The organism is Streptomyces sp. BK208 (assembly GCF_004364245.1).
Lineage (GTDB): Bacteria > Actinomycetota > Actinomycetes > Streptomycetales > Streptomycetaceae > Streptomyces.
The window spans coordinates 369190-425901 of record NZ_SOAV01000007.1 but is presented as its reverse complement, the minus strand read 5'-3'; the positions used below and the strand labels follow the sequence as shown (position 1 = coordinate 425901).

Sequence of the window (56712 nt, the reverse complement as noted above, 5' to 3'; positions counted from 1 at the left end):
CGCAGCGCGAACAGTGGGAGTCGGGCGCGGAGTTGGGAACGGAGGTTTCAGTTTCGGACACGCGGCGGACTGTATCCGATCCCGGAGGGGGCGACTCCGGCAGGCCGGTCAGCGGCGGCCGGCGAGCGACTTGGCCGAGACCGGGAAGTCGAAGTAGGTGTCCGGGTGGGGCTCCGGCTTGTACGTGAAGTGCCACCACTCCTCGGGGAGGTTGACCAGTCCGACGGCCTCCAGGGTGTCCTTCAGCAGCAGCCGGTTGGTGCGCTGGGCGCCCTGGATGCGGGGGTCGAGGGTGTGCGAGCGCGTGTCGAAGCAGTCGTAACCGGTTCCCATGTCGACGGAGTTGTCGGGGAAGCGCTCGTCCTGCGGAGCGAAGCACGGGACCAGGGGCTGCCCGGGGTGGTACGGGCGTGTGGGCCGGGCCGGGAGCCGTACGAGGGTGAGGTCCATGGTGGAGCCCCGGCTGTGGCCGGACTTCTCCGCGATGTAACCGTCGGCGAAGAGGCGGGTCTTGTCGACCTCCGGGTAGAACTCGGCCTTCATCCTCTGGTCGTCGAGGTCCTCCGCCCAGCGCACGAAGTGGTCGACGGCACGCTGGGGGCGGTAGCAGTCGTACACCTTGAGGGAGTAGCCCTTGCGCAGCAGCCGGGTCTGGGCGAGGTGCAGGGCTTCGGCGGCGGGGCGGGTGAGGATGCACAGGGGCTGCCGGTAGCCGTCGACCCGCTCGCCGACGAAGTTGTGCGCGGTGACGTAGCGCATCTCCTCGATGATCGTCGGATCGACGCCTCTCAGCGCCACGAAGTCCTCCGGGGCCCGCGGCTCGGGCCGTGCCTGCGCGGCGGCCGGGACGGCCGTGACGGCGAGCAGGGCGGCGAAGGAGGTGACCAGACCGCGGAGGGTGGTGGAGAGTCGTGTCATGTTCCCTGCATCTATCAGGGTCGGGCCCCGCGGGGGAAGGGGGCGGCCCGGCGGCTCGCCACCGGTACGCCGGGTGAGCGACTCGGAACGGTGCGTGAACGTCGCGTGAACTGGCCCCGGGCGGTCGCCGGTCGCGCCATCCTGCTCCCGTGCGCTCCTGGACGGACACTCTCCGCTTCGCCTTCCAACCGGTGGTCAACCTGATGACCGGAGGGGTCGCGGCGCTGGAGATACTGGCCCGCCCGGAGGCCGGTGACGTGCTGGCCGAGGCCCGGCGCGACCCGGAACTCGACGGTCTGCTCACGGTGTCCGCGCTGCGCGCGGCGGTGCGCAGGGAGACGCTGCTGCCGCTGCACGTCAACGTGTTCGCTGGCACCCTCGCCGACCTCGGCGGCCTCCAGCCGCTGCACGACGCCGTGCGCGAGGCGGGCCGGCTGCCCTGGGAGGTGACGCTGGACGTGTGTCCGCCGTACGCCCATGTGCCGCGGCGGGCCCTGCTGGGGGCGGTGGCCGTGTTGCGGGAGCAGGGGTTCAGGATCTGCGCGGACGGGGTCGGGGACGGGGACGCGCCGTTGCGGCTACTGACGGATCTGGCGCCGGAGCTGGTGAAGCTCGACGCGTCGCTGCTGGCGCGCCCCGCGGCCGTGCGGGCGATGCGGGTGCTGTGCGACGGGTCGGGAGCGCTGCTGGCCGTCGAGGGGGTGGAGACGGAGGCGCAGTACGCCGTCGCGCGGTCGGCCGGTGCCCAGTTGGCCCAGGGCGCGCTGTTCGCACCGCCCGTGCGGCTGCCCGCGGCGGACGTGTACGTGCCGTCCGGCTCGCCGGGCCCGGCGCCGGCGGCGCGGTCGGGTCCGTCGGTACGGCAGTTCGTGCGGCCGGCGGCGTTGTTGCCGGCGACGGCGTCGGCGGGGCGGGTGCGGGCGCTGCTGACCGGGGCGCCGGACGTGTCCGGGGTGCTGCTCGTGGACCGGGACGGGGTTCCGGTGCGCTCGGTGCACCGCTCCCGCTTCCTGCTGTCGATGTCGGGCCGTTACGGGCACGCCCTGTACGCCGACCGGCCCGCCGCGAAGCTCGGCGACCCGCCGCGGACGGTGGGTGTCGACGCGACGGCCTGGGAGGTGCTGGACGTGGTGGCGGTCGGTGGTGCGAGCCGTACGTCGGACGACGTGGCGGTGGTGGACGCCCTCGGGCGGTGCGTGGGCGTCGTGCGCCTCGCCGACCTGGTGCGGGCGCTGGCGGAGAGCCGGGTGGAGGAGGCGGTGGGACTCAATCCGCTGACGCGGCTGCCGGGTTCGGACGCGATCACGGACGAGGTGGACCGGCGGATCGCGGACGGGCGGGCGTTCACGCTGAGCTGGCTCGACGTGGACCACTTCAAGCAGGTCAACGACGAGGCCGGGTTCGCCGCGGGCGACGAGCTGATCCGGGCGGTCGGGCGGACCCTGCTGCGGACGGCGGCCGGGGAGACCCGCGTGGGGCACATCGGTGGTGACGACTTCCTGGTGCTCACCGATCCGGACGGGGTGGATCCGCTGGCCGCCGCGGTGCTGGACGTGCCCTGGTCGGCCGGGGGGCGGCCCGTGACGCTGTCTCTCGCGTCGGTCCTGTGCGTGCCGGGCAGCGTCCCGGACCACCGGCGGGCGGCGGCCCGCCTGGCGCCGCTCAAGAGGGCCGCCAAGGCGCTGTGCGGGACGAGTTGGGTGCTGGGCCGGGCGGAGGTCCCGGGGCACGAGGTGCGGCGCGGCTCGGCGCGGACGGCGGCACCGACGGGGTGAGCGAGGGCGCGCCGCCGGTGCGGGCCGGGGGCGGGCTGCCCGTCCCGGAGCCGGAGTCCTCGTACACCGATTCCCTGCCGGGGGCCGGCCCGAGACGCCGCGAGCGGCCTCCCGAGCGAGACGCCGGGCCCAGCCCACGGAGCGAGAACGCCGGGCCGGACCAGGACGGCCGGCGCGGGGACTCCGGTGAGCGCAGGACGGTGTCGCGACCGGCGGCGGGCGGTGCGGAGGCCCGGGCGGGCGGAGTCTCAGGTCGTGACGGCCCGGCGCCGGTCCGCGGCCTGGGACATCGCGTGCTGGACGACGCCGATCAGGACCTCCTTGACGGACTCACGGTCCCGGGCGTCGCAGAGCACCAGAGGCACGTCCTCGTCCAGGTCGAGGGCCTGGCGGACGGTCTCGGTCGGGTAGCGCGCCGATCCCTCGAAGCAGTTGACGCCGACGACGAACGGGATGGAACGCCGTTCGAAGTAGTCGACGGCGGCGAAGCAGTCCTCCAGGCGCCGGGTGTCGGCCAGGACGACCGCGCCCAGGGCGCCCTCGGACAGCTCGTCCCACATGAACCAGAACCGCTCCTGGCCGGGCGTGCCGAAGAGGTACAGCACCAGGTCCTCGCGCAGGGTGATCCGCCCGAAGTCCATGGCCACCGTGGTGGTGTGCTTGCCCTCCACCCCGCTGACGTCGTCGACGGGCCGGCCGGCCTCGGTGAGCAGTTCCTCCGTGCGCAGCGGCCTGATCTCGCTGACCGCGCCGACGAGGGTGGTCTTGCCCACGCCGAAGCCGCCGGCCACCAGGATCTTCAGCGTGACGGGCTCGACCGGCGGCTTGCCGCGCTGAGAACGCCCGAAGATCATCGATCTCTTCTCCTTAACGTGCCGCCCGACGTGCGCGGGGGCCGGTTCACAGTGCCCTCAATCCGCTGATCACGTCGCGCAGTATGTTCTCGTCCGGCAGTTCGGCCGGGGGCACGGGCCGGTTGACGTGCACGAGTTCCCCGTCCACGAGGTCGCCGACCAGGACCCGCACGACCCCGACGGGGAGGTCGAGTTCGGCGGCGAGTTCGGCGACCGACTGCGGGGTGTCGCGGCACAGGCCGACGATGTCCACGTGCTCCGGGGAGAGGGTGACGTCCGCCTCCGGATCGTCCGCGTGGGGTTCCGTGACGACCACCGCGATCAGGTCGAGGCGGTGCTGGGCCGCGCTGGTGGTGCGGCCGCGCGTCATGGCGTACGGACGGACGACGGGCCCGGCCTCGTCGTCGAACCAGTGGTTGCTTCCCTGACCGTCTGCGCTCATGTCATCCCACTTACCCGTCCGAGCGCGGATCGGTGCGTGGAGCGGTGCCCAGGTGCACGCCGACCCGCTTGACCAGGAGGGTCATCTCGTAGGCGACCTGACCGACGTCCGAGTCGGCGTCGGACAGGACGGCCAGGCAACTTCCGTCCCCCGCGGCCGTGACGAACAGGAAGGCGTCGTCGAGTTCTACGACGGTCTGCCGGACGCTGCCCGCCTCGAAGTGCCGGCCCACACCCTTGGCGAGGCTGTGGAAGCCGGATGCCACGGCGGCCAGGTGCTCGCTGTCCTCCCTGGTCAGGTCCTTGGATACGCCCGTCGCCAGACCGTCGCCGGACAGGATGACGGCCTTGCGGATGCTCGCGACGCGGTCCACCAGGTCGTCGAGGAGCCAGTTCAGCTCGCCGGACTTGGTCGCGGTGTGGCCGGTCGCCTTCGGTGCGGTCATCGACCGTCCCCCTTTGTCGTTCCTCGTGGTGCTGTTGGTGCTGTGCCGCCGGGTGGGTCGTCACCCGCGGCGTTCTCCTTGCGGCCGCGCTGCCAGCCGCGCTGGAGCGAGGCCATACGGCTGCGGACCTCGTCGGCGTCGCGGTCGGCCGGATCGGAGCGGTCCTCGGCGGAGGGTTCGGGACTCTGCCTGAGCTGAGGGGCCAGGTTGGCCTGACGTACCCGCCGGGGCAGCGCGCCGGTCCCGGCGCCGGGGGCCTGAGCGGCCCCGCTCGCGGGGGGCACGCCGCCGCCGTCACGGCCGGGGGCGGCGCCGTCCGCACGGCCCTCGGCGCGCTCCCCGGTGCGGTCTCCTCGGCGGCGGGCGGGCAGGGCGGGCAGTTCGTCCGCCCGCGGCGGGGCGGCGGCCGGGTGCTCCGGCCGGCCGGTGCCTGTCGTGCGCGGCCCGTCGGCGTCGCCGCGGGCGGGTCGTTCGGGGACCGGGCGACCGTGCGAGCTGACCAGCTTGGGGGTACGACGGCGCGGCAGCGCGACCGGCGCGTTCTCCTCGGTCCCGCCCTGGGCCGGTTCGCCCTCGGGTCGGGTCTCGGAGCGTCGCCGTCCGCCGCGCTGGTCCACCGGGTCGTCGTCGGCCGCGGTCAGTGACCGGCGCGGCCGGAACAGGCCGCCGCGCTCGCTGTCCTGGTCGTCCAGCGCTCCGGGCAGGCCGTCGAGGGCGTCCAGGTCCACGGGCGCCTCCAGCTCGACGGGGCCGCCCAGCAGCGCGGTCGGCCGGTCCTGGAGCCGGGCGGGCACGTGCGAGAGGCCGGAACGGCGGCTCTCCTCGCGCTCCTTGTCCCTGACGTGCTGAGGACGGTCGAGGCGGAAACCGACGCCGTTGGTGTCCGGGGCGTCGTCGGTGAGGAGGGCGTCGGGGACGAAGACGACCGCGGTGGTGCCGCCGTACGGGGAGGGCTGCAGGGACACCCGGACGTTCTGCCGCTGGGCGAGCCGGCTGACGACGAACAGGCCGAGCCGGTCGGTGTCGGACAGCTCGAACTCGGGTGTCTCGGCCAGCCGGAGGTTGGCGTCGAGGAGGGCGTCTGCGGCCATGCCGAGGCCGCGGTCGTGGATCTCCAGCGTGAAGCCGTTGGCGACGCGCTCGCCGAGCACCTGGACCGCGGTGTGCGGGGGCGAGAACACCGTGGCGTTCTCCAGGAGTTCGGCAACCAGGTGGGTGAGGTCGGCGACCGCGGGTCCGGTGACGGCGACGCGGGGCAGCCTGCGGACCTCGATGCGCTCGTAGTCCTCGACCTCCGCGACGGCGGCGCGGACCACGTCCATGAGCTGGACGGGCTTGCGCCACTGCCGGGAGGGTGCGGCGCCGGAGAGGATGACCAGGCCCTCGGCGTGCCGGCGCATGCGCGTGGTCAGGTGGTCCAGCCGGAACAGGTCCGCGAGTTCCTCGGTGTCCTCGGTCCTGCGCTCCATGGTGTCGAGCAGGGTGAGCTGCTTGTGCAGGAGCACCTGGCTGCGGCGGGCGAGGTTGACGAAGACCTCGGAGACACCCGCACGGAGTTCGGCCTGCTTGACGGCGGCTTCCACGGCGGCCCGCTGGAGGGTGTTGAGGGCCTGGCCGACCTCGCCCATCTCGTTCCTGTCGTACTCCAGGCGGGGCACCTCGGTCTCGACGTCGACCTCCTCGCCCGCCGAGAGGCGGCGCATCACGCTGGGCAGGCGGACCCCGGAGGCTTCGTGGGCCTCCAGGCGCAGCTGCTTGAGGTCGCGGATGAGGGAACGGCCGACGCGCACGGACAGGAAGAGCGAGTAGAGCAGGGCGATCAGGCCGAGCGCTCCGGCGATGACGGCCTTGGCGATGGTGTTGGTGGCGACCGGGTCGACGCGCTCCTGGTAGCGGTCGGCGGCGTGGTCGTCGAGGTCGGCGAGTTCCTCCAGGACGCTCCCGGCGGCGGTGTCCCAGCTCTTGGCGGTGACACCGCGCGGCATCCCGCTCGCGGTGGAGACGGCGGCCTGTTCGGCGACGCGGAGGGGGGCGGAGGCCGCGTTCTTCCAGAAACGCTGGTAGCGGCCGCGTTCGGTGGCGGGCAGCAGCGGCAGGTTGATGTCGTACATCATGGTGCGCTGGGCGACCAGGTCGGAGACGTCCCGGGTCTCGGTGCGGGTGAGGCCCCCGGTGACCAGGGCGGAGCCGAGGAGGGCGTCCTCGCGGGAGAGCAGTTCACGCGCGCGGGAGACGTTGACCAGCGCCCGGTACTGCTTGTCCAGGCCCACCTCGTCGACGACGTCGAGGTTGGCGAGGAGATCGTGGCAGGGGTCGACCAGACGGTTGTAGAGGCCGAGGGCCTGCGCGCGGTCGACGGTGCCGTCCTCGACGCTGCGGCGCAGGGAGCCGATGCCGTCGAAGGCGTCCAGTACGGCGGTGAGCCGTTCCTCTCCGGGCTCGCCGAGGTCGTCCCGCACGTCGGCGTCGGCCGCGTTGCGGCGGATCTCGGCGACGGCCTCGTCCGTGGCGGTGCGGCTGCGCTCCAGGGCGGCGAGTCCGTCGGAGGCACGCGGGTCGGCCAGGTGGACGAGGGTCTGCCGGCGTTCCTGCTGGAGCACGCGGACGGCGTCCTCGACCGGGTAGCCGATCTTCTCGACGACGGTGGACGCGCTGAACAGCTGTGCCGCCTCGCGTCCCGTCAGTACCGTGGCGAAGGCCCAGATCACGGTCAGGGACACCAGCGGCACGAGAAGCAGCGCCACGATCTTCCGGCGGATCGACTTCCCGCGAAAGCGCATGGCCTCCCCCAGCTCGACCCCCACCGACGGGGGGTACACATGTGCGTCAACAAACGGCGCGAGCCTACTACTGACGCACAGGTAACTCGAAGACCCATCCGGAGGCCGAACCTCCGCACCCGGGACCGGCGATGGTCAGTTGTCCGGTCATTACGGGAGATTGCCTCCCGTGATCGGCTCGCCGAGGCCGGACGGTTCGTCCGGCGTGACGGGCGGATTGGCCGAAATTCTTCGACTGCGCGGGCTTTTCGGGAATCTCCGGGACCCGTCGTTCGTCCTTCACTACGGGAAATGGAGGCGGAATCGGCCACAGGAGCCGCAACCCGTCTCCGGGTGGCGTGAAGCGGCGCAAGCCGGGCAGCCAGAGGGGAGCCGTGTCGGCTGACACGGACGAGCTGTCTGCTGGCGGTGGGGAGTGACATGTTGATGGGCACGGCGGAGCGGCGCGGGGCGCCGGACGGTGGCACGACCGGAGTGAGCGCGCCGGTGGCCTCGGGGGCACCCGAGGTACCGGGCCGCGGCATTCCTGCGACCGGGCCGGACACGCGGGCGCGCGAAGGACAGCCGGAACACCGGCCGTTGTGGCGTGAGGAGCCGGCACGGCGTCCCCGGTTGCCGGATCCGGTGCGGACGGCGGCCGTGCGCGCGGTGCTCGTCGTCGCCGTGACGCTCATCTCGGCGATGGTGGCCTTCCTGTGCACCATGGCGGAGTCCTGGCTGGCGTTCCCGATGGTGCTCGCGAGTGTCGCGGGCACGGTGGTGGCCACCTGGGGCGTGCTGGACGTGTGGGTGACCCGGCAGGTGTGGAACCAGCGGCACGGTGTGGTGTCGGTGCCGAGCAGCACCGCCCGGGCCATGCGCCGTGAGCGTCGCCGGGCGAGGCGGCAGACCCGGGCCGCCGAGCGGGGCCAGGAGCGGATAGGCCGACGGGGCGGCCGCACGGGACAGCTGTCGCACCCCTGAGTCAGCGGCGACGACGGCGACACCCGCCACCGCGGCGAGGGTTCGGCCGTTCCAGCGAGGGTTCGGCGGCTGCCCGGTGTGGCACGCGGGGCTGTTCGGGGCTCCCGGGAGACGCTCCGGCAGCCCCGCGTGCCGTGGGAGCCCCGGGGCCCTGACTGCTCCGGAGGCCCCCTGAAGCCCGGAAGCCCTGCTGGGCTTCGGCGGGCTCGCGACGGCGGGCGTTACTCCTCGTCGCGCAGCCGGGCCGCCAAGGACGTCAGCGGCTCGGCCTCCTCGGTGTGGCCCAGGGCGATCAGCCGGGAGGCCGCCGCGTCCAGGCGGGTGAGCGCGGGAGCGGGGCGTTCCAGGTAGAGGCCCTCCACCGCGCCCGCGAGCCGGACGCACTCGGCCCACTCGCCGGCGCGCTCGCCGTCCGGGCCCGGCTCGCCGACCAGGGCCAGAGCCTGCTCCAGCGCGCTCAGAGCGTCCTCGTACGCGCCCGCGTAGGCGTTGACCCGACCGTGCTCGTAGGCGAGCGCGGAGTCCAGCGGACGGCCGTGGGCCTCGTACCCCGCGGAGCGGGCGCCGTCGGCGACGCGGCCCGCGTCGGCGAGGAAGGCGAGAGCGTCGGGCAGTCCGTCGGGCCCCTGCTGCTGGGCCTGGAGGCGGGCCAGTTCGCGCAGGCAGTTGCTGAGCTCCTCATGGCGAGGAGCGCGGGCGTGGGCGGCGAGCGCCTGGTCGGCCGCCTCGCGGGCCCGGCCGAACTCGCCCGACTCGGCGAGCAGTACGGCCGTCTCCGCGGCGATCATGGCATGGCTCCCGGGGTCGTCGTCCCAGCCCGCCGACTCGGCCGCGAGAGCGACGAACTCCGTCGTGGCGGCCTTGAGGTCGTCCCCCGCGTGCAGCGCGCGAGCACGGGTCAGGCGCAGCTGAGCGGTCAGCCGGTCGTCCAGCTCCCCCGCGGCGACGTCCGGTTCGGCCAGCACGGAGTCGAGCAGGGCGATGCAGTCCTCGACGCGGCCGAGGTCCAGGCTGAGCCGGGCGGCGTTGCTGTAGGTGCAGTAGGCGTCGAACCGGCTGCCGCCGCGGAGGCTCAGCTCGGCCGAGCGGGTCAGGTGGCGCAGGGCCTCGTCGGGGCGGCCCAGGTGCACGCAGGTTTCGGCGAGATCGCTGTGGAGGCGAGCGGTGTCCATGGCGTCGGCCGGCCAGTCGGCGGCCAGCCGCAGCGCCTCGCCCAGGTCCGCGTGCGCGGCCGACGCGTCCCGCAGGCCGAGGTGCAGTTTTCCGCGCAGTCCCAGCGCGCGGGGCAGGTGCCAGGCGGGGCCGTGCGACTTCAACCGGTCGAGGAGCGCGTCGGTCTGGGCGAGGGCGGCGGGCAGGTCGCCGGAGATCGCATGCGTGCTGGCCCGCAGCAGCAGGGCGCCGGAGACCTGCCCGACGATGTCGTGCCGGGTGGCGAACGCGTGCAGCAGGTCGACCTCGGCGAGCACCGGCGCCACGTGCTCCTCGCGGCCCGATGCCTGCAGGCGCAGGCCGAGCGCGGTCGCCCGCAGCCGCAGCAGACGGGCCTCCTGGTACGGGGTGAGACCGGGCGTCCCCTCGTGCAGGCGGACCATGGCCGCGTGCGCGGCGGTCAGCGCGGCGGCCTTCGTCTCCGCGGCGGCCTCGGCAGAGGACACGGTGGCCGCGGGCGTCGTGACCTCCGCGGAGGCTCCCGCCGTGGACTCCGCGGCAGCTCCCGGCCTGGCCTGCGCGGGAGCCCCCGCCCGAGACGTCGTCGGGTCCTCCGACCGGGCATCCGACCTGGCATCCGTCCGGTCCTCCGACCGGATCCCAGCCTCGGCAGGGGCGTCCACCGCGTCTTCGGCCAAGACACCCGCGCGGGCCGTTGCCGCGACCTCCGTCCGGGCCTCCGCCGGAGTCGCCGTCTCGGCGGGGGATTCCCCCACGGCCTCGGCCGCGGCGAGCAGGGCGCACGCCCGGGCGAGTGCAGCGTGGCCGGGGGCTCCGGCGTCGTCGTACAGGCCCGCCGCCTCCTCGTGGAGGTCGGCCGCCTCCGCGAAGTCGTCCCTCTCCCCCGCCCGGCTCCCCTCCTCGGCGAGCAGGTCGGCGCGCAAACGCGCGAGCGGACCCACGGCCGGGTCGTCGGGGTGCGTGTAGTCACGGGCGGTGGCCCGGGTGCGCAGCTCCGCCCAGCAGGCCGCCGCGTCCGGATGTCCTTGCTCGTGCAGCGCCCGCGCCCTGGCGACGAGTTCGGCCAGTGACTCGGGTACGGCGACGGCCGCGGGGGCGGCGGGTACGGCGACCGGCACGGCCGGAGCCAAGTCGTCCAGGGCACGGGGGCGCAGGGTCAGCTCCAGCGCGTCCAGGAGCGGGGCGCGGTCGAGGCGGGCCCGGCGGCGGTCACTGTGGGCGGTGGTCCCGTTGCGGGCGTCGAAGCGGGAGGCGAAGTCGTCGGCGCGCCCCCGCACCTCGGCGCGCAGGCCGGCCACCGTCCAGGTACGGCCCGCGTAGCCGGCGGCGGGCAGTGCGCCGTGGCCCAGGGTCTCGACCCGCTGGAGGAGGACCTCCACGCCGGTGAGGAAGTCGAGCAGAGAGAGCGGGGAGTCGAGCTCCTCGAACAGGTTCCGGTTCTCGGCGAGCAGTTCGAGGCCGCGTGCCTCGTTGCCGGTCAGCGCGCAGAACTCCAGGTGCCGGCCGACCTCACCGGCCATGCCGGGATTGCGCCGGCAACCGCGGTAACCGGCCAGGTGCAGTTCGCGGGCCCGGTCGACGCGACCGGTGCGCACCAGGGGCAGCAGCGCGTACGAGACGGAGCGGGCCGGTTCCTCCTGGCATGACTCCTTTCCTGCCAGGACGGGCTCCCAGACGTCGAGCGCCCGCTCGTCGTCGCCCGCCGCGAGCCGGTACAGGGCGCGTTCGCAGGTCTCGCAGGCCTCGCAGTCGCTGAGCCGGGTGCGGGTGCGCGCCGCCCACAACTCGTAGGCGGGGGCGGTGTCCTCGCCGACGTGGGCGGCGAGCTGGTACATCTGCCCGTAGTAGGGCTGGAGGCCGAGGCCGGCCTTCTCGTACCGCTCGCGCATCTCGGTCATCCACTGCCGCAGGCTGGCCAGCGGTATCTCGGGCAGGGCGCGCAGGGCGTTGGCCACCCACTTGAACCGCCAGAAGAGCGTGTGCCGCAGGCGCTCGTCGAAGACGTCGGGCTGCTCGTCGAAGAGGGTGAGCAGACGGGCGAAGACGACGGGCGACTTACGGGGCTCGGAACCGTAGGTGTACGCCTCCTGGAGTTCGAGCAGCGCGTGGACGAGCGGAACGGGCTCCGCGAACTGTTCGGCGACGTCGACGAGTTCCTCGGCGGTGACGGTGCGGGTCCGGCCGTAGGGCCGCCGGTCGTTGGCGCGGAGCGCCTCGTACAGCTCGTCCGTGCTCTGGGGGTGGGGTGCGGTGGGCATCGTCAGCTGTCCTTGCGGAGGGCGTGGGCGAGGAGGTCGAGGAAGGAGCGGTTGATGAGGCTCGACTCGGCGGGCCTGAGCGGGCGCCGGGACAGCAGCGCGGCCTGGCCGTAGAGCGCTTCGGCGCTGGTGCGGGCCAGTTCGGGTTCGTCGATGGCGACGGCGGTGCGGACCAGCGGGTTCAGCTGGTTGAGGATCAGCTGGGCTCGCGGGGCCTCTTGGCGCAGGGCGCCGAGGATGTCGCCCCACAGGCCGCCCTCCTGCTCGCGGGCGAGCTGGGAGCGGGTGCGCTCGTGCCGGGCCTCGCGGCTGTCGACGAGGAGGGCGGGGGCGGAGGCGGGCTGGAAGGTGCGCAGCGCCACGTCGCAGTCGAAGACGGCGAGGGCGTCCCGGGCGCGGGCGAGGTAGGCCGCGGCGGCCAGCTCCGTCTCGCGGTCGACGGGGTCGAGGTGCGCGGTGAGGGTCGCCGGGTCCAGGTCGGCGACGCTCGCCTCGGGCTTGATCTCGGGCAGCCGGTGGACCAGTTCGCGGTCGTACGTGTAGCCGCCGTTGACGACGCCGAGCCCGGCGGCGGAGGCGATGGAGGCGACCTGCCGGAACTCCTCCACACTGGACGTCACGAGCACGGTGCGGTGGGTGCGGGCGAACTCGTCGAGGGTGGTGTGGCCGTCGGTGGTCTCGAACGGCAGCCAGGGCAGCAGCATCCGCAGGATCTCGTCGTCGTGCACGGCGAGGGACTTCACGGCCAGGTGGTGGGCCTTGAGGAAGCGGGCGAGCAGGTCCGGGTCGCTTGCGGCGGCGCGGGCGATCCAGGCACGCAGCCGCTCGGCGAGGGCATCGCGGACGGCGGCCAGGGTGTCGTCCTCGTACAGGGACTCGCGGGACGCCGTCGGGCGCAGGCTCTCGGCGTCGACGACGCACCGGACGAAGAACGCCCACTCGGGCAGGATCTCCTCGGCCTGCTCGGACAGCAGCATGCCCTTGACGTGGACGCGGTGGCCGTGGCGCCGCCCGGCGGGCACCGCATCCGGCAGCACGCACGCGATGCCCTTGAGGCCGACGGCCGGCAGGTCCAGTTCGATGGTGTCCAGCGGCGTGAACCCGAGGACCTCCTCGCCGTACGCGGCCAGCGCTCGGGAACGGGCACCCGGGGTGGGGTACGTACGCGTCCAGGGGGCGGGCTCGGGGTTGACGGGCGCGCCGCCCGGTCCGTCCGTGCCGTGCGTGCCGTGCGTGCCGTCGTCGAAGGTCACCGGGTGACGCAGCAGGGAGCCGAAGTGCCGGGCCAGCGCGTGCACCTGTGCGGGCCGGGTCCACTCACCGGCGTCGGCGCGCGGGGTCAGCGTGACCGTGGTGCCGGGCCGGGGGCGTGCGGAGGCGCGCAGGGTGCGGACGGTGTAGCTGCCGTCACCGCGTCCGCGCCACTCCACGGCGGGCGCGTCGGGGGTACGGGCGGAGCGGCTCAGGACGTGGATCTCGTCCGCGACCAGGAAGCAGGAGAGCAGTCCGATGCCGAACTGGCCGATGAAGTCGGCGCGCTGCTCCGCGACCTGCTCGGCGCGCTTGCTGCTGCGGCCGATCGTGGCGAGGAAGGTGTGCACGTCGGCCTCGGTGAGTCCGACGCCGTCGTCCTCGACCCGGACGACCGAGCCGTCGGCGTACAGGCGGATACCGAAGGCGCCGGCGGGGGCGGCCGGTTCGAGGCGGTGGCGGGCGGTCAGCGCGTCCACCGCGTTCTGCAGGAGTTCGCGCAGGTAGACGCGGGGGCTGGAGTAGAGGTGGTGGGAGAGGAGGTCGACGAGACCGCGCAGGTCCACTTGGAAGGTGCGGTCGGCGCCGGCCGGATGCGAGGAGGTGTCGGGCGAAGTCATCGTGCGGTCCCGTGGGTGGCGTGGACGAGGGGCGAGGGCCGGGTGAGCGGCGGGGTGCGGGGCGGGCGGTGGAGCGCCGGCCCGGTGGTGGCTCAGGCGTGGCGACGGAAGCGGGCGTAGGCCTTCTCCGGCTGCGCCATGTACTCCCAGGGCCACGGCGTGTAGGCGCCGTCCAGCTCGTGGAAGACGCGCGGGGCGACGACGCCCTCCGAGGCCAGGCTCAGGGCCATGGCGAACATGCTGAAGTCCTGCTGCCAGCCGGGGCCCCGCTGGTAGGCGGGGTGGAGGATGCTGTGCTTCGCCGCGTCGCGCAACTCGGCCTGGATGTACGGCAGGTCGAGGCAGCTCGGGCTGTCCGACTCCACCCAGTCCTCGATGTGGGCCATCGCCACCACGCAGCCGAGGCGGTGCCCCTCGGGCGCACGGGTGAAGGCCTTGCGCGCGTACGTCATGGCCTGCCCGGGCCGGCCGCCCCAGCGGGGCTGGAGCTGGGAGACCCACTGGATGTGGGTCTCCAGGTCCAGCGGATCGCGGCGCAGGGCGGCCTCACGGCGGGCCCGTTTGACGTCGTCGCCCAGGGACGTGCCGCGGGCGGAGGTGAGGAGGCGGCGCCACGGGGTGATCCAGTCGGGTCGCAGCTCGGCGGCCCGCAACAGGTGTTCGTCGGCGGTTTCCAGCCGCTCGTGGAAGGCGCGCCACTGCTCCCGCGTGACGTTCGCGGCCCGCGCGGTGGTACGTGCCTCCCAGCCCCAGGCGACGTGACGCGCCCCGGATATCAGCAGAGCCGTCGCCCGGTGCTCCGCGTCCTCCTCGACGGCCCGGCCGATCCAGTCCTGCACGCCGTCCAGATCGGCCAGCTGGTCGAGCACCTGGTGGTCCCGGCCAAGGTCGAACGGGGCCAGCGCCGTCTTCACCCCGTCCCAGTCCCCCGCGTCGGCCGCCTCCACCAGGGTCAGCACCCGGGCGTCCCCGAGGGCGCGCAGGGGGTAGATCCCGTTGCGCCGTGCGCGCTTGGCCGGCAGGGCGTGCGGATTCGCCGCCGGTCTCTCCCCCGCCGTCTCCCCCGCCTTGCCGAACAGCTTGCCGAGCATGTCGCGCGCCCTCCCCAGGTGCTGCTTGATCAATCCGGAGCAGCATAAGGGGAAGCACCGACATCGCCTCCACCTCGTTTTCACACCGGCTCCACACCGGTTGGGCGCGAGGGACTACGCGGGTGCCTGGGCGGGCCGCCGGTACATACGGGTCGCCGTGATCTCGCTGTGCACCGCGTCGCCGTCCCCCTCGGCGGCCGGCGTCGGCTGGGGCAGGCCAGGCCGCAGGTGCTCCTCCACGCTGATGTACTTCAGTCCCGCCCTGAGGTCGGCGTCGTTGCGCAGCCGGATGACCAGCGGGAACTCGGCCAGCGCCGTCGTGTCGAACAGGCCGGTGGTGTACAGGAGCTGGACGCCGAGCGCGTCGGAGACGGCGCGCTGGAGCTCCAGCAGGTAGGTGGCGTTGGCGCGGCCGATGGGGTTGTCGAGGAACAGGGTGCCCGCGTGGCGGTGCCGGTCGCGGCCCCGGTCGTTGCTGCGCAGCGCGGCCATCGTGCAGTACAGGGCGATGGCGGCGGTGAGCAGCTGGCCGCCGGAGAACACGTCGCCCATCTGGCCCACGGGGACGCGTTCGGCGCGCAGTACGGCGTCGGGCTTGAGGATCTCCACGGCGACGCCCTTGGGCTGGAGGGCGGCGCCGACTCCGCGCAGCAGCAGGGACATGCCGTCGCGGCGCAGGTCGGAGTTCTTCTTGACGGCGGCGCGGGTGGCCTCGTCGACGACCTCGCCGAGGCGCTCGGTGAGCGTGGCCTGGTCGGGCTCCTCGAAGCGGATGCGCAGGAACTCCTGCCCGGACCACTCGCCGAGGCCCTCCGGCAGCCGGGAGAGCCGCTGGGCGGAGCGGAGTGTGGCGAGGGCGGACTCGACCAGGCCGCGCAGCCGGTCCACGATCGAGTCGCGGTTGCGTTCCAGCTGGGACAGCTCGTCGGTGAGGACGCGCAGCCGGGGCGCGAAGGCCTCCGCCCACTTGGCGGCGTGTTCGGGCAGTGCGGCGGCGGGCAGTTCGCGGATCTGCTGGCGGGCGGGGGTGCGGACCTGCTCGTAGCGGGTGGAGTTGGCGTGCCGGACGAGGATGTCGCTCGCCTCGCGGACGGCCGACTCGGCGGCGGACAGGTCGGCGGCGCAGCCGCGCAGCGAACGACGGGCCTCCGCGGCCGCCCTGCGGGCTTCCTCCAGGTCGCCTTCGTAGGGCTCGGGTTCCTCCTGCTCCTCGTCGGGCGCATGCTCGCGCAGCAGGTCGCGGAGCATGGCGGCGACCTCGTCGAAGCCACCGGCCGCGTCCTCGGCGGCGCGGTGCGCGTCGAGCAGTTCGGCGTGGGCCTCCCGGGCACGGGCCAGTGCCTCGGTGCGGGCGGTGAGTTCGGTGGTCGCCGTGCGCAGCAGGGTCTGGGCGTGCTCGGCGTCGCGCGGCTGGAGTTCCTCGGGGAGGTCGGTGTGGGTGTCGCCGTCCTCGGGCGCGTGCCGCTCGGCCTCGCCGCGCAGCCGGCCGAGCTGTTCGCTCGCGCTGGAGATGCGGGTCTCCAGGAGCTGCACCAGCTCTTCGGCGCGGGCGGCGGCGGCCTGCCGGGACGGTCCGTCGGAGCCGTCGGGCGACTGGAGGAGCTGTCCGGCGCGGGTGCGGACCTTGTTGCTGAGCCGGTCCAGTTCCGCGCGGGCGCTGCTCTCGTCGCTCTCCGCGCGGGCCTGCTCGGCGCGCAGGTCGGCGCCGACGCCGACCTTCTCGTACACCTGCGACGCGGCGCGGTATGCCTCGCGGAGATCGGGCAGGGACGCCTTCGTCCCCGCCGCCTCCGCGCCGTCCCCGGGCGCCTTCTCCGGTACGTCGTCGGGGGCGCCGGCGATCTCGGAGCGCTCGGCGCGCAGGGCGCGGGCGGTGCGGCGGGCGTCGTCGGCGGCGCGCTGGGCGGCACGCCGGTCCTCGTCGGCGGCGCGGGCGCGCTCCAGGCAGGCCTGGGCGCGGGCCTCGGACTCGGCGCCCTCGTCGGCCAGTTCACGCAGCCGGACCTGCCAGCCGGCGCGTTCGCGCAGCCGGAAGGCGAGTCCGGCGAGGGCGTCGGCGGCGCGGCGGGCCTTCTGTGCGGCCTCCTGCCGCTCGTCGCGCAGGTGGACGGCCTCGGCGGCGCTCTCGTCGGCTTCCGCCCGCACGGTACGCGCCTCGGTCAGCTCGGCCTCGGCCTCCTCGGCGAAGGCGCGGGCCTCCTCGGCGGCCCGGGCCAGTTCCGCGAGGCGCCCGGCCGGGCAGCCGGTGCGCCAGGAGGCGAGCCGGGCCGCCAGCTCGCGGTCCTTGCCGAGGCGTGCCGCGAGGGCGCGGATCTCCTCGTCGCGCTCCCCCGCCCGCGCCCGAAGCGCGTGCCGCTCCTCGTCGGCGGCCTGCTCGTCGTGCATGGCCGGGTTCGGCGGTACGAGGAAGACGTCGCCGGTGCCCGCCGCCTCGGCGGCCGGGGTCGGGGCGAGGAGGGCGGCGGCGGTGCCGACGGCGACGGCGGAGCGCGGCAGCAGCGCCGCCTCGCCGAGGACCTCGCGGGCGCGGGTGTGCGAGTCGGGGTCGGTGATGATGACGCCGTCGACCAGCTCGGGGCGGGCGGACAGCACACGCGCGTGGTCGGCGGGGTCCACGGCCTGGGCGAGGTAGCGCCAGCCGGGCAGGGCGGGGATGCCGTGCTCGCCGAGGAACTCGACCGTGGCCAGCACGTCCGGGCCCGGCGGCAGCAGCCCCCCGTCGCCGAGCGCGCCGAGGATGCGGGAGTCGTCGGCCGCGGCGGTGCGCAGGTCGAACAGCTGACGTTCGGCCGAGGAGACGGTGCCGTCGAGCAGTTCGCGCAGCTCGTCGGCGAAACGGTCGAGTTCCTCGGGGGTCAGCGTGCCGTCCGACGGCACGGGAGCGGCGGCCTTCTCGTCGTGGTCCGCGTCCCGGCGGGGCTGGGGAATGCCCGGACGGGCCCCGGCGGCCAGGCCGAGCAGCTCGGCGAACCGTTCTTCCGCGGCCAGTGCCTCGGCGGTGCGCCGCTCGCCCTCGTGGGCGAGCTCGGCCGCGGTGGCGGCGTCGGCGGCACGGGCCGCGGTCAGTTCGGCGCGGTTCTCCGCGGCGGCGGCCTCACGGGCGTGCTCGGTGGCCCGGCGGGCCGCCTCGCGGGCGGTGTCCCAGGCGGCGACGGCCGTCTTCTCCGCGTCGCTGGCGGCGAGGGCGGCTCGGGCCGGGTCGGCGTCGGGTGCGCTGTCGTCCAGCCAGCCGGCGCGGACGGCCTCGGCGGTCTCCTGCTCGACCTCGGTGAGGCGCTGGCGCAGGTGTCCGGCCTCGCTGCGGGCCCGCTGGGCCTCGGTGGCGGCGGTGGTGGAGTCGCGGTGGGCGGCGTCGCTAACCTCCTGGAGGGCGGCGGACCTCGCCTCCTCCTCGTTGGCGTGGTGCTCGGCCTTTCCGGCCGCCGTGTGCAGGGCGCGGACGAGCGCCACGGCGGCTTCGGCGCGGGCGGCCAGCGCGGGAGCGGCGTCGCGTTCGGCCTCCTGGATGGCGGCGGACACGCGGGTGACGCGGTCGGCGGCGGCGCGGTGGCGCAGAACGGCCTCGGCGGCCTGCCAGGCGGAGTGCAGGGTGCGCGCGTCGGCCAGTTCGCGTTTCTGCGCGGCGGCGGACTTCTCGGCGCCCGCCAGGGCCAGGGAGGCGTGCCGGTAGGCGAGTTCGGCGGCGACGAGTCCGCTGCGGTCCCGGGCGGACTCGGCGTGGGTGACGGCGTACGCGGCGGCCGTGACCCGCTGGGCGAGGTCGCCCGCCCGGACCCGCTCCCTGGCGCCGCGGGCGGTGAGCCGTCGGGCGAGGTTCCTGGTGCGGCGTTCGGCTGCGCCGTGGATGTCCCGCGCGCGGGTGCGGGTCTCGGTGGCCTCGACGATCCGGCCGAGGAGATCGACGGACCCCGCGGTGAAGTCGCGTTCGGCGATCAGCTCGGCGCGCCGGCCGAGCTTGTTGCCGAAACCGCCGACCAGGTCGGCGAGTCCGTCGGTGTCGCGGGTGTCGGTGACGGCCCGCAGCAGCAGGTCCGTGAAGTCGGAGTCCTTCTTGACCGCGAAGAGTCCGGCCGCCTCGCCCTCGTCGGCGTTCATCTCGCGCTGGTAGCGGAAGAGTTCGGGGTCGAGTCCGAGGTCGCCGAGGTGCTCGTTCCAGCGGTCGTGGATCTCCTCCCAGTGCACCTCCAGGTGCGGATAGGCCTTGCCGGCCTCGGTGATCGCGTCCCGGAACCCCTTCATGGTGCGCCGCCTGCCCTGCGCGCCGGAGGCGCCCTCGACGGGCGGGCGCACGGCGGTCGCCTCGGCGACCGGCAGGTTGTCCAGGGTCAGGCCGGGGCCCGGCCTGAAGGAGTACCAGGCCTCGGCGAACTTCCGCGGGTCGCCGGAGACCTGCCGTCCGCGCCACTCGCTGACCTTGCCGACGACGACGCACTCGCCGGTCTGCACGTGCTGCCACTCCAGCGCCACGTGGCCGCAGTCGTCGGCGAGCAGGAACTTGCGCAGCACGCCGGAGCTGGCGCCGCCCAGGGTGTTGCGGTGGCCCGGCAGCATCACCGAGAAGATCAGCTTGAGGAGCACGGACTTGCCGCCGCCGTTCTCCAGGAAGAGCACACCGGCGGGCGCGGGCCTGCGCGGCGGGCCGACGGGCTCCTCCTCGAAGAACTCCGCCTGCGTCGGCGCGGGGTCGGGCACGGGCTCGCCCACACCGCGCAGGTCAAGCACGGTGTCGGCGTAGCGCGCACCGGCGGGCCCGATGGAGTAGAGGCGGACCCGGGACAGCTCGTACATGGCGGACTCTCGTAAGTCTTCGGACGTCGGGGACGGTCGGGCGGTGCGGTCGGGCGTGCGGCGGGAGGGCCGGGTGGTCAGGAGGAGTGGAAGGGCAGACCCGCGTCGGCGACGAGGTCCAGATCGTCCGTCTCCTCGGCGGGCAGCAGTGTCGCGGTGCCGTCGGTGACCGGGACGACGCCCAGGTCGAGGAGCTCGGCCAGGGCGGCGCTGCCCGCCATGTCGCGCACCTGGAGCTGGTAGCGGGCCGTCGTCCGGTAGGTGCCTCCGTGGTCGTCGCCGGTGCGCTGGAGGAAACCGGACTCGGTGAGGAACGCGGCGGCCTTGCCGACGATGCCGGTGGTGGAGCCGGGGAGTCTGCGCGCGTCCTTGGTGGCGCCGGTCGCGCTGCGCCTCACCCAGATCCGCCAGGCGGCCTCGAGACCGGGGGCGTCGGTGGCCGGGTCGGTGTTCTCGCCCTGCTCCTCCGCCCGCTCCTCCAGCCTCCGGCAGGCCTGGCGGACGAACGCGTCCACGCCGTTGACCGTGACGCGGCCGATGTAGCCGTCGTCGGCGAGGTCCTCGGGGCGCGGGTAGGCCATGGCGGCCACGGCGAGGTGGGCGAGGCCGTGCAGGAAGCGGTCGCCTGAGTCGGTGGCGGCGCGACGCGCGTAGTCGCCCATGCGGACGGCGAACACCGAGTCCTCGGCGGCGGCCACGGCCATCCCCGCGCGCGGGGACACCTCCAGGACGATCAGGCCGAGGCCGGCCGCCACGGCGTCGGCGAGCCGGGCGAAGGGCGGGTCCTCGCGGTAGCGGCGCAGCAGGTCGGCGTACTCCTGGTCGCGGGCGGGCAGCAGCTTGGGCTGGAGACCGAAGGAGACGAGCCGCGCCGCGTCGGCGGCGTCGGCGGGCGTGACGGCGGCGGTGGCCGGCGCGGCACCCGCCTCCGGTTCGCTCCGGTCGACGTGCTCGGTCACGGTCGGTACTCCTCGCTGTGCTGGGGCTCGGTGATGCGGCACCGGGTGCGGTGGTGGTGAGCGGGGCGGTGGTGGTGAGCGGGGCGGCGGCCGGGACGGTGCGGGCCGGTCGTCATGCCGCCTCCTTCCGGTCCGCCGCCATGCCCGCCGCGTCCAGCAGCGCCGTGCCGACGATGAGGTCGGCGCCGCCGAACTCGGGGTCGTCCAGCTCGGTGCCGTCGTCCACGGCGAACAGAAGCTTCGGCTCGCCCTGGCGGTAGGCGGTGCCCACCGGCGGGCTGGCCGCGTGGACGGCGAGCAGGGCGACGAGGTACGGCAGTTCGGCGTCGCGGGCACGGGCGTCGGCCAGCAGCCCCGACAGCCGGCGTGGGGCGTCGTGCGGCAGGTCGAGCAGTTCCATGGCGGCGGCGAGCTGCTCCTCGCTGAAGCGGCTGTCGTCCGGCGTGGCGATCAGCTCCGGTTCCGGCATCTCGGCGCCCAGGTGCTCGCGCTCCACCGGCGGGGTCAGGAGTATGTCGACGAGGTCGCCGACCCGGACGGAGACGGGAGTGCGCAGCCCGGTGCCGCGGGCGAAGAAGGCGTCGGTGACCCGGAGCGCCTGCTCCACGGGCAGTGGCAGGACGGGGGCGACGAGGTGGCCGTACAGGTCAAGGCCGGAGGTGGTGAGAGGGGCGGCGAAGGCCTGCCGGTCCTGTTCGGCGCGGAAGAGCGGGCCGGCCTCCAGGAGGCGGGACTGGAGCTGGGTGTGGCGGCGGATGCAGTCCTTGACGATGTCGACCAGCTCGGCGGCACGGCGCTTGTGCTCGGCGCCCTCGGTCTCGTCGCGGGCCTTGCGGATGTTGGTGAGGATCGCGTTCTCGTGCCGGTACCGGTCGGCGACGTGGTCCAGGGCCTCGGCGATCATGTCGGGCACGGCACTGAGCCAGTCCACCGCGCGGACGTTGCGCCGGGTGGCGTCCAGGGCCCTGCGCAGGGTCTCGGAGTACTGCACGGTCCGGTACCGGGCCTGTTCGGCGGCGAGCTGCGCGTCGGCGAGGCGGCCGCGGCTGATCAGCACCTCCAGCTTGACCTCGGCGGCGATCTGGGCGCTGGTGACGTCGGTGTCCAGGGCTCCGACGAGGACGTTGACCGCTTCGTCGGTGGTCCGCAGGTAGACGGTGCCGCCGGGCCCCGGGACCTCTTCGAGCAGCTTGAAGTCGTAGTCCCGGCGGACGTAGGTGCCGTCCGCCCCGAAGGTGCCGTACACCGCGCGGAATCCGCGGTCGACGCTTCCGACGTTGATCAGGTTCTCCAGGACCCAGCGGGCCACCCGCTCGTGCTCGGCGGCGGGGCGGTGCGGGGCCTGGGCGGCGACGCGCGGGATCAGCCTGGCCACTATCTGGTCGTGGTCGGCGCCCGTGTCGAAGTCCATGTTCAGCGTGACCAGGTCGATGGCGGCGAGGGCGACCTCCGCCATGCCGTACACCGAGTACTCGCCGGCGAGGTTGGCCTTGCGCGCGTCGAGGTCGTGCAGCGGTGCCGTGCAGGCGAGGGCGCGCAGCCGCCGCGCCAGCCCCTCGTCGGCGGCCGGGCCCGGGGCGGGGCGCGGCCCCGCGCTGAGCTGGGGCGGAACGCTGTCCGTCGATGCAGGCGAAGTCACGGTGCACAGACTAGGTCCTCGGTCTGACATCGGCCCAAACGACGCAGATGCGCCCCGGGCGGCCCGGGGCGCCCGCCGTGCGCCCGCGGCCTACGCGTCGTCCCCGACCCGGCGCAGGTAGACCTCCACGACCCGCTTGAGGGAGTCCTCGAGGTAGACCGCGAGCAGCCGCGCCGCCTCCTCCCGCTCGCCGCTCCGCAGGGTGTCGAGGAGCTCCGCGTTCCGGGCGATGTACGGCTCGTGCAGGCGCCGCGGGTCGTCCACGACGTGGAAGGCGAGGCGCAGTTCGGCGAAGACGCTGCGCATCAGCTCGTCGGTGCGTTCGCTGCCGGCGAGGGCGACCAGCTCCCGGTGGAAGTGGATGTTGGCCGTACCCACGCCTTTCCAGTCACTTTCGCGGGCCGCTGCGCGCCCGTCCTCGACGGCCTCGACAAGCCCGTCGAGCGCGTAGGGCGGTTCGCCGAGGCCGCGGACGACGGCGCACTCGACGAGGGAGCGGGTGCGGTAGATGTCCTCGACGTCCTCGACGGTCAGGACCCGGACGAAGACGCCCCGGTTCAGCTCGTGGACGAGCAGGCGTTCGTGCGTGAGCAGCCGGAACGACTCGCGCAGGGTGTTGCGGGACACACCGAGGGCGCCGCCGATGCTGTCCTCGGACAGCCGGGTGCCGGGCGGGAAGTAACCGTCGGCGATCCGGCTCCTGAGGATGTCCGAGACCCGCTCCGCGGTGCTGGTGCGCCCGAGAAGCGCGCGGTCGTCGGCCAGTCCCGTCAACTGCTCTGCCATGCCCGGAATTCAATCGCAGATGCCAGAACGAAACAACAGGGGTATTGAGGGATCGTTGAACGATCCCCTACGGTGCCTACGTACCGCTCGACCAGCACCCTCCGTCCTCCCCCTGCGAGGTGCACCATGAGCACTCCCCCGCCACCCCCGGCCCCGCCCGCCGACACCCGTTCCCCCGGTACGGCCGAACGCCCCTCGGACGAGGGCCCGTTCGGCTGGCTGCGTGCCCTCGGCCCGCGCGGCCGCCGCGCCTTCGGCGGCGCGTTCGGCGGGTACGCCCTCGATTCGTACGACTACTTCACGCTGCCGCTGACCATGGTCGCGCTGGCCGCGTACTTCGGCCTGGACAGTGGCCAGACCGGACTGCTCACCACGGTCACGCTGGTCGTCTCGGCGGTCGGCGGCGCGCTCGCGGGCGTGCTGGCGGATCGCGTCGGCCGGGTCAAAGCGCTGCTGCTCACCGTGATCACCTACGCCGTGTTCACGGTGGCCTGCGGTTTCGCGCCCGATTACGAGACGCTGCTGGTCTTCCGCGCCCTTCAGGGTCTCGGCTTCGGCGGTGAGTGGGCGGTCGGTGCCGTCCTCGTCGCCGAGTACGCGAGCGCCAGGCACCGGGGGCGCACGCTCGGCGCGGTCCAGAGCTCCTGGGCCGTGGGCTGGGCGCTCGCGGTGCTCGTGTACACGCTGGTGTTCTCGCTGGCCGGCGACGACCTGGCCTGGCGGATCATGTTCTGGACGGGCGCGCTCCCGGCGCTGCTCGTGGTCTGGGTGCGGCGCAGCGTCCACGACGCGCCCAGGGCCGCCGAGGTCCGCGAGAAGGATGCGGGCAGGGGGTCGTTCGCGGCGATCTTCAAGCCGGGCACGGCGGACTCACCGGGCCTGTTGCGCGTCACGCTCTTCGCGAGCCTGCTCTCCACCGGTGTGCAGGGCGGCTACTACACCCTCGCCACCTGGGTGCCGACGTACCTGAAGGACGAGCGCGACCTGTCGGTCGTCGGCACCGGCGGCTACCTGACGTTCCTCATCTCGGGTGCCTTCGTCGGCTACCTCACCGGCGGCCATCTCACCGACGTGCTGGGCCGCAGGCGCAACATCTGGCTCTTCGCGCTGCTGTCGGCGGTCTGCATCCTGGCGTACGCGAACATCCCGAGCGGCGCCGACACCCTGCTCCTGGTGCTGGGCTTCCCGCTCGGCTTCTGCATGTCGGCCATCTTCAGCGGCTTCGGTTCGTACCTGAGCGAGCTGTACCCGACGGCGGTACGCGGCGCGGGCCAGGGCTTCACGTACAACACCGGTCGTGCCGTGGGCGCCGTCTTCCCCACCACGGTCGGCTTCCTCGCCGACAGCTGGGGCGTGGGCGGCGCGCTGGTCTTCGGCGCCATCGGCTACGGCATCGCGGCGCTCGCCCTGCTGGGGCTGCCGGAGACGCGCGGAAGGGAACTGGCATGAACCACCCGCACCCCGCGACCGGGGACCGGCCGCTCGCCCTCGTCGACGAGCACGCGCACGCGTGGAGTCCGAAGGCGGCCCGCTCCCGCTTCCGACGGGGACTGACCGGCCCCACGGCCGGGATCGCGGCCGGCCACACCCAGGCCAACCTGATCGCGGTGCCCGCCGACTGGGCGTACGACATGCTGCTGTTCTGCACCCGCAACCCGCAGCCGTGCCCGGTGCTCGACGTCACGGACACCGGGTCCTGGACGACCGTGCTCGCCGACGGCGCCGACCTGCGGACCGATCTGCCGCGCTATCGGGTGTGGCGGGACGGCGTACTGGTGGACGAGCCGACGGACGTGCGCGCGTACTGGCGGAACGACCTGGTGACGTTCCTGATCGGCTGCAGCTTCACCTTCGAGTGGGCGCTGGCGGCGGCCGGCGTCCCGATCCGGCACGTCGAACAGGGCCGCAACGTCCCCATGTACATCACCTCGCGCCGGTGCCGTCCGGCCGGGCGGCTGCGGGGTCCGATGGTGGTGTCGATGCGTCCGGTGCCGCCCGCGCACCTGTCGGCGGCGATCCGCGAGAGCAGCCTGCTCCCGGCGGTGCACGGCGGCCCGGTGCACTGCGGAGACCCGTCGGCGCTCGGCATCGGGAACCTGGACCGACCCGACTTCGGCGACGCGGTGACGCGCGAGCCGGACGACATCCCGGTGTTCTGGGCCTGCGGCGTGACCCCGCAGGCGGCCGTCATGGCGTCGCGTCCGCCCTTCGCGCTGACCCACGCGCCGGGGCAGATGTTCCTCACCGACGTCCGTGACGAGCAGTACCGCGTGGCCTGATCGGGACGCCACGACACGGATGCGGGGCCACCGGCGGAGGCGACGCCGCCCGCCCGCTGGTGCGGCGGGACGGGTCGCCCGACCGTCGCCCGCGCTCTCAGCGGCACCTCGGTACCGGCAGCGCTCACATCGCGGGGGCGTCCGGCCCGAAGCGGCTGCGCACCGCCGTCTGGACCTCGTCCTCCTCGGCCGGATCCGCGGCGAGCCGGCGCAGCCGTTCGACGACCCGGTTGTCACCGGTCTCGGCGTGGCGGGCGGCGACTTCGCGGGTGGACTCCTCGCAGTCCCACAGGCACTCGATGGCGAAGCCCGCCGCGAAGGACGGGTCGGTGGCGGCCAGCGCGCGGGCGGCCCGGCCCCGCAGGTGGGAGGAGGCGGTCTCGCGGTAGATGTGGCGCAGCACGGGCGCGGCGCAGGCGATGCCGAGCCGTCCGGTGCCGTCCACCAGGGTCCACAGCGTCGGCGCGTCGGGGCCCTCGCCCCGTACCGCCTCCCGCAGCGCGGCGAGGACGAGGTCGCGGTCCTGGGCGGCGCCCCGGCAGGCCAGTACCCGTCCGGCGGCGGCGCCCAGGGCGTCGGGCCGGTGCACCCAGCCGCGCGCCCGGTCGACGGCGGCGAGACCGCGCATCCGTTCGTAGGCGGCGACGGCGGCCTCCACGACCGGGGCGGAGCCCGTGGTCACGGCGCCCTCGATCAGGTCGAGGACGTCCGGATCGTCGCTGTCGGCGAGATGGCGCAGGGCGGTGCAGCGGGCGCCCTCGGTGCCGGACCGCGCGGCCTCGACGATCTCGGGGCGGTCCTCGGGCGCGGCGACGGCCGCGAGGCACCGGGCGGCCGGCACGTGCAGCGGAGTGCCGCGCTCCACGCCCTGCTCGGCCCACTCGAAGACGGCGCGCACGCTCCAGCCGGGACGCGGACCGGTGGAGTTCATCTGGCGCTGCCAGCGGTCGAAGCAGCCCGCCTCCTGGGCGGCACGCACGCGCGTGGCGATCGGTTCGCGGGGATCGTCGGCCCACAGACGCCAGGGCCGGGGTTCGAAGGCGTCCCGCACGGCGACGGCCAGCTCGGCGTCGCCCTCGGCGTCGTTCGGGAAGCGGGCCAGGACGGGTGCGGCGAGGGCGCGCAGGCCCGCGTCGTCGTCGCGCAGCGCCAGCTCGTCCAGGGCCCACGCCCAGTTGACGCCGTGGGCGGCGTACCGGCGCAGCAGCCGGAGCGCGTCCGGCCTGCCGTAGGAGGCGAGGTGGCCGAGGACCGCCAGGGACAGCCCGGTGCGCGACTCGTCGGCGTCCAGGACGTCCTCGGGGTCGAAGAGGTGGGCCTCGATCGCGTCCAGCTCGCCGTTCAGGTCGAGGTAGAGGCGGGCGTAGTAGAGGGAGCGGTTCTCGACCTGCCAGTCGTGGCGGGGGTCGTGGAGCACACAGTGGTTCAGCGCCGCGAGCGCTTCGGCGCGCGGAGCGGTGAGCGCGTGCAGCGTGCCGTCGCCGCGACCCCGCTGAAGCAGGCCGAGCAGCGTACCGCTGGGCGCTATGACCGGATCGAACATGGGAAACAGCCTCACATCAAGCGTCGACGCAACCGGGGAGCACGCGTTTACCTGGCCGTGCGCCAACACGTCGGAGCGCCCGCCGTCTCTTGCTTGCTGAAGACCATGTTCCTCTGCCTCTCGTCGGTGGCCCTTGCGGGCCGTGTCACGGCCCGCGCGGTGCGGCAACACCTGCCCAGCCATCACGTCCGTGAACCACGTCGTCATGATGGCCCGGCGGTCACACCTGCCGCGACCGAAATTTCGGCGGCCCTGTACCGCCTCCCCCGTTTTCTGTGTTCTTCCTGGTCAGAACGTGTGGAGCGGGACCGGACCCGGCCCTGCCCGCCGTCCCCTCACTGAGTGCCGAACAGCTCCAGCAGGTCCGTCCGGGCGAACATGCGCGCCGTGTCGACGGCCGACGGCGTGCCCGCCGCCGGGTCCGCGCCGGCCTCCAGGAGCGCCTTCGTCACTTCCGTCTCACCCTTGAAGGCGGCTCCGGCGAGCGGGGTCTGCCCCCGGTCGTTGACACGGTCGGCGTCGGCGCCACGCGCGAGCAGCGCGCGCACCGCGTCGGCGTGGCCGTGGTAGGCGGCGAGCATGACGAGGGAGTCACCGCGGTCGTTGGTGAGGTCGGCCGGCACACCGGCGTCCACGTACGCCACCAGCTCCTCGGTCCGCCCCTGCCGGGCCAGATCGAAGATCTTGGTCGCCAGCTCCACGACCTCGGGGTCGGGGGCTTCACTCATCGGCCGGACCACCTCTCACTGCGAACATTCGGCGAATCGCCAGGGTACTGGCTCGCGGGACACCCGAGCGGACCAACGACTCCTCCACCACCCGAGGTAATTCCAGCGAATTTCGCCCATTTGCACCTTTTATCGTATGGATACATGCTGTGAGCCTGGAAGTACTCATGGTGACTGTCCCCGTGAACCAGGAGAACTCACATGATCCTCTCGATCTCAGGCGTCGTCCTGCTCGGCATCGTCGTCTTCATCTTCTTCCGCAAGGACGGCCTCAAGGCCTCGCACCTGCTGGTGGCCGTGCTGTTCGGCTTCTACCTCGCGAGCACCGCCATCGCGCCGAGCATCAAGGCGGGCGGCGAGAGCCTGGCGGGCCTCCTCGGCGGCATCAAGTTCTGACGGCCCGCTTTCCCTGCCCGACATCCGTACGTACGCACCTCCAGGAGGCACCAGTGGCCCGGCGGCCCCTCCCCCGCATTCTGAGCAACGGCGGCGCACAGCTCGCCCGGAGCCGGGAGCTGGCCCGGACGGCGGCCGACAGTGCCACCGACGTCCTCCAGCCGCTGATCACGATCGGCCGCGGTCTGCGCCGACTGGCCGCGGCCGCGCGGCGCAGATTCGCCGAGACCCCCAAGGACCGGCGCGGCGCGCTGCTCTTCCTGGTGGCCTCGGTGGTCCTGGTCGTGGCGCTCGTGCCGTACGGACCGCTGCTCGCCGTCATCGCCCTGATGGCGGCGGCAGCCTGGCAGGGCAGGGACCGCACGCCGCCCGCGCCCGAGGGTCCCGACGACTCCCAGACTCGGCGCCTGCAGTCGCTCTACGAGGCGCTGGTGCCGTACTTCTCGATCGCCGAGGACCCCGACCCCCTGTACGCCCACGGCGGCGGCTGGGACAGGGCGTTCCCGGCGTACGAGTTCGACGACGGCGGGCGCTTCACCCACCTGGTGATCCACTATCCCGCCTACTTCACCGACGGGGAGGCCGCGTCCCGGGCCCGCATCGAGCACCTGCTCGCCGCCAAGGCCGGCCGGGGCCGGGAGTACCGCTTCACGTGGGACGAGGAGGCCAACCACCTCTGCGTCGACGTGCTCGCGGCGCTGCCCACGGACATCGTCGCCCAGCGGTTCGTGACGGCGCCCGGTGAGACCGTCCTCGGCTTCACCGACCCGGCCGGGGTCCAGCGCACGCTCCCGCTCACCCACGGCGTGGAGCAGCGGGACGTACCGCCGGTCGTCTGGCGCACCGGCATCCGCTCGACCGAACCCCACCTGCTGGTCCTGGGACAGCCCGGCACCGGCACGTCCACCCTGCTGCGCTCGGTCGCCCTGCAGGCACTGCACCACGGCGACCTGCTCATCGTCGACGGCGGCGGCACCGGGGAGTACGCCTGCCTGGTCGGCCGGGACGGCGTGCTGGCCGTGGAGTGCGGCCTCACCGGCGCGCTGACCAGCCTGGAGTGGGCCGCCACCGAGACGGAACGGCGGCTGGTCTCCGTCAACCGGGCCCGTCAGCAGGGGCTGGCGGCACCGGACGACACCCGGCGCCCGCTGTGGGTCTTCGTGGACCGTCCGACCGCGTTCGCGCACCTCGCCGGGACGGACGGCCGCCGGGACCCCCAGACCCTCCTCCAGATCCCGCTGCGGCACGGCCGCGCCGCGAACGTGACGGTGGTCGTCGCCGACCAGCTGGACGCCCTCGACGGCCTCACCGACGCGGTACGGCAGCACACGCGCGCGCGGGTCGTGCTCGGTCCGGCCACGGCGGACGAGCTGGCGGCCGTACTGGGCGCTCCGCCGCACACCACTCCCCTCGACCAGGTCCCGCCCGGCCGGGGATACGCCAGGCTGGGCACGGGCCCGGTGCACCGCCTCCAGGTCCCGGCCACCCCTGACCCCTACGACGACGCGACGAGCGACGCGCACCGGCAGGCGGTGCTCGATCTGCTCCCCCCGCGCACGACACCGGCGGACGGGGAGAAGGCGCCGCTCCCCCCGGAGGCGCAGGCGGAGGTGGAAGCGGAGGCCGAGTCGAAGGCGGTCTCCATGGAGAAGCGGGACGCGCCGGACCCGAAGTCCCCGAGCGAGCCCGAGGGGAGCGCGACGGAAGCGGAGCCGGCCCCGGCGCCGGTGGAGAGGACGACGGCCGGGACGCCGGCCGAGCCGGCCCCCGCTGAGACGGTGCCCGCCGAAGCGGTCGCCGCGGAGACCGCCTGACACACGCCGGCCGGGGCGAGGCGGGCGACCGCTCGCCCCTCGCCCCACGGCACCCACAGCACCCACAGCACCCACAGCACCCACAGCAATTACGGTCCGCGCCCTGCCCACGGTGCGACCCACCACGGCGCCGAGGATCGCCGGGCCCGCAGAAGAACGCGGCGGCCAGGGCAAAGGCGGGGCGGAGGCGAACGCGACAGGCCCGTCTCCGCCCCGCCTCCGCCGGTGGCCGACGCCCCGTGTCGACGCCGGACCGCCGTTCCTAGGCCACGAAGGTCCGTGGCGCCTCGCCGCTCCCGCCGCCCCCGTTCTCCACCAGCCGGGCCGCCGCGGCCAGCCGTGCGGCCGCCTCCTCGGCCACCGCCCCGCCGACCGTGAACGGCAGCCGGACATACCCCTCGAAGGCGCCGTCGACCCCGAAGCGCGGCCCGGACGGGACGCGGACGCCCACCCGCTCGCCCGCCTCGGCGAGCCGGGAGCCCGACAGCCCCCCGGTGCGCACCCACAGGGTGAGCCCGCCCCGGGGCACCTCGAACTCCCAGCCGGGCAGCTCCCGCCGTACCGCCGCCACCAGCTCGTCCCGGTTCTGCCGGGCCTGTTCGCGGCGCACGGTCACGGCCTGCTCCCAGCCGCCGGTGCTGAACAGCCAGTGCACGGCGAGCTGCTCCAGCACCGGTGTCCCCAGGTCGGCGTAGGCGCGCGCGGCGACCAGGCTGCGGATCACGTCGGGCGCGGCACGGACCCAGCCGATGCGCATCCCGGCCCAGAAGGCCTTGCTCGCCGAGCCGACGGTCACGACGGTGGAGCCGGCCGGGTCGAAGGCGCACACGGGGCGCGGCATCTCGACGTCGTCCTCCAGCCACAGCTCGCTCATCGTCTCGTCGGCCACGAGCACCGTCCCCGCCGAGCGGGCGGCGTCCACCAGGCGCCGTCGCTGGTCGTCGTCGGCGAGCGCGCCGGTGGGGTTGTGGAAGTCGGCGACGACGTAGGCGATGCGGGGTGCGGCGTCGCGCAGCACCTGGCGCCAGCGGTCCACATCCCAGCCGGTGAGCCCCTCGGCCATCGCGACGGGCACCAGCCGGGCGCCGGCCTCGCGCATCAGCTGAAGGATGTTCGCGTACGACGGGGACTCCACGGCGATGCGCTCGCCGCGGCCTCCGAAGAGGTGGCAGATGGCGTCGATCGCGCCCATCGCCCCCGTGGTCACCATGATCTGCTCGGGCATGGTCGGGATGCCCCGCGCGGTATAGCGCTCGGCGATCATCGCGCGCAGCGCGGGCAGCCCCGCCGGGTAGTCACCGTGGGTGTGCGCGTACGGCGGCAGCTCCTCCAGGGCCCCCTGGACCGCACGGGTGAGCCAGGGCTCCGGTGCCGGCAGTGCCGCGCAGCCCAGGTCGATCACCGAGCCGAGGGCCTCGGGCGGCAGCGGCTCGAGCCCGCGGGCCGGCAGCGGGTTGCCGGCCGGGACCGCGGTCCAGCTGCCCGCGCCGCGCCGGGACTCCAGGAAGCCCTCGGCACGCAGCGCCTCGTAGGCGGCGGCGACGGTGGTCCGGCTGACGGTCAGGGCGAGGGCCAGTTCACGCTCGGCGGGCAGCCGGGCGGCAACCGGCACCCGGCCCTCCAGCACGAGCAGCCGGATGCCGTCGGCGAGCGCACGATAGGCGGGTGGGCGACGCGTGCCGGGCCCGGCCGGGCGGTCCTGCTGGGAACCGAGCAGCCGCGCGAGCTGACCCGCCCCCACGGCCGAGGTCCACTGCGCCATGGAAATCAGTCCACCTTCCCGGAATTGGCCATGGTTGACTCTCCTGCTCAAGCCACAGGGTGTCATGTGGCAGGCCACTACCACCACCCAGGGGGGCACCTCTTGTCCAGGCAGTCCAGGCAGACCAGGCAGACCAGGCAGCCGGGGGCGTCCGGGCCACTCGCTCGGCGGCTGATCCAGCTCTACGGCGGCCTCGCGCTGTACGGCGCCAGTTCCGCGCTGCTGGTCAGGTCCGGGCTGGGTCTGGAGCCGTGGAACGTGCTGCACCAGGGCCTCGCGGAGCACACCGGACTGTCGATGGGCGTGGTGCTCACCCTCGTCGGCGCGGTGGTCCTGCTGCTGTGGATCCCGCTGCGCCAGCGGCCGGGCCTCGGCACCGTCTCCAACGTGCTCGTGATCGGCGCCGCGATGGACGCCACGCTGAGCGTCGTCCCGGACGCCCAGGGCTGGACGCTGCGGATCGCGGCGATGGTCGCGGGCATCGTCCTGAACGGGGCTGCGACCGGGCTGTACATCGCGGCGCGCTTCGGTCCTGGACCGCGGGACGGCCTGATGACGGGGCTGAACCGGCGCACGGGACTCTCGGTGCGCCTGGTGCGGACCGCCGTCGAGATCACCGTCGTCGTGACGGGCTTCGCCCTCGGCGGCACCGTCGGCCTCGGCACCCTGCTCTACGCCGTGTCGATCGGCCCGCTCGCCCAGGTGTTCCTGCGGGTGTTCGCCGTCCCGCCGACACCGGGCGGCAGCACGGTGGTTGCCGCCGGTCGGCCGCAGCGCGCCATACTGCGTCGGTGACCACCCCGATACGCCACCCGTACCTCGACCATCCCGGTCCGATCGCCTTCGCCCACCGGGGCGGGGCCGCGGACGGTCTGGAGAACACGCTGCGGCAGTTCCGCCGGGCGGCCGAGGCGGGCTACCGGTACATCGAGACGGACGTGCACGCCACCCGTGACGGGAAGCTCGTCGCCTTCCACGACTCGACCCTGGACCGGGTGACGGACGGGGCGGGACGGATCGCCGACCTGCCGTGGGAAGACGTGCGTCACGCGCGCGTGGCGGGGAAAGAACCGGTGCCGCTCTTCGAGCAGCTCCTGGAGACCTTTCCCGAGGTGCACTGGAACATCGACGTGAAGGCGGAGCCCGCGCTGCGGCCCCTCCTGGAGCTGATCGCCCGACGGGACGCCTGGGACCGGATCTGCGTCGGCTCGTTCTCCGAGGCGCGCGTGGTCCGCGCCCAGCGGCTCGCGGGCCCGCGCCTGGCCACCTCGTACGGCATCCGGGGCGTCCTCGGACTGCGGCTGCGCTCCTGGGGCGTGCCGGCCGCGCCGCGCCGCTCGGCGGTGGCCGCGCAGGTTCCCGAGGCGCAGTCGGGCATACCGGTGGTGGACCACCGCTTCGTGCGCGCCGCCCACGCGCGCGGACTGCAGGTGCACGTCTGGACGGTGAACGATCCGGACCGTATGCACCGGCTCCTGGATCTGGGGGTGGATGGCATCATGACCGATCACATCGACACACTGCGCAAGGTCATGGAGGACCGCGGCGTCTGGGTCTGAGACCCGGACCGCGCCCCGGGGACGGTGCGCGTTCACGGGGAAGCGAGGGCACGGGTGGGCACCGACACCCTGCGGACGGGCGCGGCCGACGGGGCCGACCCGGCGGCCGAACGGCGGCGCGAGCAGCGCGGCTGGTACTTCTACGACTGGGCGTGCTCGGTCTACTCGACCAGCGTGCTCACGGTGTTCCTGGGGCCCTACCTGACCTCGGTGGCCGAGTCGGCGGCGGACACGGACGGCTACGTCCACCCGCTGGGCATACCGGTGCGCGCCGGGTCCTTCTTCGCGTACTCGGTGTCCCTTTCGGTGATCGTGGCGGTGCTGGTGATGCCCCTGGTGGGCGCAGCGGCGGACCGCTCGGGGCGCAAGAAGCCGCTGCTGGCCGCCGCCGCGTACACCGGTGCCGCGGCCACGACCGCGATGTTCTTCCTCGGCGGCGACCGCTACCTGCTGGGCGGCGCGCTCCTGGTCGTCGCCAACGCGGCGCAGTCGGTCGCGATGATGCTCTACAACTCCTACCTGCCGCAGATCGCCCCGCCCGAGGAGCGCGACGCGGTCTCCTCCCGCGGCTGGGCCTTCGGCTACGCCGCGGGCGCCCTGGTCCTGATCGTCAACCTGGTCCTCTACACCGGCCACGACTCCTTCGGGCTGAGCGAGAGCGCGGCGGTCCGCATCTGCCTGACGTCGGCGGGGCTGTGGTGGGGGGCGTTCGCCCTGGTCCCGCTGCGGCGGCTGCGGGACCGCCGCGCGGTGGCCCGGGAGGCGGCGCTGCCCGGGTTCCGGCAGCTCGCGGCGACCGTGCGCGACATGCGCCGGCGCCCGTTGACGCTGGCCTTCCTGCTGGCGTACCTGGTCTACAACGACGGCATCCAGACGGTGATCTCGCAGGCTTCCGTCTACGGCTCCGAGGAGCTGGAACTCGGGCAGTCCACGCTGATCGTCGCGGTCCTGCTGGTCCAGGTACTCGCGGTGGCGGGCGCCCTGGCGCTGGGCCGGCTGGCCCGGAGGTACGGGGCCAAGCGCACGATCCTCGGGTCGCTGGTCGCCTGGACGGTGACCCTCGGGGCCGGGTACTTCCTGCCGGCCGGGGCGCCGGCCTGGTTCTTCGTGCTGGCCGGCGGGATCGGGCTCGTCCTGGGCGGCAGCCAGGCACTGTCCCGCTCCCTGTTCTCCCATCTGGTCCCGCCGGGCAAGGAGGCCGAGTACTTCTCGGCGTACGAGCTGAGCGACCGCGGGATGAGCTGGCTCGGGCCGCTGCTCTTCGGGCTCACGTACCAGCTGACCGGGAGCTATCGCGACGCGATCATCTCGCTGGTGGTCTTCTTCGTCATCGGGTTCGCACTGCTCGCGCGGGTACCGGTGCGCCGGGCGATCGGCGACGCGGGCAATCCGATACCCGAAAGGATTTAGCACTCGGCGCGAAAGCGCTGTAGTGTACGCGTTTGGCCTGCCAGGCGTACCGTTACTGCGCGTCAAAGGTGCCGAATCGCTATGTCACCTCTGCCAGCAGAGGTGACAAACCGGACGTCGGCGGGTACTGCACTGGTTGCAAGGCTGCGGCTGCGACGGCGACGCAGGGCCCGGATCGGGAGTCGGGACGGGAATCTTTACCGCCGCCCGGACGTTGACCGGATGACGACGACAGCGACACCTGTCCTGTGGGCGACAAGCCCGGGAGGCACGATTCATGAGTGAGCGAGCTCTTCGCGGCACGCGCCTCGTGGTGACCAGCTACGAGACGGACCGCGGCATCGACCTGGCCCCGCGCCAGGCCGTGGAGTACGCATGTGAGAAGGGGCACCGGTTCGAGATGCCCTTCTCGGTCGAGGCGGAGATCCCGCCGGAGTGGGAGTGCAAGGTCTGCGGGGCCCAGGCACTCCTGGTCGACGGCGACGGCCCTGAGGAGAAGAAGGCCAAGCCCGCGCGTACGCACTGGGACATGCTGATGGAACGCCGCACCCGCGAGGAACTCGAAGAGGTCCTCGAGGAGCGGCTGGCCGTTCTGCGCTCCGGCGCGATGAACATCGCGGTCCATCCGCGAGACAGCCGCAAGAGTGCATAGCGGGAAACCGTAGGCGACACAACCGAACAACCGCGGGTGCCGTACATGAGCTTCATGTACGGCACCCGCGGTTTTGTCGTGTCGTGGCGCCCGCAGCCGCGGTCAGCGCGTCAGCGGAGGACGGGGTTCCTGCGGGGCGTCGTCCGGCTCGTCCCGTACGACCTCGCCCTGGACGACCTTGCCGTCCGGGCGGTGCATCCGGGCCTGGCGGAAGGCGTCGCCCAGGCCGCCCGGGGCGGCGTCGCGGAGCTTGCGCTCCACCGTCCGCTGGGCGTAGCGGCTGACGGCCTTCTGCACCGGGGGCAGCAGCATGAGCAGGCCGAGCGCGTCCGAGATCAGGCCGGGCAGGATCAGGAGCAGCCCGCCCAGCATCATCAGGCCGTTGCCCTCGCTGTTCGGGCGGGCGGTCCCGGGGGGCATGCCCGACTGCTGCTGGTTGATCGTCTCCGTGAGGTTGCGGAACGCCCGGCGGCCCGCCGCCTTCATGACCACGGAGCCCAGGACCACGCCGGCGACCAGGAGCAGGAAGACCACGAAACCGCTGGACGCCCCCGCGACCACGGTCAGCAGCCAGATCTCCAGCACCAGCCACGCGGCGGCGCCCAGCGGCAGGAACGTGCGCAGCCGGGAGCGCGGTGGCCGGGCGGGGGACCTGGGGGTCTGGGCGCCAGTCGTCATGCTTCCAGTGTGCCTGGCCCCGGCTCAGCGCGGCATAAGGGGGACGATCAGGCGTTGCCGCCGGACACCTTCGTCGGATCGGCCGGGTGCGCCGGCTTCGCCGGGTCGTCGCCCGCCGTGTCCTGCCCGCCGGGCGCCGTCCCGGACCGCCGGTCCCGGCCCAGGACCTTGCCGACCCTCTCCCCCACGCCCCACGTGGTGACCCGCCACAGGGCCTCCACCAGGATGTCGCGGCTCATCTTGGAGTCACCGAGCTCGCGCTCGACGAACGTGATCGGCACCTCGACGACGTGGTACCCGGCCTTGATCGCCCGGCGGGCGAGGTCGACCTGGAAGCAGTAACCCTGCGAGGAGACCTCGTCGAGGCCGAGCCCCTCCAGGGTCTCGCGGCGGAAGGCGCGGTAGCCGCCGGTGATGTCGCGCAGCGGCAGGTCGAGCGCGATGCGCGAGTACATGCTGCCGCCGCGCGAGATGAACTCGCGGGACTTCGGCCAGTTCACCACCCTCCCGCCGGGCACCCAGCGGGAGCCGAGCACCAGGTCGGCGCCCTTGAGGGCGGTCAGCAGCCGGGGCAGTTCCTCGGGCTGGTGGGAGCCGTCGGCGTCCATCTCGATCAGCACGCCGTAGTCGTGCTCCAGGCCCCAGCGGAAGCCCGCCAGGTAGGCGGCGCCCAGCCCTTCCTTGCCCTTGCGGTGCATGACCTGGACGTGATCGTCGGCCGCCGCCAGCTCGTCGGCGAGCTTGCCGGTGCCGTCGGGGCTGTTGTCGTCGGCCACGAGCACGTGTGCCTCGGGGACGGCCTCGCGCACGCGCGTGACGATCGCCTTGATGTTCTCCGCCTCGTTGTAGGTCGGGATGATCACCAGGGCCGTACCCAGGGGGCCGAACCGCCTCTCACGCCCCGCAGCCGCGGGCGTCCCGTCGCCGTCGTTCACCACTGCCCCTTCGTGTCCGTACACAGAGGACCACCATAATCGCCGCGGCCTGCGCCGACGTGTCAGGACGGCCGTACGGTGGTGTCGTTTTCCCAGGAGCGGGGTAGGGATGGCCGTTTCGGGCCGTTGTGCGACGGATGGGGGCCCGGCGCCCTTCGGGCCGGCCCGGGACCCGCCGGCTGCGGGTCGACCTGAGCCGTTGTCTACTGAGCGCCCGGGCCCCACCCGGGTCACACCTCCCGACCGGCCGGAACGTTCCCTCGCCGCGGTGCGGGCGCTGAGCCTGGCTCCCAGTGGCGGTGCCCCGGTGCGGCACACCGTCCCTGACTCAGCGGCGCCACGACGCGCATGCGGAAAGTTCCCCGGTCGGGCGTCCGGTGGTGGACCCGGCCGAACCTACCGGCCCCCCGCCGTCGCCTGTCAACAGTCGTTCGACCTGCGCCTTTGCCCTCAATGCGCAGGTCAGCGCGGAGGAGTCGCAGGTCGCGACCGCGCGAAGATCATCGCCCCGTCGGCGGCGGAGATCACTCGCCCGGCCGTACGAAGACGGTCCGGCCGCCCACCACGGTCCGCAGACAGACGGGCAGCTCTCGGCCGGGGGTGAGGTCGGGCAGGCCGGGGGTGCCGGAGCGCGGGTCGGTCGACCAGCGCGCCACCCGGTCGTCCGGCGCCTGGACCACGAGCTCGCCGGTGCGCCACACGGCGTAGTCCGCGGGCACCCCCGGCACCAGGACGCCCGCGTCGTCGCGGCCGATCGCCCGCCAGCCGCCGCGCGTGTGGGCCGTGAACGCGGCCCGGACGGAGACGCGGTGCTCCGGCGTGCGGTGGAAGGCGGCGGCCCGGACGGTGCCCCACGGGTCGAGGGGCGTGACCGGGCTGTCGGAGCCGAAGGCGAGCGGGACGCCCGCGCGCAGCAGGGCGGCGTAGGGGTTGAGAGTGCGGGCCCGCTCGGCGCCCAGACGCCGGGCGTACATGCCGTCCTCGCCGCCCCAGAGCGCGTCGAAGGCTGGCTGGACGGAAGCGGTCAGCCCCAGCTCGGCGAAGGAGGCGACGGTCTCGGGGGTGAGCATCTCGGCGTGCTCGATCCGGTGGCGGGCGGCGCGGACGCGAGCGAGCCCGATCTTGTCGGCGGCGGCGCGCACCCCCTGCACCACGGCGGTGACGGCGGCGTCGCCGATGGCGTGGAAGCCCGCCTGGAGGCCCGCCTCGGTGCAGGCGACGACGTGGGCCGCGACGGCGGCGTCGTCCAGGTGCGCGGTTCCGGTGTGCCCGGCGTCGGCGTAGGGCTGGTGCAGGCAGGCGGTGTGCGAGCCGAGCGAGCCGTCGACGAAGAGGTCACCGGCGGCTCCGACGGCGCCCAGCTCCCGCGCCTTGTCGACGTCCTGTTCGGCCCAGTAGCCGATCACCCTCGGCCCCGGCTCCTCGGCCGACAGGCGCAGCAGGCCGGTGAGGTCGTCCTCGGAGGAGATCTCCGGGCCTGCGCATTCGTGAACGGTTCCGATGCCGAGGGAGGCGGCGTGCGCGAGGGCGGCGCGCTGGGCCCCGGCGCGCTGTGCGGGGGTGACCGCTCCGAGGGCGGCGGCGCGTACCGCGTGGTGGGCGTCGCCGGTGAGCGGCCCGTCGCCGCGGACCTGGACACCGGGCGCCAGGTCGAGCAGGGCGGTGGTGACGACGGCCGAGTGGACGTCGATCCGGCTGAGGTAGAGGGGTCGGCCGCCGGTCGCGGCGTCCAGTTCGGCGCGCGTCGGAGGCTGTCCGTCGGGCCAGCGGGCGGCGTCCCAGCCATGGCCGAGGAGGACCCGGTCGTCCGGCCGGGCGGCGGCGAAGTCCCGCACCAGGGTGAGCGCCGCCGCGCGGTCGGGGGCGCCGGACAGGTCGAGGCCGGTGAGGGCGAGACCCGTGGCGGTGGTGTGCACGTGTGCGTCGGTGAACGCCGGTGTGACGAGGGCGCCGTCCAGGTCGACCACCTCGTCGACCCCGTCCGCGAAGGCGTCCGCGGCGCCCTCCGAGCCGACCCAGGCGACCTGGCCGCGCTCGACGACCATGGCCGTCGCGAAGGGGTCGGCGGGACTGTGGACCTCGCCGCGGCGCAGCAGGACGGTCGAGGACGGGGTGGTGGACTCACTCATGGACCCCAGTCTCGCCCCTCGCGGGGTCCGCCCCGCAGCCGGGGCGGCCGCACGGCAAGCCGTGCCCGGCGCTCCACCGGCCGCCGCCTCGCGGGCGCCGGTCAGATCCGCGGCGGCCGGGACTCGTAGGGGGTGGAGAGGACCACGGTGGTCCGGGTCGACACGCCCGCGAGCGAACGGACCCGCGCGAGCAGTTCCTCCAGCTCGTGCGGGGTGGCCACCCGGACCTTGAGGATGTAGTTCTCGTCGCCCGCGACACTGTGGCAGGCCTCGATCTCGGGGACTCCGGCGAGGCGGTCCGCGATGTCGTCGGGGGCGCTGGGGTCGAACGGTTTCACCGAGATGAAGGCGGTCATCGGCAGCCCGACGGCCTCCGGGTCGACGACCGCGGCGTAGCCGCGCACGACGCCGCGCTGTTCCAGCCGTCGCACCCGCTGGTGCACGGCCGACGTGGACAGGCCCGTGGCCTTGCCCAGGTCGGTGTAGCTCATCCGCCCGTCCTTGACGAGCAGCTGCACGATCTGTCGGTCCAGCTCCTCCATGGCGCAAGAACCTACAGTGCGCTTGATCTCCTCGGATACCTGAGCAGTCCGGGTCATGCCCTGTTCGTGATGTGACGGGAGGTCGGGCGGTGGCGGAGCGGGGACAAATCCGCCGCACGGGGCATCTGCGACAGGCATGTGACGAAGACCACACTGGTTGAACGTTCTCCGTAATGTTCCCGTGATTACCCCGGAGGGGGGACGGGAAGTGCTTGCTGTGGTCGAGGCCGCAGTGCCGTCACGGCCCAGCCCTAGGGGGAGATCCCATGCAGAGTCTTAAGAGCCCTGGTCGTACCGCGTCCAAGCGGCAGCAGCCCGTCGTCGAGCCCGTATCGGAGGGCGTCGAACCCGACGCCTTCGACGACGAGGAGCTCGACGCCTACGACACCTTCGAGATGTACCGGGTCATCTGCCCGGACTGCGCGCAGCCCATCGCGCTTCTCGCGGACGAGGAGAAGCTGCCGGAGCACGCGCTGTGCGCTTCGCCGTGGAACCCGTTCGGGCTCACGGTCTGCGCCGGCACCGGCCGCAGGGCCACCGAGGCGCGGCCGGCGGACGAGTCGTCCCGGCCCCACGAGCAGGACACCGCGCTGCTGTTGACGCTCCCGCGGGGCCTCGACTGGCGGACCCAGCCCTTCTCCCACGTCGGCGGTCCGGGCTCGCGCCCGATGCGGGTGCCGACGATGCGGCGCGAAGCGGCCTGAGGCCCCCGGGCGGCCCGTTACGAGGCTCGCCCACCCCTCGCGTGATCCCACCGGCGCCACGGCTCGCAGAACGCCGTGGCGCGGGTCGGTGTGCGCCGACGCAGGACGGGGGCCGTACGGGTGACGCCGGGAGCATGCCGACGGGGCGTCAGGCCTCGGTCGGCTCCCGGCACTTGGCCGGGGACGCCTGTGAACGCACGCTCGATTGCGCCCACCGGTGACCTGTCCGCGCTTCGCCGCGTTGCCCGGGTATGACCCCCACGTACTCGGCGACCGGGAGTCGCCGCCGCGTGTTCGTACCGGTGCCCGCGGGGCCGGTTCCTCCGGCCCCGCAGATCCCGGACCCGCCGATCTACCGTGAGCTGATGCGGACCTGGGCCGACGGCGGGCGCACCCTGCCGGGGCGCCACGACCCGGAGTGGGTCAGGCTCGCGGAACCCCCGCGCGGACTGGGCGACTTCTTCGCCACGGGTGACGCGTTCACCACCGGCGACTTCCGGGTCACCGCCGATTTCCGGGTCACCGCGGACGTCACCGCTCCTCGGGACCCGCGAGGTGACGGGCGATGACCATCCGCTGAATCTGGTTGGTGCCTTCGACGATCTGCAGCACCTTCGCCTCGCGCATGTACCGCTCGGCCGGGAAGTCGGCGGTGTAGCCGTACCCGCCGAGCACCTGCACGGCGTCGGTGGTGACCCGCATCGCCGTGTCGGTGCAGTGCAGCTTGGCCATGGCGGCCTGCTTGGCGAACGGCAGGCCCGCGTCGCGCAGCCGGGCCGCCGCCAGGTAGAGCGCCCGGCCGGCCTCGATCTGCGTCGCCATGTCGGCGAGCATGAAGCGCAGCCCCTGGAAGTCGGCGATCGGCCTGCCGAACTGGCGCCGCTCGACCGCGTAGGAGACCGCTTCGTCCAGCGCAGCCTGGGCCACGCCGATGGCGCAGGCGGCGATGCCGAGCCGGCCGGAGTCGAGTGCGGACAGGGCGATCGCGAAGCCCTGCCCCTCGTCGCCGATCCGCCGGGCGTCGGGCACCCGCACGCCGTCGAGGTGGACCTGGGCGGTGGGCGAGCCCTTGAGCCCCATCTTCTTCTCCGGCGCCGCGGCGCTCAGCCCCTCGGCGTCACCGGGCACCAGGAACGCGGTGATGCCGCGGGGGCCGTCCGGGCCCGTGCGCGCCATGACGGTGCAGAAGTCGGCGATGCCGCCGTGCGTGATCCATGCCTTGGTGCCGGTGATGACCCAGTCGTCGCCGTCGCGCACGGCCTTGGTGCGCAGCGAGGCGGCGTCGGAGCCGGAGGCGGGTTCGGAGAGGCAGTAGGCGCCCAGCAGGCCGCCGCCGAGCATCGCGGGCAGGTGCTCGGCCTGCTGCTCCTTGGTGCCGTAGGCGGCCAGGGCGTAGGAGGCGAGCGAGTGGACGCTGACGCCTAGGCCGACGGTGAGCCGGGCCGCGGCCAGCTCCTCCAGGACCTGAAGGTAGACCTCGTACGGCTGCTCGCCGCCGCCGAACTCGGCGTCGTACGGCAGGCCGAGCAGGCCGGAGTCGGACAGGAGGGTGAAGACCTCGCGCGGGAAGCGTCCGGCGTCCTCCTCCTCGGCCGCGCTCGGGACGATCTCACGCTGCGCGATGTCGCGGACGAGCGAGATCAGGTCCCGTGCCTCGTCCGTGGGCAGTTGCCGGTCCACCGGCTGCGGGGCGCGGTCGGGCATGGCGACGCTCTCCTCCCTGTCGGGCACATCGGCGGGCGTGCGCCTTGGGTGGAGGCGGCTCCGCCGGGTCGTTCGGCCTGGCCGATGCTCGCACTCCCGGGTCGCGGAAGCTGCTGACCAGCGGCTGTGCGCTGTGAGTATGCCCGATCGGAGGCACGGAGTCACCAGTTAACGACCGCTTACTCCAAGAATTCGGAGAATGGCCGACGCCGGCCCCGCGGAGTCGCGATTCGGACCCCGGACGGGGTGAGATGGTCCGAACCATTGACCACACTGGTCTAGTCCTCCTACGGTGACGATCCGAACGCGTTACCGCGTTCATGCCAATCGGCGCGCGTTCCCTCTTCCCCCCACGAGGAGACACCCGATGCACGTCCCGCACCTCCCCCGCGTCCGCCCCGTCCGGACGCTGCTCTCCGCCCTGTGCACCGTCGCCCTCGGCGCCGGCCTGCTGGCCGGCGCCGGTCCCGCGACGGCCACCGCCGCGGCCCCCGCCGATCGGGCCACGACTCCCGCCGCGCAGGCCGCGGCCGGCTCGAAGGTCGTCGGCTACTTCACCGAATGGGGCGTCTACGACCGCAACTACCACGTCAAGAACATCGAGTCGTCGGGCTCGGCCGACGAACTCACCCACATCAACTACTCGTTCGGCAACGTCACCGGCGGCAAGTGCGCCATGGGCGACGCCTACGCGGCGACCGACCGGGCCTACACCGCGGCCGACTCCGTGGACGGCACGGCCGACACCTGGGACCAGCCGCTGCGCGGCAACTTCAACCAGCTGCTGAAGCTGAAGAAGAAGCACCCTGGCCTGAAGATCCTCTGGTCGTTCGGCGGGTGGACCTGGTCCGGCGGCTTCGCGCAGGCCGCGCAGAACCCGGAGGCGTTCGCGCAGTCCTGCTACGACCTGGTCGAGAACTCCAAGTGGGCCGACGTCTTCGACGGCATCGACATCGACTGGGAGTACCCCAACGCCTGCGGCCTGAGCTGCGACACCAGCGGGCGCGACGCCTTCCCGAGGCTGATGGGCGCCCTGCGCGCCAAGTTCGGCCAGGACTACCTGGTCACCGCGGCCATCACGGCCGACGCCACGTCCGGCGGCAAGATCGACGCGGCGGACTACGCGGGCGCCGCCCAGTACGTCGACTGGTACAACCCGATGACGTACGACTTCTTCGGCGCCTGGGACGCCACCGGCCCCACCGCCCCGCACTCGCCGCTGACCTCGTACTCCGGCATCCCGAAGGAGGGCTTCGACACCTCGGCGACGATCGCGAAGCTCAAGGGGCTCGGCATCCCGCCCTCGAAGCTCCTGCTCGGCATCGGGTTCTACGGCCGCGGCTGGACCGGCGTCACCCAGTCGGAACCGGGCGGGACCGCGACCGGCCCGGCGAAGGGCACGTACGAGAACGGCATCGAGGACTACAAGGTGCTGAGGACCAGCTGCCCGGCGACCGGCACGGTGGGCGGGACCGCGTACGCCAAGTGCGGTGACGACTGGTGGAGTTACGACACCCCGCAGACCATCGCCACGAAGATGTCGTACAAGAACGAGCAGGGTCTGGGCGGCACCTTCTTCTGGGAGCTGAGCGGCGACACCGCGAACGGTGAGCTGATCAAGGCGATCGACTGAGCCACCCGGCCCGAACGGGGGGCGAAGGGGCGGAGACCGGCTCGGTCTCCGCCCCTTCGCCACGGCGGGCTCCGTCAGGTGTCGTCCCGGCGGGCGGGGACCGGGGCCGGGCAGGCGGGGTCCAGTTCCTCGATGGCGCGCAGCGTGCCGCCGAGCGACTTCACCAGCAGCTCGCGCATGGTCTCGCGCGGCAGTTCTGGGCGGCCGATCCAGTCGAGCGTGGCGCCCTCGACGCCGCAGACCCAGGCGAGCAGGCCCATGCGGGCCAGCGGGCCGACGTCGGAGCGCCCGTAGGCCCCTTCGGCGATGGTGTGGACGATCGCCTCGCGCACCCCGTCGCGGATGGCCTGCACCTCGGTGTCGAAGCCGACGCCGCCGCTGACGATGGTGCGGTAGGCCGCCTGGTTCTGCTCGGCGTAGCGCAGATAGCCGTCGATGGTGCGCTGGACGCGGTCCACCTGCGGCAGTTCGGTGCCGCGCGCCGCGGTGGTGACCAGTCCGGTGACGGAGTCCTGGATGATCGCCAGGTAGTAGCCCCGTTTGGACTCGAAGTAGTAATAGATCAGCCCCTTGGCGACATGCGCCTGGCGGGCGATGTCGTCCATCGAGAGCGCGTCGTAGGACGTGTCGGCGAACAACCTCCGCCCGATGGCGATGAGTTCGGCGCGGCGTGCCAGCGAGCGCTCGGTGCCGCGCGCCCGGGGGCGGACCTCGGCACCTTGTTGACTGATATTCAAATTCGACCCTGGTCTCCTGCGGGCGGCGGGACACCCGCAGTATGGCAGGTCGCACCGTGGGGTAGGTCACACGCGGATCACGCCGGACGAGGCCCGCGGATCAGGCCAGAGAAGGATCGTGGATCACACCGGACCCGTGGATCACACCGGACCCGCGGATCACGCCGGACCCGTGGATCACGCCGGAGAAGACCCGCGGGTCACGTCACAGAAGGCCCAGCTGGACCACGAGCATCGCGACCACCACGACGAGGGTCCAGCCCATGACGTGCTCGAGGATCTGCGGACCCTCGTCCTTGGGGCCACCGGTGCGGACGCGGGCGGCGGTTGCGGTGTGTGCGGTCATGGCTTCTCGCTGATCTCGGGGTCGGCTGGGCGGAATCCCCCCGCTCACGGTGTCCACCTTGCCACCGGGAGCGGCTTTTGCGGCCGAGAGCTTGGTCACAGCGGCTCAGGTCAGCGCACCCCCAACGCCGCGAGGGCCTTGCGCTGCCGGGCACTGGGACGGGCCGGGAAGTACAGGTAGCAGACGCCGCCGGTACCGGAGACGACCTTGCCACTGGCGTTGTACCGCTTCGTCCGGAGCCAGATGTTCTCCCACTCGCGCCGCTTGTAGACCCGGCGCACGGCCTCGTCGTCGTCCGAGGCCGGGTCGTTGGCGATCACGTCACCGTCGGCGGTGAAGCCGATCACGGTCATCAGGTGGCCCGAGGTGCCGTAGCCCGACCCGGTCAGCTCCTCCTCCAGGAAGGACTGGGACGTTATGGCGGGGATACCGGCCGCGATCAGCGTCTCCAGGTCGGTGAGGGAGCCGAGGCGGGTGACCACGCCCTGGATGCCCTCGAAGGTGGCGGCGTAGGCGGCGTTGAAGGGCCAGTTGCCGCAGCCCGCGTACTGGTGGTCGTACGTGTACCGGGCGGCGTGGCAGACCTGCGGGTCGGCGTAGGAGGGATCGACCCAGGCGAGCTGCTCGGCGGTGAGGCGCCCGCCCCAGTACTCGACGATCATCTGCGAGGAGGTGGGGCTGCACCATGCCTCGCCGCCGTTGTCGTACTCGGGGTACTGGCCCTTGTGGATCTCCTGCGAGTAGCGCGGGACGCGCAGTTCCCCGGCGTGGCGGGGGATGGAGGCCGGCACGGTGAAGCGGTCGGGGATGTCGGAGCCCATCGCGCCGAGCCGCCAGACGGTGGGCGTGGTGCGCGCGCCGGGGCGACGGTGCAGGGTGAGCCGGAGCCGGTAGGAGGTCAGACGCAGACCGGTGGAGGCGTCGTCGATCGAGAAGGTGTCGGTCCAGATGCTGCTCCGGCCGTCGCTCTGGTCGTCGACCGAGGTGCGCCTGATGTCCTGGTCGCCGTCGCCGGCCGTCCAGCGGCCCATCACGTACCAGGGCGTGTCCGTGCCGTCGGAGTAGCCGCCCTTCAGCTCGACCTCGATCCAGGTGCCGGTCGGGGTGTGCGCGTTCCAGGAGGCGATCACCTCCGTGGCGGGTACGGCGAGCCGGTGGACGGGTGAGGTCCAGGTCGCGTACTCCCAGGCGGCGGTGGTGCCGGTGTGCGGGTCGGTGTAGTCGGCGGTGCCCGCCGGGGTGCCGATCGCCACACCGGGGCGGGCGCCCGCGACGAGGCGGGTCCCCCGCGCGGTCCCGTGCCGCCAGTCCTGGAGCGTGGTCCAGGCGTGGTAGTCGACCGGTCGGCGGGCGGCGGCCCGGTCGGGGTCCGCGGTGCCGTCGCCGGTGCCCCCAATGGGCGCGGCGTGGGCGACGGCCGGGACGGCGCCGCCCGCCACGGCGGCGGCGACGGCTGCGGCGAGGAGGGCTCTGCGGGACGGCTGTTCGACTCTGCTCATGAGCGGGAGACCCCCAGGTGTCCGGGTCGGGCGGGTCCGTCGTTGCACGGTCGTGCGCCAACTATGGCCGTCGGTGCCCGCTCCTGCCAGCACTTCCACGCACGCCACGCGACCAATATTGGTGTCGACCAGTGGTGGGGCGGGCAGCGGGCCCGGACGGCGGAACCGGGACCGGGGCGGGAGACGAGGCCGGGCGGGAGCCGGGGCCGGGCAGAGGCCGGGCAGGGCAGAGGCCGGGCAGGGCAGAGGCCGGGCCGGGCAGAGGCCGGGCCGGGCAGGGGCCGGTATCGGAGGGTGCGCAGGTGGTGGCGGTTAGAGTGCGGGGAACGCATCCGTCCCTCTCCCGCCCCACAGGATCCGCCATCCTCGACCTAGCAGCCCGGCTCCGCCGGCTTCCCCCCTCCTGCGGACCCGTGCGCCTGATCGGCGTCGACGGCCACGCCGGGTCCGGGAAGTCCACGTTCGCCGGGCGGCTCGCGGCCCGCCTGGACGGGGCACCGGTGCTGCACCTCGACGACATCGCCAGCCACGACGAGCTGTTCGGCTGGACCGGTCGACTGCTCGGCCAGGTGATCGAGCCCCTGCGTCGCGGTGAGACCGCTCTCTACACCCCCTACGACTGGCAGACCCGGCGTTTCGGCGCGCCGCGCCCCCTGCCGCCCGCCCCGGTGATCCTGGTGGAGGGCGTCGGCGCGGGCCGCGAGGCCCTGCGGCCCCACCTGGCCGGGCTGCTGTGGATGGAGTTGCCGCCGGAAGAGGCGTGGGCGCGCGGACGGGCGCGCGACGGTGCACGGCAGCGGACGTTCTGGGACGGGTGGATCCCGGCCGAGCGCCGGCACTTCGCCGAGGACCCCTCGCGCCCCTTCGCGCACCTTCTGGTGCGACAGCGCGAACTGGGGTACGAGGTGCTGCCGGGACCCGCGGGAACGGCCACCGGGGCCCATTTTCTCACCCAGAGTGACGGACCCTCCGCAATGTGCTGAACTCGTGAAGATCACGTCCGGGCGACCCGCCGACGTGCCCCAACTTCGCTTGACCCAGGGGCCGTACAGGTCTTACGTTCTGGATGTGCGGCAGTTCGAGGCCGCCCGCAGACGCGAAGCCCCCGGTTGTTCCCCCGTGACCGGGGGCTTCGTTCTGCCCTGAGCCCCTTTTCCGGCTGCTCCCCGACGCCGGATGCTCACCCTCGGTCACCATGCGATCGGCCGTCCCACCCGCTCCCACCTCGCGGAACGACCCCTCCCGCACCCTTCGGAGGAAAGACCGCCGCGGGTACGATGCCCTCGGTGCGACCTGTGGGAGATTGCCGCGCGCACCTGCAACTCCGGTCCGCGGTGGAGCCGTTGACCGAGGCGGCCGACGGGCGACGGCTCGGCGGCTTACCGACGGGGGCACGGTAGGTGGGGGACGTGATGGACTTCGGCGCGCAGGGCCCACAGGCCCCGGCCGAACTCGCCTGGCTGCGCGGGGTGGACGCCTACACGATGGGGGCCTACCCGCAGGCGGAGGAGGAGTTCCGGACGGCGGTGCGGATCGATCCCACGATGGCCGACGGCTGGCTGGGACTGCACGCCCTGCGCGTCGACACCACGAACGCGCTCCTGCGAATGTTCCGCAACCGCGACCGCTTCGGCGAGCAGCGAGGGCGTCATCGCCGCACGCTCAACTCCTGGTACTGGCTGGGCTGGTGGGTGCAGCCGGTGCTGGAGAACCCGCGTGACCTGCTGCTGGCGCACGCCTCGCACTGGCTGGACGGCCGGCACGTCCCGGAGCTGGACCGGGCCCTGGCCGGGCTGCCGCCGGTGGACTCCGACGCCCAGGTCCGCTTCCTGCACGCCTGCCGCGCCTACCTCGTCAAGGACTGGGAGCAGCTCGTCCGGCACACCGACCCACTGCTCGGCGACCCCTTACTGGGCATCGAGGCGGGCCTGTTCAGCGGTATGGCCCGGGTCCGCCTGGAGATGTACGGGCAGGCCGAGCCGCTGCTCTCGGCGGCCCTGATGCGGTGCCGCAGCGAGCAGCCCCAGCGCAAGGAGCTGCGCTACTGGCTGGCGCGGGCCCACGAAGGCACCGGACGCAGCGCCGCCGCGCTCCCGCTGTACCGGGCGGTGCACCGCGTCGACCCCGCCTTCATGGACACCTCGGCCCGGCTGGCGGCGATCGCCGAGGGCGACGACTACGACGATCCGGCCGATCTGGCGGCGCTCGCGCAGGCGGGCGCGGGGGTGGACGCCCTGGACGGACTCGACCCCCTGTTCGGCCCCGAGGAGCGCGGCGTCAAGCTCTCGATGCCCGATCCCCCGCTGTCGGCCCCGCTGCCTCCGCTCGGCGGACCGTCGGTGCGCGAGAAGGCGGGCGGACCCGATCCGTCCCTGCCCGCCGGGCCCACCGATCCCGCACTGTTGGAGGAGGCGCTCTCCGAGCTGGAGCGGATGGTGGGCCTCGAACCGGTGAAGCGGCAGGTCAAGGCGCTGTCCGCGCAGCTGAACATGGCGCGGCTGCGGGCCGGCCAGGGTCTGCCCGTGCAGCCGCCCAAACGTCACTTCGTCTTCTCCGGCCCCTCCGGCACCGGCAAGACCACCGTGGCCCGCATCCTGGGCCGCGTCTTCTACGCGCTCGGGCTCCTCGGCGGCGACCACCTGGTGGAGGCGCAGCGGGCCGACCTGGTCGGCGAGTACCTGGGCCAGACCGCCGTGAAGGCGAACGAGCTGATCGACTCGGCGCTCGGTGGTGTCCTCTTCGTCGACGAGGCGTACTCGCTGTCCAACTCGGGATACGGCAAGGGCGACGCGTACGGCGACGAGGCGCTGCAGGTACTGCTGAAGCGGGCCGAGGACAACCGGGACCACCTGGTGGTGATCCTGGCCGGTTATCCGGAGGGCATGGACCGGCTGCTGGGTGCGAACCCCGGCCTGTCCTCGCGCTTCACCACGCGGGTGGACTTTCCCTCGTACCGGCCGTTGGAGCTGACCTCGATCGGGGAGGTGCTCGCGGCGGAGAACGGGGACGTGTGGGACGAGGAGGCGCTGGACGAGCTGAGGTCGATCGCCGGGCACGTGGTGGACCAGGGGTGGATCGACGAACTGGGGAACGGGCGGTTCCTGCGGACGCTGTACGAGAAGAGCTGCGCGTACCGGGATCTGCGGTTGTCGGTGTATCCGGGGGTGCTGAGCAGGGACGATCTGGCGACGTTGCGGTTGCCGGATCTGATGCAGGCGTACGGGGAGGTGCTGTCGGGGCGGGGACCGGGGGGACCCTCGGCCGTGTAGGGGACGGCGGTGGGGGCGGGGCGGGGGCACGACCGCCCGCGGTGACGGCGGTGGTGGTGGGGGCACCACCGCTCGCGGCTACGTCGCCAACGTCACCTCTCGGTGGGCCGGATCGTTCACCTCGCCGACCAGGAGTTCCAGTACGTCCTCCAGGGCGACCAGACCCAGCACCTTGCCCGACGCGTCCGCGACCTGGGCCAGGTGGGTGGCCGCGCGGCGCATGACGGTGAGGGCGTCGTCCAGCGGGAGTTCGGGGCGGAGCGTGGTCATCGGGCGCCACAGGTGCTGGGGGACGGCGCGGTCGGACTCCTCTAGGTCGAGGACGTCCTTGACGTGCAGGTAGCCCATGAAGGCGCCCTGTTCCGCAGCGATCGGGAAGCGCGAGTATCCGGTGCGGGCGGTGAGCGCGACGATCTCCCCGGGGGTGACCGAGGGGCTGACCGTGACCAGGGACTCCCGGCCGAGCAGTACGTCCGTCACCGGGCGGGAGCCCAGTTCCAGGGCGTCCTCCAGGCGTTCCTGCTCCTCCGGGTCGAGCAGTCCGGCCTGGCCGGCGTCCTCCACCAGGCGGTTGAGCTGCTCGCTGGTGAAGACGGCCTCGACCTCGTCCTTGGGCTCGACCCGGAAGAGCCGCAGGATGCCCTGGGCGCAGGCGCCGAGCGCGACGGTGATCGGCCGGCACAGGCGGGCGAAGGCGACCAGTCCAGGACTGAGCCACAGCGCGGCCTTCTCGGGCGCGGCCATCGCGAGGTTCTTCGGGACCATCTCGCCGATGACCAGATGGCAGAAGACCACGGCGGCCAGTGCGATGACGTAGCCGAGCGGATGGATCATGCCGTGCGGCAGGTGGATCCACTCGAAGACCGGCTCCAGCAGGTGGGCGACGGTCGGTTCGGCGACCGCGCCGAGGGTCAGCGAGCAGACGGTGATGCCGAACTGGGCGGCGGCCATCATCTGCGGCAGCCGTTCCAGGCCGTACAGCACCTGTCGGGCGCGGGCGGTGCCGAGCGGTTCGATCTGGCTGCGGCGCACGGAGACGAGGGCGAACTCGGCGCCGACGAAGAAGCCGTTGGCCAGCACGAGCAGGGCGGCGAAGAGGAGTTGCAGCACACTCATCGGGCCGCCTCCAGGACGGAGACCGGCGCGGTGCGCACCAGTCGTATGCGTTCGGCGCGGTAGTGGCCGACCTGGCGGACCGAGAGCCGCCAGCCGGGCAGCTCCGCGCGGTCACCGACGGCCGGGATGCGGCCGAGCAGGTCGGCGACGAGGCCGGCCACGGTCTCGTACGGGCCCTCGGGCGCCTCCAGACCGATGCGGCGCAGGGCGTCGACGCGGCAGCTGCCGTCGACGTCCCAGGCGGGTCGGCCTTCGTCCGGCGGGGCGGGGGCGAGTTCGGGCGCGTCCAGGCCGTCGTGCTCGTCGCGGACCTCGCCGACGAGCTCCTCGACGATGTCCTCCAGGGTGACGACGCCGGCCGTACCGCCGTACTCGTCGACCACGACCGCGATGGGCTGCTCGCTGCGCAGGCGGGTGAGCAGCGGCCGCACGGGCAGGGTTTCGGGGACGAGCAGCGCGGGGCGGGCGATCCGGCCGGCGGGGGTGCGCAGCCGGTCGTGCACCGGGACCGCGAGGGCGTCCTTGAGGTGGACCATGCCCACGATCTCGTCGATCTTCTCGCGGTAGACGGGGAAGCGGGACAGGCCGGTGGCGCGGGTCAGGTTGACGACGTCCTCGGCGGTGGCCGAGGAGTGCAGCGCGCTGACCTTCACGCGGGGGGTCATGACGTGCTGCGCCGTCAGGTCGCCCAGCGACAGGGTCCGGACGAAGAGGTCGGCGGTGTCCTGCTCCAGGGCGCCGGCCCGGGCGGAGTGCCGGGCCAGGGAGACCAGTTCGCCCGGGGTGCGGGCGGAGGCCAGTTCCTCGGCGGGCTCGATGCCCAGCGCGCGGACCAGGCGGTTGGCCACGGTGTTGAGCGCGGAGATCACCGGGTGGAAGAGGCGGGCGAAGGCGTGCTGCGGGCCTGCGACGAAGCGCGCGACCTGGAGCGGCTTGGACACCGCCCAGTTCTTGGGCACCAGCTCGCCGATGACCATCTGCACCGCGGAGGCCAGCAGCATGCCGACGACGACCGAGACACCGGAGACCGCGCCGCCGGGGACGCCGGCCGCCGTGAACGGACCGTCGAGCAGCTGGGCGAGCGCCGGTTCGGCGAGCATGCCGACGACGAGGGAGGTGATGGTGATCCCGAGCTGGGTGCCGGAGAGCTGGAAGGACAGCTCCTTGAGGGACTCGACGACCCGCTGGGCGCGCCGGTCACCGGCCGCGGCGGCCTGTTCGGCGTCGGGCCTCTCGACGGTCACCAGGCCGAACTCGGCCGCGACGAAGAAGCCGTTGGCGAGGATGAGCAGGAGCGCGGCTGCCAGGAGCAGCAGGGGGGTGGTCATGTTGCCGCCGCCTGTGGGGTGTCACAGCAGGGGGCGGCGCAAGTACTGCAGGACGATCCGTCCATCGCCGGAGGGGGTCACTCCTCGGGTAGCAGGAACCCCGCGCACCGGGCGGAGCGACGGGGCGAGGACGCGACGGCCGCGTCCGCGTTCCCAGATTAATCAGGAAAAGGGTGCCCGCGGCAGGGTCGGCGCTAGCGCGTCAGTCACGCGGGGCCTCGGGGCGGGCACCGGAGCGGGCCTCCACGAGGTCGCGCAGGGCACGTGCGTCGGCGAGGGCGCGCTGCTTGGCGATGCCCGGCTGGATGCCGAGCGCGGGCAGGCTGGTGCCGTCGCTGAGGTCGAGGAAGACCCAGGGGTCGCCCTGGCGGAGGTTGACCCGGAGGATCTCCGGCCAGTCGAGGTGACGCCTGGCGGTCAGGTTGACCACCGTGACGCCCGACTCGTCGGCGACGACGCGGGGCCGGGCCAGCAGGAGCAGGACGCCGGCCAGGACGAGGGCGGTCAGCACGAAGCTGAGCCGCTCCCCGGGTCCGAGGCCGCGCAGCAGCATCCCGAGCGCCGTGACGGTCACGAAGGTGACGGCCGCGAGGACGATCAGGACGGCACGGGTGCGGCCCGGGCGGAAGGTGACGGGCAGGGCCGGCAGGTCGTCCGGCGTGGTGTCGGGCATGGTGGGGCTCCGGTCGTGCTCCGGTCCGGCGGACGTCAGAGCCGGCAGGCGTGGATGGCCGTGGTCAGGATGGCCCGGGCACCGATCTCGTACAGGTCGTCCATGATCCGCTGGGCCTCCTTGGCGGGGACCATCGCGCGGACGGCGACCCAGCCCTCGTTGTGCAGCGGGGACACGGTCGGGGACTCCAGGCCGGGGGTGAGCGCGACGGCCTTCTCCAGCTGCTCCACCCGGCAGTCGTAGTCCATCATCACGTAGGTGCGGGCCACCAGGACGCCCTGGAGGCGGCGCAGGAACTGCTGGACCTTGGGCTCGGTGGTGTCGTCGGGCTCCGCGTCCGAGCGGCGGATCACGATGGCCTCGGACTGCATGATGGGCTCGCCGAAGACCTCCAGGCCCGCGTTGCGCAGGGAGGTGCCGGTCTCGACGACGTCCGCGATGACCTCGGCGACGCCCAGCTCGATGGCGGTCTCGACGGCGCCGTCCAGGTGGACGACGGAGGCGTCCACGCCCCGGTCGGCCAGGTGGGCGGCGACGATGCCCTCGTAGGAGGTGGCGACGGTGCGGCCCTTGAGGTCGTCGATGCCGTCCGCGGTGCCCGGCTTGCCGGCGAAGCGGAAGGTGGAGCGGGCGAAGCCGAGCGGGAGGATCTCCTCGGCGCGGGCGCCGGAGTCGACCAGCAGGTCGCGGCCGGTGATGCCGATGTCGAGCTTGCCGGAGGAGACGTAGATCGCGATGTCCCGGGGGCGGAGGTAGAAGAACTCGACCTCGTTGACCGGGTCGACGATCCGCAGTTCCTTGGACTCGCGGCGCTGCTGGTAGCCGGCCTCATGCAGCATCTCCCCCGCGGGGCCTGACAGGGAACCCTTGTTGGGGACGGCGATGCGCAGCATGAGGTCGGCTTCCTTTGCGTAAGGGGTGGGAACGGGGTGCGGTGCGGTGACCGGTGACTTACAGGTGGGCGTAGACGTCGTCCAGGGAGATGCCGCGGGCGACCATCATGACCTGGACGTGGTACAGCAGCTGGGAGATCTCCTCGGCGGCGGCGTCCTTGCCCTCGTGCTCGGCGGCCATCCAGACCTCCGCGGCCTCCTCGACGACCTTCTTGCCGATGGCGTGGACGCCCTTGTCGACCAGTTCGGCGGTGCGGGAGGTGGCGGGGTCGCCGTGGGCTGCCTTGTGCTGGAGCTCGGTGAACAGCTCCTCGAACGTCTTCTTGGACATGATGGCCCCCACTTTACGCGTGTGCCGGACGGCCTAGCGCCACGGTTCGGATACTGAGCGGAGCGTGGCCGCCGTGGCGACGGCCGCGGTCACCGCCTCGTGCCCCTTGTCCTCGCGGGAGCCCTCGATGCCCGCCCGGTCCAGGGCCTGCTCCTCGGTGTCGCAGGTGAGGACGCCGAAGCCGACGGGGACGCCGGTCTCGACGGAGACCTGGACGAGGCCCTGGGTCACGCCCTGGCACACGTAGTCGAAGTGGGGGGTGCCGCCGCGGATGACGACGCCGAGGGCGACGATCGCGTCGTAGCCGCGGCCCGCGAGGACCTTGGCGACCACCGGGAGCTCGAAGCTGCCGGGAACCCTGAGCAGGGTCGGCTCGTCGATCCCCAGTTCGTGCAGAGCGCGCAGGGCGCCGTCCACCAGTCCGTCCATCACCTTGTCGTGCCACAGTGACGCGATCACGGCGACCCTGAGGTCCCCGACGTTGCGTACGGACAGTTCCGGTGCACCCTTGCCGCTCACGTGTCTCCTCGTATCGCTTTGCTTACTGCTTACTGCTTACTGGTTGCCGCAGGTGGACACGGGGGTCGTGTCCAGCCAGGGCAGGTCGTGTCCCATCCGGTCCCGCTTGGTGCGCAGGTAGCGGAGGTTGTGCTCGCCGGCCTGGACGGGCATGGGCTCGCGGCCGGTGACCTCGATGCCGTGCCGTTCGAGGGCCTCGCTCTTGTCCGGGTTGTTCGTCATCAGGCGGACGGAGCGCACGCCGAGGTCCGCGAGGACCTGGGCACCCGCGCCGTAGTCGCGGGCGTCGGCGGGCAGGCCGAGTTCCAGGTTGGCGTCGAGGGTGTCGCGGCCGCGCTCCTGGAGTTCGTAGGCGCGCAGCTTGGACATCAGGCCGATGCCCCGTCCCTCGTGGCCGCGCAGGTAGACGACCACGCCCCGGCCCTCGGCCTGGATGCGGTCCAGGGAGGCGTCGAGCTGGGGACCGCAGTCGCAGCGCTGGGAGCCGAAGACGTCGCCGGTGAGGCACTCGGAGTGGACGCGGACCAGGATGTCCCGTCCGTCGCCGAGGTCGCCGTGCACGAGGGCGATGTGCTCGACGCCGTCGACGGTGGAGCGGTAGCCGTACGCCGTGAACTCGCCGTGCCGGGTGGGCAGGCGGACCTCGGCCTCGCGGCGGACGGTGGGCTCCTCGCTGCGCCGGTAGGCGATCAGGTCCTCGATGGAGATGATCGTCAGACCGTGCTTGCGGGCGAACGGGATCAGCTCGGGCAGCCGCAGCATGCGCCCGTCTTCGCCGGCGATCTCCACGATGGCGCCGGCCGGACGCAGTCCGGCGAGGCGGGCGAGGTCGACGGCGGCCTCGGTGTGGCCGTTGCGGACGAGCACGCCGCCGGGGCGGGCGCGCAGCGGGAAGATGTGGCCGGGCCGGACCAGGTCGGTGGGCTCGGCGGTGCCGCCCGCGAGGAGCCGGAGGGTGGTGGCGCGGTCGGAGGCGGAGATGCCGGTGCTGACGCCGTGCGCGGCGGTGGCGTCCACGGAGACGGTGAAGGCGGTCTTCATCGACTCCGTGTTGTCGTCGACCATCTGCGGGAGCCGGAGCCGGTCCAGTTCCGCGCCCTCCATGGGGGCGCAGATCAGCCCGCGGCACTCGCTCATCATGAAGGCGACGATCTCCTCGGTCGCCTTCTCGGCGGCGATGACGAGGTCCCCCTCGTTCTCGCGGTTCTCGTCGTCGACGACCACGACCGGACGGCCGGCCGCGATGTCGGCGACGGCGCGCTCGACGGGGTCGAGGACCAGGTCCTCGGGGCCGTCGGGGCTGTAGAGGATGGGTGCCGTGCTCATGCGGGCGCTCCTTCCGGGAGGGGGCGGGCCGCGTTGCGCGAGCGCAGCCACCAGTCGCGCAGGCCCCACAGGACGAGCGCGCCGTAGAGGACGTAGACGAAGCCGGAGAAGGCGAAGCCGTTGGCGAAGTTCAGCGGGACGCCGACGAGGTCGACCAGCAGCCAGGCGAACCAGAACTCGACCATGCCGCGGGCCTGGGCGTACATGGCGACGACGGTGCCGACGAAGATGTACGCGTCCGGCCAGGGGTCCCAGGAGAGGGTGGGGTAGGCGGTGAACAGGGCGCCGACCACGAGGGTGCCGACGGCGGCGGCGGCGGCCAGCGCGCCGCGTTCGCGCCAGGTGGCGAACCGTACGGCGACGGAGCCGTCCTGCGTCCGCTGCCGGCCGCGGTTCCACTGCCAGAAGCCCCAGGCGGCGACGACCATGACGACGATCTGCTTGCCGGCGCTGCCGGAGAGGTGGGCCGTGGCGAAGGCCGCGAAGAGGACGAGCCCGGAGACGAACTGCACGGGCCAGGTCCAGATCGAGCGCCGCCAGCCGAGCGCGAGGCCGAGCAGGCCGATCACGTTGCCGATCATGTCCGACCACTTGATGTGCTGGTCGAAGAGCGTGAACGCCTCGGAGTTGAGCCAGTTCACCGGGTGCCCCCCTGCGTGCCGAGCAGCCGCTCGACGTACTTGGCGATGATGTCGACCTCGAGGTTGACCGGGTCGCCGCTCTGCTTGATGCCGAGCGTGGTCAGGGCGAGGGTGGTGGGGATGAGGCTGACGGTGAAGAAGTCGGGGCCCGCGTCGACGACGGTGAGGCTGATGCCGTCGACGGTGATGGAGCCCTTCTCCACGACATAGCGGGCGAGACCGGCGGGCAGGGAGATCTTCACGATCTCCCAGTGCTCGGAGGGCGTGCGCTCCAGGATCTCGCCGGTGCCGTCGACGTGTCCCTGCACGATGTGGCCGCCGAGCCGGGCGCCGACGGCGGTGGGGCGCTCCAGGTTGACGCGGGAGCCGACGGCGAGGACGCCGAGGCTGGAGCGGTTCAGGGTCTCGGCCATCACGTCGGCGGTGAACTCGTCGCCCTCGTGGTCGACGACCGTGAGGCAGACGCCGTTGACGGCGATGGAGTCCCCGTGCCGGGCCCCTTCGGTGACGGCGGGGCCTCGCAGGCGGAAGCGACAGGCGTCGTCGAGGGTCTCGACGGCGGTGATCTCGCCCAGCTCTTCGACGATTCCGGTGAACACTTCCCGGGTCCTCCTGCCTCTTCGGGCACGGACTCCGGGGCTGTCGACGAACGACAGAAGGGACGAGCGGGAACACCGGGAACGACGACGCCGGACGGGGCCCGCCCGTGACGGACGCGCCCCAGAGATCGGCGGCGCGCACGTGTGCTCGCCCGCCGCGCACTGCCTCCCATCCGGACTTTAACCGTCGGTCCAGGAATTTCACCTGGTCAACCGGTCGCTGGA

The 56712-nt window shown here is 73.3% G+C and carries 48 protein-coding genes and 1 riboswitch (2 of these 49 cut by a window edge); of the genes, 15 read left to right on the top strand and 33 right to left on the bottom strand.

Annotation, left to right across the window (positions count from 1 at the left end):
- Together EV562_RS20250 and EV562_RS20245 are read right to left on the bottom strand one after the other, a co-directional pair.
- Positions 1–61, bottom strand: the beginning of a protein-coding gene (locus EV562_RS20250; protein WP_133888201.1) for an NUDIX domain-containing protein. 476 nt of this gene lie to the left of the window's left edge; only the first 61 of its 537 coding nucleotides appear in the window; it begins with the start codon at positions 59–61; its stop codon lies beyond the left edge, outside the window.
- Positions 62–108: 47 nt separating this feature from the next.
- Positions 109–918 (bottom strand): M15 family metallopeptidase, encoded by an 810-nt coding sequence (locus EV562_RS20245; RefSeq protein ID WP_133888200.1) that lies wholly within the window; start codon positions 916–918, stop codon positions 109–111.
- A gap of 149 nt (positions 919–1067) precedes the next feature.
- On the opposite strand from EV562_RS20245, the gene EV562_RS20240 reads away from it, so the two are divergent.
- Positions 1068–2693 carry a GGDEF domain-containing protein gene (locus EV562_RS20240; RefSeq protein ID WP_133888199.1) on the top strand — a complete coding sequence of 542 codons (1626 nt, stop codon included), beginning with the start codon at positions 1068–1070 and terminating at the stop codon, positions 2691–2693.
- Between the two features lie 248 nt (positions 2694–2941).
- Here EV562_RS20240 and EV562_RS20235 read toward each other — a convergent pair whose 3' ends face one another.
- Genes EV562_RS20235 through EV562_RS20220 form a run of 4 tightly spaced genes read right to left on the bottom strand, consistent with a single transcriptional unit; the run spans position 2942 to position 7214 of the window.
- Positions 2942–3547, bottom strand: a complete 606-nt coding sequence (locus EV562_RS20235; RefSeq protein ID WP_133888198.1) for an ATP/GTP-binding protein — start codon at positions 3545–3547, stop codon at positions 2942–2944.
- Between the two features lie 46 nt (positions 3548–3593).
- Entirely contained in the window at positions 3594–3989 is a 396-nt protein-coding gene (locus tag EV562_RS20230; RefSeq protein WP_133888197.1) for a DUF742 domain-containing protein, read from the bottom strand.
- Between the two features lie 10 nt (positions 3990–3999).
- The gene (locus EV562_RS20225) at positions 4000–4434 is read right to left on the bottom strand and encodes a roadblock/LC7 domain-containing protein (protein WP_133888196.1); all 435 of its coding nucleotides are present in this window, start codon (positions 4432–4434) and stop codon (positions 4000–4002) included.
- On the bottom strand, positions 4431–7214 hold the full coding sequence (locus EV562_RS20220) for a nitrate- and nitrite sensing domain-containing protein (RefSeq protein WP_133888240.1): 2784 nt from the start codon (positions 7212–7214) through the stop codon (positions 4431–4433). Before EV562_RS20220 ends, EV562_RS20225 begins: the two co-directional genes overlap by 4 nt.
- A gap of 426 nt (positions 7215–7640) precedes the next feature.
- Here EV562_RS20220 and EV562_RS20215 point away from each other — a divergent pair, with 426 nt between their 5' ends.
- The gene (locus tag EV562_RS20215; RefSeq protein WP_279588507.1) at positions 7641–8177 is read left to right on the top strand and encodes a hypothetical protein; all 537 of its coding nucleotides are present in this window, start codon (positions 7641–7643) and stop codon (positions 8175–8177) included.
- Between the two features lie 221 nt (positions 8178–8398).
- Here the strand turns inward: EV562_RS20215 and EV562_RS20210 are convergent, their stop codons facing one another.
- The 7 genes from EV562_RS20210 to EV562_RS20180 form a co-directional block, all read right to left on the bottom strand.
- Complete coding sequence (locus EV562_RS20210) at positions 8399–11608, bottom strand: hypothetical protein (protein WP_133888194.1); 3210 nt, start codon at positions 11606–11608, stop codon at positions 8399–8401.
- Between the two features lie 2 nt (positions 11609–11610).
- Positions 11611–13479: an HSP90 family protein gene (locus tag EV562_RS20205; protein ID WP_133888193.1), complete on the bottom strand. Its 1869-nt coding sequence runs from the start codon at positions 13477–13479 to the stop codon at positions 11611–11613.
- Positions 13480–13571: 92 nt separating this feature from the next.
- Positions 13572–14570 carry a hypothetical protein gene (locus tag EV562_RS20200; RefSeq protein ID WP_133888239.1) on the bottom strand — a complete coding sequence of 333 codons (999 nt, stop codon included), beginning with the start codon at positions 14568–14570 and terminating at the stop codon, positions 13572–13574.
- A 114-nt stretch (positions 14571–14684) separates the two neighbouring features.
- A complete protein-coding gene (locus tag EV562_RS20195; RefSeq protein WP_133888192.1) occupies positions 14685–19358 on the bottom strand; it encodes a hypothetical protein in 4674 nt (1557 codons plus the stop codon).
- Positions 19359–19435: 77 nt separating this feature from the next.
- Positions 19436–20317, bottom strand: coding sequence for a hypothetical protein (locus EV562_RS20190; protein ID WP_133888191.1), 882 nt, complete (start codon positions 20315–20317; stop codon positions 19436–19438).
- Positions 20318–20429: 112 nt separating this feature from the next.
- Positions 20430–21956 carry a hypothetical protein gene (locus EV562_RS20185; protein ID WP_133888190.1) on the bottom strand — a complete coding sequence of 509 codons (1527 nt, stop codon included), beginning with the start codon at positions 21954–21956 and terminating at the stop codon, positions 20430–20432.
- A 90-nt stretch (positions 21957–22046) separates the two neighbouring features.
- Entirely contained in the window at positions 22047–22742 is a 696-nt protein-coding gene (locus EV562_RS20180) for a GntR family transcriptional regulator (RefSeq protein ID WP_133888189.1), read from the bottom strand.
- A 126-nt stretch (positions 22743–22868) separates the two neighbouring features.
- Between EV562_RS20180 and EV562_RS20175 the strand changes: the two genes are divergently transcribed.
- The gene (locus EV562_RS20175) at positions 22869–24191 is read left to right on the top strand and encodes an MFS transporter (protein ID WP_133888188.1); all 1323 of its coding nucleotides are present in this window, start codon (positions 22869–22871) and stop codon (positions 24189–24191) included.
- Positions 24188–25021, top strand: coding sequence for a putative hydro-lyase (locus EV562_RS20170; RefSeq protein ID WP_133888187.1), 834 nt, complete (start codon positions 24188–24190; stop codon positions 25019–25021). Before EV562_RS20175 ends, EV562_RS20170 begins: the two co-directional genes overlap by 4 nt.
- Before the next feature lie 124 nt (positions 25022–25145).
- Here EV562_RS20170 and EV562_RS20165 read toward each other — a convergent pair whose 3' ends face one another.
- Positions 25146–26564: a HEAT repeat domain-containing protein gene (locus EV562_RS20165; protein WP_133888186.1), complete on the bottom strand. Its 1419-nt coding sequence runs from the start codon at positions 26562–26564 to the stop codon at positions 25146–25148.
- Positions 26565–26899: 335 nt separating this feature from the next.
- The gene (locus EV562_RS20160; protein ID WP_133888185.1) at positions 26900–27292 is read right to left on the bottom strand and encodes an ankyrin repeat domain-containing protein; all 393 of its coding nucleotides are present in this window, start codon (positions 27290–27292) and stop codon (positions 26900–26902) included.
- A gap of 201 nt (positions 27293–27493) precedes the next feature.
- Between EV562_RS20160 and EV562_RS20155 the strand changes: the two genes are divergently transcribed.
- On the top strand, positions 27494–27688 hold the full coding sequence (locus EV562_RS20155; protein WP_115741101.1) for a hypothetical protein: 195 nt from the start codon (positions 27494–27496) through the stop codon (positions 27686–27688).
- A gap of 53 nt (positions 27689–27741) precedes the next feature.
- Complete coding sequence (locus EV562_RS20150) at positions 27742–29502, top strand: hypothetical protein (RefSeq protein ID WP_133888184.1); 1761 nt, start codon at positions 27742–27744, stop codon at positions 29500–29502.
- 262 nt (positions 29503–29764) lie between these two features.
- Here EV562_RS20150 and EV562_RS20145 read toward each other — a convergent pair whose 3' ends face one another.
- Positions 29765–31264, bottom strand: a complete 1500-nt coding sequence (locus tag EV562_RS20145; RefSeq protein ID WP_133888183.1) for a PLP-dependent aminotransferase family protein — start codon at positions 31262–31264, stop codon at positions 29765–29767.
- A gap of 102 nt (positions 31265–31366) precedes the next feature.
- Here EV562_RS20145 and EV562_RS20140 point away from each other — a divergent pair, with 102 nt between their 5' ends.
- The 4 genes from EV562_RS20140 (at position 31367) to EV562_RS20125 (ending at position 34885) form a co-directional block, all read left to right on the top strand.
- Positions 31367–32059 (top strand): hypothetical protein, encoded by a 693-nt coding sequence (locus tag EV562_RS20140; protein ID WP_133888182.1) that lies wholly within the window; start codon positions 31367–31369, stop codon positions 32057–32059.
- Positions 32056–32823, top strand: coding sequence for a glycerophosphodiester phosphodiesterase (locus EV562_RS20135; protein ID WP_133888181.1), 768 nt, complete (start codon positions 32056–32058; stop codon positions 32821–32823). Before EV562_RS20140 ends, EV562_RS20135 begins: the two co-directional genes overlap by 4 nt.
- 54 nt (positions 32824–32877) lie before the next feature.
- On the top strand, positions 32878–34233 hold the full coding sequence (locus EV562_RS20130) for an MFS transporter (protein WP_133888180.1): 1356 nt from the start codon (positions 32878–32880) through the stop codon (positions 34231–34233).
- Between the two features lie 277 nt (positions 34234–34510).
- On the top strand, positions 34511–34885 hold the full coding sequence (locus EV562_RS20125) for an RNA polymerase-binding protein RbpA (RefSeq protein ID WP_003977404.1): 375 nt from the start codon (positions 34511–34513) through the stop codon (positions 34883–34885).
- A 102-nt stretch (positions 34886–34987) separates the two neighbouring features.
- Here EV562_RS20125 and fxsA read toward each other — a convergent pair whose 3' ends face one another.
- From fxsA to EV562_RS20105, 4 genes are all read right to left on the bottom strand, one after another.
- Positions 34988–35563: an FxsA family membrane protein gene (gene fxsA / locus EV562_RS20120; protein ID WP_133888179.1), complete on the bottom strand. Its 576-nt coding sequence runs from the start codon at positions 35561–35563 to the stop codon at positions 34988–34990.
- A 47-nt stretch (positions 35564–35610) separates the two neighbouring features.
- Positions 35611–36498 carry a polyprenol monophosphomannose synthase gene (locus EV562_RS20115; protein ID WP_243860098.1) on the bottom strand — a complete coding sequence of 296 codons (888 nt, stop codon included), beginning with the start codon at positions 36496–36498 and terminating at the stop codon, positions 35611–35613.
- Positions 36499–37022: 524 nt separating this feature from the next.
- Complete coding sequence (locus tag EV562_RS20110; protein WP_133888178.1) at positions 37023–38627, bottom strand: amidohydrolase; 1605 nt, start codon at positions 38625–38627, stop codon at positions 37023–37025.
- Positions 38628–38728: 101 nt separating this feature from the next.
- A complete protein-coding gene (locus tag EV562_RS20105; RefSeq protein ID WP_104633953.1) occupies positions 38729–39169 on the bottom strand; it encodes an Lrp/AsnC family transcriptional regulator in 441 nt (146 codons plus the stop codon).
- A 266-nt stretch (positions 39170–39435) separates the two neighbouring features.
- Between EV562_RS20105 and EV562_RS20100 the strand changes: the two genes are divergently transcribed.
- Positions 39436–39873: a hypothetical protein gene (locus EV562_RS20100; protein ID WP_133888177.1), complete on the top strand. Its 438-nt coding sequence runs from the start codon at positions 39436–39438 to the stop codon at positions 39871–39873.
- 251 nt (positions 39874–40124) lie between these two features.
- Entirely contained in the window at positions 40125–40442 is a 318-nt protein-coding gene (locus EV562_RS20095; RefSeq protein WP_133888176.1) for a hypothetical protein, read from the top strand.
- Here the strand turns inward: EV562_RS20095 and EV562_RS20090 are convergent.
- Positions 40405–41577, bottom strand: a complete 1173-nt coding sequence (locus EV562_RS20090) for an acyl-CoA dehydrogenase (RefSeq protein ID WP_133888175.1) — start codon at positions 41575–41577, stop codon at positions 40405–40407. The two genes, EV562_RS20095 and EV562_RS20090, sit on opposite strands and share 38 nt — an antisense overlap.
- Before the next feature lie 367 nt (positions 41578–41944).
- Here EV562_RS20090 and EV562_RS20085 point away from each other — a divergent pair, with 367 nt between their 5' ends.
- On the top strand, positions 41945–43210 hold the full coding sequence (locus tag EV562_RS20085) for a glycoside hydrolase family 18 protein (protein WP_133888174.1): 1266 nt from the start codon (positions 41945–41947) through the stop codon (positions 43208–43210).
- 74 nt (positions 43211–43284) lie between these two features.
- Here EV562_RS20085 and EV562_RS20080 read toward each other — a convergent pair whose 3' ends face one another.
- From EV562_RS20080 to EV562_RS20070, 3 genes are all read right to left on the bottom strand, one after another.
- Entirely contained in the window at positions 43285–43947 is a 663-nt protein-coding gene (locus tag EV562_RS20080; RefSeq protein WP_133888173.1) for a TetR/AcrR family transcriptional regulator, read from the bottom strand.
- 205 nt (positions 43948–44152) lie between these two features.
- Complete coding sequence (locus EV562_RS20075) at positions 44153–44293, bottom strand: SCO1431 family membrane protein (RefSeq protein ID WP_133888172.1); 141 nt, start codon at positions 44291–44293, stop codon at positions 44153–44155.
- Between the two features lie 110 nt (positions 44294–44403).
- Complete coding sequence (locus EV562_RS20070; RefSeq protein WP_166661894.1) at positions 44404–45792, bottom strand: peptidase C39 family protein; 1389 nt, start codon at positions 45790–45792, stop codon at positions 44404–44406.
- Between the two features lie 413 nt (positions 45793–46205).
- On the opposite strand from EV562_RS20070, the gene EV562_RS20065 reads away from it, so the two are divergent.
- Positions 46206–46775 (top strand): hypothetical protein, encoded by a 570-nt coding sequence (locus EV562_RS20065; RefSeq protein WP_243860096.1) that lies wholly within the window; start codon positions 46206–46208, stop codon positions 46773–46775.
- A 429-nt stretch (positions 46776–47204) separates the two neighbouring features.
- Positions 47205–49061, top strand: a complete 1857-nt coding sequence (locus EV562_RS20060) for an AAA family ATPase (protein WP_133888237.1) — start codon at positions 47205–47207, stop codon at positions 49059–49061.
- 78 nt (positions 49062–49139) lie between these two features.
- On the opposite strand, the gene EV562_RS20055 is transcribed toward EV562_RS20060, so the two are convergent.
- The 9 genes from EV562_RS20055 to EV562_RS20015 all read right to left on the bottom strand — a co-directional run bounded on the left by EV562_RS20055 (position 49140) and on the right by EV562_RS20015 (position 56487).
- Positions 49140–50177: a hemolysin family protein gene (locus EV562_RS20055; protein ID WP_133888170.1), complete on the bottom strand. Its 1038-nt coding sequence runs from the start codon at positions 50175–50177 to the stop codon at positions 49140–49142.
- A complete protein-coding gene (locus EV562_RS20050) occupies positions 50174–51505 on the bottom strand; it encodes a hemolysin family protein (protein ID WP_133888169.1) in 1332 nt (443 codons plus the stop codon). The genes EV562_RS20055 and EV562_RS20050 overlap by 4 nt, the downstream gene beginning before the upstream one ends.
- Positions 51506–51707: 202 nt before the next feature.
- Positions 51708–52178: a PH domain-containing protein gene (locus EV562_RS20045; RefSeq protein WP_133888168.1), complete on the bottom strand. Its 471-nt coding sequence runs from the start codon at positions 52176–52178 to the stop codon at positions 51708–51710.
- 35 nt (positions 52179–52213) lie between these two features.
- The gene (hisG, locus tag EV562_RS20040) at positions 52214–53071 is read right to left on the bottom strand and encodes an ATP phosphoribosyltransferase (protein ID WP_133888167.1); all 858 of its coding nucleotides are present in this window, start codon (positions 53069–53071) and stop codon (positions 52214–52216) included.
- Between the two features lie 58 nt (positions 53072–53129).
- Complete coding sequence (locus tag EV562_RS20035) at positions 53130–53402, bottom strand: phosphoribosyl-ATP diphosphatase (RefSeq protein WP_030380826.1); 273 nt, start codon at positions 53400–53402, stop codon at positions 53130–53132.
- 33 nt (positions 53403–53435) lie between these two features.
- Positions 53436–53921 carry a 6,7-dimethyl-8-ribityllumazine synthase gene (gene ribH / locus EV562_RS20030; protein ID WP_133888166.1) on the bottom strand — a complete coding sequence of 162 codons (486 nt, stop codon included), beginning with the start codon at positions 53919–53921 and terminating at the stop codon, positions 53436–53438.
- Positions 53922–53957: 36 nt separating this feature from the next.
- On the bottom strand, positions 53958–55247 hold the full coding sequence (locus EV562_RS20025) for a bifunctional 3,4-dihydroxy-2-butanone-4-phosphate synthase/GTP cyclohydrolase II (RefSeq protein ID WP_133888165.1): 1290 nt from the start codon (positions 55245–55247) through the stop codon (positions 53958–53960).
- Positions 55244–55888 (bottom strand): nicotinamide mononucleotide transporter family protein, encoded by a 645-nt coding sequence (locus tag EV562_RS20020; protein WP_133888164.1) that lies wholly within the window; start codon positions 55886–55888, stop codon positions 55244–55246. The genes EV562_RS20025 and EV562_RS20020 overlap by 4 nt, the downstream gene beginning before the upstream one ends.
- Complete coding sequence (locus tag EV562_RS20015; protein WP_133888163.1) at positions 55885–56487, bottom strand: riboflavin synthase; 603 nt, start codon at positions 56485–56487, stop codon at positions 55885–55887. The genes EV562_RS20020 and EV562_RS20015 overlap by 4 nt, the downstream gene beginning before the upstream one ends.
- A gap of 155 nt (positions 56488–56642) precedes the next feature.
- Positions 56643–56712, bottom strand: a riboswitch (FMN riboswitch); it runs 61 nt beyond the window's last position.

Excerpts from the sequence above, each read along its gene's own strand:
- EV562_RS20245 (WP_133888200.1), bottom strand. The coding sequence starts at position 918 with ATGACACGACTCTCCACCACCCTCCGCGGTCTGGTCACCTCCTTCGCC.
- EV562_RS20235 (WP_133888198.1), bottom strand. The coding sequence starts at position 3,547 with ATGATCTTCGGGCGTTCTCAGCGCGGCAAGCCGCCGGTCGAGCCCGTC.
- EV562_RS20230 (WP_133888197.1), bottom strand. The coding sequence starts at position 3,989 with ATGAGCGCAGACGGTCAGGGAAGCAACCACTGGTTCGACGACGAGGCC.
- EV562_RS20225 (WP_133888196.1), bottom strand. The coding sequence starts at position 4,434 with ATGACCGCACCGAAGGCGACCGGCCACACCGCGACCAAGTCCGGCGAG.
- EV562_RS20220 (WP_133888240.1), bottom strand. The coding sequence starts at position 7,214 with ATGCGCTTTCGCGGGAAGTCGATCCGCCGGAAGATCGTGGCGCTGCTT.
- EV562_RS20215 (WP_279588507.1), top strand. The coding sequence starts at position 7,641 with ATGGGCACGGCGGAGCGGCGCGGGGCGCCGGACGGTGGCACGACCGGA.
- EV562_RS20210 (WP_133888194.1), bottom strand. The coding sequence starts at position 11,608 with ATGCCCACCGCACCCCACCCCCAGAGCACGGACGAGCTGTACGAGGCG.
- EV562_RS20205 (WP_133888193.1), bottom strand. The coding sequence starts at position 13,479 with ATGACTTCGCCCGACACCTCCTCGCATCCGGCCGGCGCCGACCGCACC.
- EV562_RS20200 (WP_133888239.1), bottom strand. The coding sequence starts at position 14,570 with ATGCTCGGCAAGCTGTTCGGCAAGGCGGGGGAGACGGCGGGGGAGAGA.
- EV562_RS20195 (WP_133888192.1), bottom strand. The coding sequence starts at position 19,358 with ATGTACGAGCTGTCCCGGGTCCGCCTCTACTCCATCGGGCCCGCCGGT.
- EV562_RS20180 (WP_133888189.1), bottom strand. The coding sequence starts at position 22,742 with ATGGCAGAGCAGTTGACGGGACTGGCCGACGACCGCGCGCTTCTCGGG.
- EV562_RS20175 (WP_133888188.1), top strand. The coding sequence starts at position 22,869 with ATGAGCACTCCCCCGCCACCCCCGGCCCCGCCCGCCGACACCCGTTCC.
- EV562_RS20170 (WP_133888187.1), top strand. The coding sequence starts at position 24,188 with ATGAACCACCCGCACCCCGCGACCGGGGACCGGCCGCTCGCCCTCGTC.
- EV562_RS20165 (WP_133888186.1), bottom strand. The coding sequence starts at position 26,564 with ATGTTCGATCCGGTCATAGCGCCCAGCGGTACGCTGCTCGGCCTGCTT.
- EV562_RS20160 (WP_133888185.1), bottom strand. The coding sequence starts at position 27,292 with ATGAGTGAAGCCCCCGACCCCGAGGTCGTGGAGCTGGCGACCAAGATC.
- EV562_RS20155 (WP_115741101.1), top strand. The coding sequence starts at position 27,494 with ATGATCCTCTCGATCTCAGGCGTCGTCCTGCTCGGCATCGTCGTCTTC.
- EV562_RS20145 (WP_133888183.1), bottom strand. The coding sequence starts at position 31,264 with ATGGCGCAGTGGACCTCGGCCGTGGGGGCGGGTCAGCTCGCGCGGCTG.
- EV562_RS20125 (WP_003977404.1), top strand. The coding sequence starts at position 34,511 with ATGAGTGAGCGAGCTCTTCGCGGCACGCGCCTCGTGGTGACCAGCTAC.
- fxsA (WP_133888179.1), bottom strand. The coding sequence starts at position 35,563 with ATGACGACTGGCGCCCAGACCCCCAGGTCCCCCGCCCGGCCACCGCGC.
- EV562_RS20110 (WP_133888178.1), bottom strand. The coding sequence starts at position 38,627 with ATGAGTGAGTCCACCACCCCGTCCTCGACCGTCCTGCTGCGCCGCGGC.
- EV562_RS20105 (WP_104633953.1), bottom strand. The coding sequence starts at position 39,169 with ATGGAGGAGCTGGACCGACAGATCGTGCAGCTGCTCGTCAAGGACGGG.
- EV562_RS20100 (WP_133888177.1), top strand. The coding sequence starts at position 39,436 with ATGCAGAGTCTTAAGAGCCCTGGTCGTACCGCGTCCAAGCGGCAGCAG.
- EV562_RS20095 (WP_133888176.1), top strand. The coding sequence starts at position 40,125 with ATGACCCCCACGTACTCGGCGACCGGGAGTCGCCGCCGCGTGTTCGTA.
- EV562_RS20090 (WP_133888175.1), bottom strand. The coding sequence starts at position 41,577 with ATGCCCGACCGCGCCCCGCAGCCGGTGGACCGGCAACTGCCCACGGAC.
- EV562_RS20085 (WP_133888174.1), top strand. The coding sequence starts at position 41,945 with ATGCACGTCCCGCACCTCCCCCGCGTCCGCCCCGTCCGGACGCTGCTC.
- EV562_RS20075 (WP_133888172.1), bottom strand. The coding sequence starts at position 44,293 with ATGACCGCACACACCGCAACCGCCGCCCGCGTCCGCACCGGTGGCCCC.
- EV562_RS20070 (WP_166661894.1), bottom strand. The coding sequence starts at position 45,792 with ATGAGCAGAGTCGAACAGCCGTCCCGCAGAGCCCTCCTCGCCGCAGCC.
- EV562_RS20060 (WP_133888237.1), top strand. The coding sequence starts at position 47,205 with ATGGACTTCGGCGCGCAGGGCCCACAGGCCCCGGCCGAACTCGCCTGG.
- EV562_RS20055 (WP_133888170.1), bottom strand. The coding sequence starts at position 50,177 with ATGAGTGTGCTGCAACTCCTCTTCGCCGCCCTGCTCGTGCTGGCCAAC.
- EV562_RS20050 (WP_133888169.1), bottom strand. The coding sequence starts at position 51,505 with ATGACCACCCCCCTGCTGCTCCTGGCAGCCGCGCTCCTGCTCATCCTC.
- EV562_RS20045 (WP_133888168.1), bottom strand. The coding sequence starts at position 52,178 with ATGCCCGACACCACGCCGGACGACCTGCCGGCCCTGCCCGTCACCTTC.
- hisG (WP_133888167.1), bottom strand. The coding sequence starts at position 53,071 with ATGCTGCGCATCGCCGTCCCCAACAAGGGTTCCCTGTCAGGCCCCGCG.
- EV562_RS20035 (WP_030380826.1), bottom strand. The coding sequence starts at position 53,402 with ATGTCCAAGAAGACGTTCGAGGAGCTGTTCACCGAGCTCCAGCACAAG.
- EV562_RS20025 (WP_133888165.1), bottom strand. The coding sequence starts at position 55,247 with ATGAGCACGGCACCCATCCTCTACAGCCCCGACGGCCCCGAGGACCTG.